General features: G+C 71.5%; 53 protein-coding genes, 1 pseudogene and 1 riboswitch (1 of these 55 only partly in view). Of the genes and pseudogenes, 24 read left to right on the forward strand and 30 right to left on the reverse strand.

Annotated elements, in window-relative coordinates:
• Positions 1 to 232: 232 nt before the first annotated feature.
• The 3 genes and pseudogenes from ACWC0C_RS38000 to ACWC0C_RS38010 all read right to left on the reverse strand — a co-directional run bounded on the left by ACWC0C_RS38000 (position 233) and on the right by ACWC0C_RS38010 (position 1,642).
• Positions 233 to 874 carry an RNA polymerase sigma factor gene (locus ACWC0C_RS38000; protein WP_450868911.1) on the reverse strand — a complete coding sequence of 214 codons (642 nt, stop codon included), beginning with the start codon at positions 872 to 874 and terminating at the stop codon, positions 233 to 235.
• Positions 875 to 1,067: 193 nt separating this feature from the next.
• Positions 1,068 to 1,202 (reverse strand): annotated as a pseudogene (locus tag ACWC0C_RS38005) (L,D-transpeptidase family protein); the annotation flags it as partial.
• An 11-nt stretch (positions 1,203 to 1,213) separates the two neighbouring features.
• On the reverse strand, positions 1,214 to 1,642 hold the full coding sequence (locus ACWC0C_RS38010; protein ID WP_450868913.1) for a hypothetical protein: 429 nt from the start codon (positions 1,640 to 1,642) through the stop codon (positions 1,214 to 1,216).
• A 359-nt stretch (positions 1,643 to 2,001) separates the two neighbouring features.
• Here ACWC0C_RS38010 and ACWC0C_RS38015 point away from each other — a divergent pair, with 359 nt between their 5' ends.
• Both ACWC0C_RS38015 and ACWC0C_RS38020 read left to right on the forward strand, forming a co-directional pair.
• The gene (locus tag ACWC0C_RS38015) at positions 2,002 to 2,931 is read left to right on the forward strand and encodes a hypothetical protein (protein WP_450868914.1); all 930 of its coding nucleotides are present in this window, start codon (positions 2,002 to 2,004) and stop codon (positions 2,929 to 2,931) included.
• Positions 2,932 to 3,025: 94 nt separating this feature from the next.
• Positions 3,026 to 3,823 (forward strand): hypothetical protein, encoded by a 798-nt coding sequence (locus ACWC0C_RS38020; protein ID WP_450868916.1) that lies wholly within the window; start codon positions 3,026 to 3,028, stop codon positions 3,821 to 3,823.
• A gap of 17 nt (positions 3,824 to 3,840) precedes the next feature.
• Here ACWC0C_RS38020 and ACWC0C_RS38025 read toward each other — a convergent pair whose 3' ends face one another.
• The 3 genes from ACWC0C_RS38025 to ACWC0C_RS38035 form a co-directional block, all read right to left on the reverse strand.
• Entirely contained in the window at positions 3,841 to 4,227 is a 387-nt protein-coding gene (locus tag ACWC0C_RS38025) for a hypothetical protein (RefSeq protein WP_450868917.1), read from the reverse strand.
• Positions 4,228 to 4,419: 192 nt separating this feature from the next.
• Complete coding sequence (locus tag ACWC0C_RS38030) at positions 4,420 to 4,989, reverse strand: hypothetical protein (RefSeq protein ID WP_449198911.1); 570 nt, start codon at positions 4,987 to 4,989, stop codon at positions 4,420 to 4,422.
• Between the two features lie 128 nt (positions 4,990 to 5,117).
• Positions 5,118 to 6,779: a beta-N-acetylhexosaminidase gene (locus ACWC0C_RS38035; protein WP_450868919.1), complete on the reverse strand. Its 1,662-nt coding sequence runs from the start codon at positions 6,777 to 6,779 to the stop codon at positions 5,118 to 5,120.
• Between the two features lie 154 nt (positions 6,780 to 6,933).
• Here ACWC0C_RS38035 and ACWC0C_RS38040 point away from each other — a divergent pair, with 154 nt between their 5' ends.
• The 7 genes from ACWC0C_RS38040 to ACWC0C_RS38070 all read left to right on the forward strand — a co-directional run bounded on the left by ACWC0C_RS38040 (position 6,934) and on the right by ACWC0C_RS38070 (position 12,426).
• On the forward strand, positions 6,934 to 7,482 hold the full coding sequence (locus ACWC0C_RS38040; protein WP_449198910.1) for a 2-oxo-4-hydroxy-4-carboxy-5-ureidoimidazoline decarboxylase: 549 nt from the start codon (positions 6,934 to 6,936) through the stop codon (positions 7,480 to 7,482).
• A gap of 191 nt (positions 7,483 to 7,673) precedes the next feature.
• A complete protein-coding gene (gene sdhC / locus ACWC0C_RS38045) occupies positions 7,674 to 8,054 on the forward strand; it encodes a succinate dehydrogenase, cytochrome b556 subunit (protein WP_076087831.1) in 381 nt (126 codons plus the stop codon).
• A gap of 5 nt (positions 8,055 to 8,059) precedes the next feature.
• Complete coding sequence (locus ACWC0C_RS38050; RefSeq protein WP_449198909.1) at positions 8,060 to 8,542, forward strand: succinate dehydrogenase hydrophobic membrane anchor subunit; 483 nt, start codon at positions 8,060 to 8,062, stop codon at positions 8,540 to 8,542.
• Positions 8,543 to 8,561: 19 nt separating this feature from the next.
• Positions 8,562 to 10,316 (forward strand): succinate dehydrogenase flavoprotein subunit, encoded by a 1,755-nt coding sequence (gene sdhA / locus ACWC0C_RS38055; RefSeq protein WP_449198908.1) that lies wholly within the window; start codon positions 8,562 to 8,564, stop codon positions 10,314 to 10,316.
• Positions 10,316 to 11,077, forward strand: coding sequence for a succinate dehydrogenase iron-sulfur subunit (locus ACWC0C_RS38060; protein ID WP_449198907.1), 762 nt, complete (start codon positions 10,316 to 10,318; stop codon positions 11,075 to 11,077). Before sdhA ends, ACWC0C_RS38060 begins: the two co-directional genes overlap by 1 nt.
• 135 nt (positions 11,078 to 11,212) lie before the next feature.
• Complete coding sequence (locus tag ACWC0C_RS38065) at positions 11,213 to 11,623, forward strand: VOC family protein (protein WP_450868922.1); 411 nt, start codon at positions 11,213 to 11,215, stop codon at positions 11,621 to 11,623.
• Positions 11,624 to 11,670: 47 nt separating this feature from the next.
• Positions 11,671 to 12,426 carry a TetR family transcriptional regulator gene (locus ACWC0C_RS38070; protein WP_450868924.1) on the forward strand — a complete coding sequence of 252 codons (756 nt, stop codon included), beginning with the start codon at positions 11,671 to 11,673 and terminating at the stop codon, positions 12,424 to 12,426.
• Here the strand turns inward: ACWC0C_RS38070 and ACWC0C_RS38075 are convergent, their stop codons facing one another.
• Positions 12,427 to 13,986 (reverse strand): ABC transporter substrate-binding protein, encoded by a 1,560-nt coding sequence (locus tag ACWC0C_RS38075; RefSeq protein WP_450868926.1) that lies wholly within the window; start codon positions 13,984 to 13,986, stop codon positions 12,427 to 12,429.
• A 153-nt stretch (positions 13,987 to 14,139) separates the two neighbouring features.
• Positions 14,140 to 14,379: an SCO4848 family membrane protein gene (locus ACWC0C_RS38080; RefSeq protein ID WP_450868928.1), complete on the reverse strand. Its 240-nt coding sequence runs from the start codon at positions 14,377 to 14,379 to the stop codon at positions 14,140 to 14,142.
• Between the two features lie 79 nt (positions 14,380 to 14,458).
• On the opposite strand from ACWC0C_RS38080, the gene ACWC0C_RS38085 reads away from it, so the two are divergent.
• Positions 14,459 to 15,664, forward strand: a complete 1,206-nt coding sequence (locus ACWC0C_RS38085) for a D-alanyl-D-alanine carboxypeptidase family protein (RefSeq protein ID WP_449198902.1) — start codon at positions 14,459 to 14,461, stop codon at positions 15,662 to 15,664.
• Here ACWC0C_RS38085 and ACWC0C_RS38090 read toward each other — a convergent pair.
• Positions 15,612 to 16,532 carry a YihY/virulence factor BrkB family protein gene (locus ACWC0C_RS38090; protein ID WP_450868930.1) on the reverse strand — a complete coding sequence of 307 codons (921 nt, stop codon included), beginning with the start codon at positions 16,530 to 16,532 and terminating at the stop codon, positions 15,612 to 15,614. The two genes, ACWC0C_RS38085 and ACWC0C_RS38090, sit on opposite strands and share 53 nt — an antisense overlap.
• 116 nt (positions 16,533 to 16,648) lie before the next feature.
• Between ACWC0C_RS38090 and ACWC0C_RS38095 the strand changes: the two genes are divergently transcribed.
• Entirely contained in the window at positions 16,649 to 17,383 is a 735-nt protein-coding gene (locus ACWC0C_RS38095) for a decaprenylphospho-beta-D-erythro-pentofuranosid-2-ulose 2-reductase (RefSeq protein ID WP_449198900.1), read from the forward strand.
• A gap of 10 nt (positions 17,384 to 17,393) precedes the next feature.
• On the opposite strand, the gene ACWC0C_RS38100 is transcribed toward ACWC0C_RS38095, so the two are convergent.
• The 3 genes from ACWC0C_RS38100 to ACWC0C_RS38110 all read right to left on the reverse strand — a co-directional run bounded on the left by ACWC0C_RS38100 (position 17,394) and on the right by ACWC0C_RS38110 (position 20,761).
• On the reverse strand, positions 17,394 to 17,978 hold the full coding sequence (locus tag ACWC0C_RS38100) for a 2'-5' RNA ligase family protein (protein ID WP_450868977.1): 585 nt from the start codon (positions 17,976 to 17,978) through the stop codon (positions 17,394 to 17,396).
• Positions 17,979 to 18,205: 227 nt separating this feature from the next.
• On the reverse strand, positions 18,206 to 19,231 hold the full coding sequence (gene trpS, locus ACWC0C_RS38105) for a tryptophan--tRNA ligase (protein WP_449198899.1): 1,026 nt from the start codon (positions 19,229 to 19,231) through the stop codon (positions 18,206 to 18,208).
• A gap of 90 nt (positions 19,232 to 19,321) precedes the next feature.
• Positions 19,322 to 20,761, reverse strand: coding sequence for a glycine hydroxymethyltransferase (locus tag ACWC0C_RS38110; protein ID WP_449198898.1), 1,440 nt, complete (start codon positions 20,759 to 20,761; stop codon positions 19,322 to 19,324).
• Positions 20,762 to 20,793: 32 nt separating this feature from the next.
• A riboswitch (ZMP/ZTP riboswitch) is annotated at positions 20,794 to 20,886 on the reverse strand.
• 114 nt (positions 20,887 to 21,000) lie between these two features.
• On the opposite strand from ACWC0C_RS38110, the gene rocD reads away from it, so the two are divergent.
• Entirely contained in the window at positions 21,001 to 22,206 is a 1,206-nt protein-coding gene (rocD, locus tag ACWC0C_RS38115; protein WP_450868932.1) for an ornithine--oxo-acid transaminase, read from the forward strand.
• A gap of 25 nt (positions 22,207 to 22,231) precedes the next feature.
• Here rocD and ACWC0C_RS38120 read toward each other — a convergent pair whose 3' ends face one another.
• Both ACWC0C_RS38120 and ACWC0C_RS38125 read right to left on the reverse strand, forming a co-directional pair.
• The gene (locus tag ACWC0C_RS38120; RefSeq protein ID WP_450868934.1) at positions 22,232 to 23,416 is read right to left on the reverse strand and encodes a glutathionylspermidine synthase family protein; all 1,185 of its coding nucleotides are present in this window, start codon (positions 23,414 to 23,416) and stop codon (positions 22,232 to 22,234) included.
• Positions 23,417 to 23,423: 7 nt separating this feature from the next.
• Positions 23,424 to 23,765, reverse strand: coding sequence for a hypothetical protein (locus tag ACWC0C_RS38125; RefSeq protein WP_449198895.1), 342 nt, complete (start codon positions 23,763 to 23,765; stop codon positions 23,424 to 23,426).
• A 167-nt stretch (positions 23,766 to 23,932) separates the two neighbouring features.
• Here ACWC0C_RS38125 and ACWC0C_RS38130 point away from each other — a divergent pair, with 167 nt between their 5' ends.
• A complete protein-coding gene (locus ACWC0C_RS38130) occupies positions 23,933 to 24,763 on the forward strand; it encodes a DMT family transporter (RefSeq protein ID WP_450868978.1) in 831 nt (276 codons plus the stop codon).
• A gap of 27 nt (positions 24,764 to 24,790) precedes the next feature.
• On the opposite strand, the gene pdxR is transcribed toward ACWC0C_RS38130, so the two are convergent.
• Positions 24,791 to 26,191 carry a MocR-like pyridoxine biosynthesis transcription factor PdxR gene (gene pdxR, locus ACWC0C_RS38135; protein ID WP_450868935.1) on the reverse strand — a complete coding sequence of 467 codons (1,401 nt, stop codon included), beginning with the start codon at positions 26,189 to 26,191 and terminating at the stop codon, positions 24,791 to 24,793.
• 46 nt (positions 26,192 to 26,237) lie between these two features.
• Between pdxR and ACWC0C_RS38140 the strand changes: the two genes are divergently transcribed.
• From ACWC0C_RS38140 to ACWC0C_RS38150, 3 genes are read left to right on the forward strand one after another with little or no spacing between them, the layout of a single operon-like run.
• Entirely contained in the window at positions 26,238 to 26,738 is a 501-nt protein-coding gene (locus tag ACWC0C_RS38140; protein ID WP_450868937.1) for a carboxymuconolactone decarboxylase family protein, read from the forward strand.
• Entirely contained in the window at positions 26,735 to 27,178 is a 444-nt protein-coding gene (locus tag ACWC0C_RS38145) for a carboxymuconolactone decarboxylase family protein (protein ID WP_449198892.1), read from the forward strand. The genes ACWC0C_RS38140 and ACWC0C_RS38145 overlap by 4 nt, the downstream gene beginning before the upstream one ends.
• Positions 27,175 to 27,897 carry an isocitrate lyase/PEP mutase family protein gene (locus ACWC0C_RS38150; protein ID WP_450868938.1) on the forward strand — a complete coding sequence of 241 codons (723 nt, stop codon included), beginning with the start codon at positions 27,175 to 27,177 and terminating at the stop codon, positions 27,895 to 27,897. The genes ACWC0C_RS38145 and ACWC0C_RS38150 overlap by 4 nt, the downstream gene beginning before the upstream one ends.
• A 6-nt stretch (positions 27,898 to 27,903) precedes the next feature.
• Here the strand turns inward: ACWC0C_RS38150 and ACWC0C_RS38155 are convergent, their stop codons facing one another.
• The 5 genes from ACWC0C_RS38155 to ACWC0C_RS38175 are packed head-to-tail and all read right to left on the reverse strand — an operon-like array spanning position 27,904 to position 34,965.
• Positions 27,904 to 28,857 carry an ABC transporter substrate-binding protein gene (locus tag ACWC0C_RS38155; RefSeq protein WP_449198890.1) on the reverse strand — a complete coding sequence of 318 codons (954 nt, stop codon included), beginning with the start codon at positions 28,855 to 28,857 and terminating at the stop codon, positions 27,904 to 27,906.
• Position 28,858: 1 nt separating this feature from the next.
• Positions 28,859 to 30,784, reverse strand: coding sequence for an ABC transporter permease (locus tag ACWC0C_RS38160; RefSeq protein ID WP_450868940.1), 1,926 nt, complete (start codon positions 30,782 to 30,784; stop codon positions 28,859 to 28,861).
• Positions 30,784 to 31,875, reverse strand: coding sequence for a quaternary amine ABC transporter ATP-binding protein (locus ACWC0C_RS38165; RefSeq protein WP_449198888.1), 1,092 nt, complete (start codon positions 31,873 to 31,875; stop codon positions 30,784 to 30,786). The genes ACWC0C_RS38160 and ACWC0C_RS38165 overlap by 1 nt, the downstream gene beginning before the upstream one ends.
• The gene (locus tag ACWC0C_RS38170; protein WP_449198887.1) at positions 31,875 to 33,407 is read right to left on the reverse strand and encodes a GMC family oxidoreductase; all 1,533 of its coding nucleotides are present in this window, start codon (positions 33,405 to 33,407) and stop codon (positions 31,875 to 31,877) included. The genes ACWC0C_RS38165 and ACWC0C_RS38170 overlap by 1 nt, the downstream gene beginning before the upstream one ends.
• Positions 33,408 to 33,444: 37 nt before the next feature.
• Positions 33,445 to 34,965 carry an aldehyde dehydrogenase family protein gene (locus tag ACWC0C_RS38175; protein WP_450868942.1) on the reverse strand — a complete coding sequence of 507 codons (1,521 nt, stop codon included), beginning with the start codon at positions 34,963 to 34,965 and terminating at the stop codon, positions 33,445 to 33,447.
• Between the two features lie 210 nt (positions 34,966 to 35,175).
• On the opposite strand from ACWC0C_RS38175, the gene ACWC0C_RS38180 reads away from it, so the two are divergent.
• The gene (locus tag ACWC0C_RS38180; protein ID WP_450868944.1) at positions 35,176 to 36,090 is read left to right on the forward strand and encodes a GNAT family N-acetyltransferase; all 915 of its coding nucleotides are present in this window, start codon (positions 35,176 to 35,178) and stop codon (positions 36,088 to 36,090) included.
• Here ACWC0C_RS38180 and ACWC0C_RS38185 read toward each other — a convergent pair.
• Positions 36,076 to 37,008 (reverse strand): LysR family transcriptional regulator, encoded by a 933-nt coding sequence (locus tag ACWC0C_RS38185; RefSeq protein WP_449198884.1) that lies wholly within the window; start codon positions 37,006 to 37,008, stop codon positions 36,076 to 36,078. The two genes, ACWC0C_RS38180 and ACWC0C_RS38185, sit on opposite strands and share 15 nt — an antisense overlap.
• 102 nt (positions 37,009 to 37,110) lie before the next feature.
• Between ACWC0C_RS38185 and ACWC0C_RS38190 the strand changes: the two genes are divergently transcribed.
• Positions 37,111 to 38,568 (forward strand): MFS transporter, encoded by a 1,458-nt coding sequence (locus tag ACWC0C_RS38190; protein WP_450868945.1) that lies wholly within the window; start codon positions 37,111 to 37,113, stop codon positions 38,566 to 38,568.
• On the opposite strand, the gene ACWC0C_RS38195 is transcribed toward ACWC0C_RS38190, so the two are convergent.
• The 6 genes from ACWC0C_RS38195 to ACWC0C_RS38220 form a co-directional block, all read right to left on the reverse strand.
• Positions 38,561 to 39,550, reverse strand: coding sequence for a malate dehydrogenase (locus ACWC0C_RS38195; protein WP_450868947.1), 990 nt, complete (start codon positions 39,548 to 39,550; stop codon positions 38,561 to 38,563). The two genes, ACWC0C_RS38190 and ACWC0C_RS38195, sit on opposite strands and share 8 nt — an antisense overlap.
• A 412-nt stretch (positions 39,551 to 39,962) precedes the next feature.
• On the reverse strand, positions 39,963 to 41,327 hold the full coding sequence (locus ACWC0C_RS38200) for a DUF2690 domain-containing protein (RefSeq protein ID WP_450868948.1): 1,365 nt from the start codon (positions 41,325 to 41,327) through the stop codon (positions 39,963 to 39,965).
• Between the two features lie 234 nt (positions 41,328 to 41,561).
• Positions 41,562 to 42,224 (reverse strand): response regulator, encoded by a 663-nt coding sequence (locus tag ACWC0C_RS38205; protein ID WP_449198880.1) that lies wholly within the window; start codon positions 42,222 to 42,224, stop codon positions 41,562 to 41,564.
• 34 nt (positions 42,225 to 42,258) lie between these two features.
• Positions 42,259 to 43,428, reverse strand: a complete 1,170-nt coding sequence (locus tag ACWC0C_RS38210) for a sensor histidine kinase (RefSeq protein ID WP_449198879.1) — start codon at positions 43,426 to 43,428, stop codon at positions 42,259 to 42,261.
• 221 nt (positions 43,429 to 43,649) lie between these two features.
• A complete protein-coding gene (locus ACWC0C_RS38215; protein ID WP_450868950.1) occupies positions 43,650 to 44,135 on the reverse strand; it encodes a DUF3017 domain-containing protein in 486 nt (161 codons plus the stop codon).
• Complete coding sequence (locus tag ACWC0C_RS38220) at positions 44,125 to 44,979, reverse strand: bifunctional methylenetetrahydrofolate dehydrogenase/methenyltetrahydrofolate cyclohydrolase (RefSeq protein WP_450868952.1); 855 nt, start codon at positions 44,977 to 44,979, stop codon at positions 44,125 to 44,127. The genes ACWC0C_RS38215 and ACWC0C_RS38220 overlap by 11 nt, the downstream gene beginning before the upstream one ends.
• 261 nt (positions 44,980 to 45,240) lie before the next feature.
• Here ACWC0C_RS38220 and ACWC0C_RS38225 point away from each other — a divergent pair, with 261 nt between their 5' ends.
• The 4 genes from ACWC0C_RS38225 (at position 45,241) to ACWC0C_RS38240 (ending at position 48,883) form a co-directional block, all read left to right on the forward strand.
• Entirely contained in the window at positions 45,241 to 45,879 is a 639-nt protein-coding gene (locus tag ACWC0C_RS38225; protein ID WP_450868953.1) for a hypothetical protein, read from the forward strand.
• Positions 45,880 to 46,012: 133 nt separating this feature from the next.
• Complete coding sequence (locus ACWC0C_RS38230; protein ID WP_450868955.1) at positions 46,013 to 46,768, forward strand: FHA domain-containing protein; 756 nt, start codon at positions 46,013 to 46,015, stop codon at positions 46,766 to 46,768.
• A complete protein-coding gene (locus ACWC0C_RS38235) occupies positions 46,765 to 48,303 on the forward strand; it encodes a protein kinase domain-containing protein (protein WP_450868957.1) in 1,539 nt (512 codons plus the stop codon). Before ACWC0C_RS38230 ends, ACWC0C_RS38235 begins: the two co-directional genes overlap by 4 nt.
• Positions 48,304 to 48,412: 109 nt before the next feature.
• A complete protein-coding gene (locus ACWC0C_RS38240; RefSeq protein ID WP_450868958.1) occupies positions 48,413 to 48,883 on the forward strand; it encodes a hypothetical protein in 471 nt (156 codons plus the stop codon).
• A 141-nt stretch (positions 48,884 to 49,024) separates the two neighbouring features.
• On the opposite strand, the gene purH is transcribed toward ACWC0C_RS38240, so the two are convergent.
• Both purH and purN read right to left on the reverse strand, forming a co-directional pair.
• Complete coding sequence (gene purH / locus ACWC0C_RS38245; RefSeq protein ID WP_449198872.1) at positions 49,025 to 50,596, reverse strand: bifunctional phosphoribosylaminoimidazolecarboxamide formyltransferase/IMP cyclohydrolase; 1,572 nt, start codon at positions 50,594 to 50,596, stop codon at positions 49,025 to 49,027.
• Positions 50,593 to 51,207 carry a phosphoribosylglycinamide formyltransferase gene (gene purN, locus ACWC0C_RS38250; protein ID WP_449198871.1) on the reverse strand — a complete coding sequence of 205 codons (615 nt, stop codon included), beginning with the start codon at positions 51,205 to 51,207 and terminating at the stop codon, positions 50,593 to 50,595. Before purN ends, purH begins: the two co-directional genes overlap by 4 nt.
• Before the next feature lie 266 nt (positions 51,208 to 51,473).
• Between purN and ACWC0C_RS38255 the strand changes: the two genes are divergently transcribed.
• Complete coding sequence (locus tag ACWC0C_RS38255; RefSeq protein ID WP_450868960.1) at positions 51,474 to 52,340, forward strand: hypothetical protein; 867 nt, start codon at positions 51,474 to 51,476, stop codon at positions 52,338 to 52,340.
• A gap of 354 nt (positions 52,341 to 52,694) precedes the next feature.
• Here the strand turns inward: ACWC0C_RS38255 and ACWC0C_RS38260 are convergent, their stop codons facing one another.
• Positions 52,695 to 54,485, reverse strand: a complete 1,791-nt coding sequence (locus tag ACWC0C_RS38260) for a cell division protein PerM (protein ID WP_450868962.1) — start codon at positions 54,483 to 54,485, stop codon at positions 52,695 to 52,697.
• A gap of 45 nt (positions 54,486 to 54,530) precedes the next feature.
• On the opposite strand from ACWC0C_RS38260, the gene ACWC0C_RS38265 reads away from it, so the two are divergent.
• A protein-coding gene (locus ACWC0C_RS38265) for an RNA polymerase sigma factor (RefSeq protein ID WP_450868964.1) crosses the window boundary here: on the forward strand, positions 54,531 to 55,371 show its 5' portion. It continues 29 nt past the right edge of the window; 841 of the gene's 870 nt are visible here — the first part of the coding sequence; it begins with the start codon at positions 54,531 to 54,533; its stop codon lies beyond the right edge, outside the window.

Genomic DNA, 55,371 nt, shown 5'->3' on the forward strand with positions numbered 1-55,371 from the left:
ACCCGACGTCCGGAGGCCGCCGTCCCCCACACCCGTCCCGCCCTCGTCCGGCGCACAGGAGACGCCCGGCCCGGCGCTCCCATATCCATACGGCTCACGACCGCCGCCGTTCATATCGCCCCACCCGACGTCCGGAGGCCGCCGTCCCCCACACCCGTCCCGCCCTCGTCCGGCGCACAGGAGACGCCCGGCCCGGCGCTCCCATATCCATACGGCTCATGGCCGGCGCCGTTCATGTCGACCCGCCCGGCGTCCAGGGGCCCTCGTCCGTCACATCCGTGCCGCCTTCGGTCGCCGTGTCCCGGGTGCCCAGCTGTCGGGCGAGGCTCTTCAGGCCGCGGTGCGCGGCCGTGCGGACGGCGCCGGGGCGCTTGCCGAGGACGCGTGCGGCGGCGGGGCCGTCGAGGCCGACGACCACCCGGAGGAGTACGGCCTCGGCCTGGTCGCGCGGCAGGGTGCGCACCAGCTCCAGCGCCCGCCGGGTGGACAGCGACTCCAGGGCCTGGTCGTGGGTGCTGAGCCGGCCGGGGAGCTCCAGCGCGTCCTGTTCCAGCGGCGCGACCCGGGGCCGTACCTTCCGGCGGCGCAGATGGTCCAGGGCGCGGTGCCGGGCGATGGTCGCGGTCCAGCCGCGGAAGCCGGCGCCGTCGCCCTTGAACCGGCCGAGGTCGCGGGCGATCTCCAGCCAGGCGTCGGAGGCCACGTCCTCGGCGTCGTCGCCGACCAGGCCGCGCAGATAGCCGAGCAGTCCGGGCTGGACGATGCGGTAGGCGACCGCGAAGGCGGCCTCGTCGCCGTCCTGGGCCCGCGCGACGGCCGCCCCCAGCTCACCGTCGTACGCCTGCAGGCGCCGGCGTTCCCCTCCGTGACCCAAGAACAGTCCTCGTCCGTACCGAGCACGCGCCCCTCTTGGGACCTGTGCTCGTGCTCGTAGCGAATCAGCACGGCGACACGGCGTTTTCGCGTCGCGCGTCCCCAGGGAGATCAGCGCCGGAGCTCACAGAAGTGTCACAGTCTTCGGTGACCGCTCGACTCCCTTCGGGCCCCCGTACCTGCGCATGTCGTCGGCCGATGGCGATGCGGGGGTGGGCACCCGGCTGGATCCAGCCCGTGATCCGGTCCATCGTCGCGCGCGGCACGGACACACAACCGGCCGTCGCGCCCTTCCCGTTCACATGCAGGAAGATGCCGACGCCGCGCCCGGCCGTGGACGCTAGCCGACATTGCGCCGCGCCCGGCCGTGGAGTGTCAGCCAGAAGATCTGCAACGAGTCCTCGGTACCGCCCGCCTCGAAGCGGTTGAGCACCTTGCCGAGGGGGTTCCACACCCGCCCGTCCGGCATCCGCACCCCGACCGGCTGCCCGAAGTAGGCGCGCTGCTCCGCGTCGAAGTCCACCCACACGGCCCCCGCGTGACGCACCAGCACCTCACCGACGTACGCCCCGAGCCCGAAGAACACGTGCTGCGCCCGCTCCCGGTCGGTGCCGCCCTTGCGCATCCCGTCGATCAGGAAGTCCACGACCCGCAGGCTGCGTTCGGAGTAGTCCAGCGGCAGCCGGTTGCGGGCGGCGGCACGCGCGACGAAGGCCGCGGCGCACGCCCGCATCCCGTCCGCATACGGCCGCGCGTCCACTTCACCCATGACAACGATCCCCCTCGGCTCAGGACAGGGGGAGCAGGACCCCGTTCCCCCCTGATCACCAAGCGGAATCCATGTCTCCAACATCACGGCTCGCCGAAGTGTCAATCACCACAAGGGAATTCTCACCGCATGTACAACCTTCTTACCTTGCCGTGCGTCGCGCAGGTCACTTCACACCGGAAGGCAAGGCGCGGCCGCGCCCCAAAGGACCCCTCGCACCCGAAATTCCCTGAATGGCAAGTGAGTTGATCCAGCCGTGACCAGTTGGCACACTCCCGCCCGCCACGCACTCGATCACACCCGGCCCATCGGTCCCACCGGTTCCACCGGTCCGGGCAACCTCTTCGAGGGAGAACTCCATGCAGCGCACCGCGCCATCCGTCCGCACGCTCCGACGCGGGCTGGCCCGCACCACGGCGGTCCTCACGGCGGCCCTGGCCCTGGTGGCGACGGCCGGGCCGCTCACGGGCACCGCCTCCGCCTACGCGGCCGACTCGGGCTCGCTCTCCTTCGGCGGCGACCCGGGCGAGCGGATATCCGGCGGGCAGTCACAGCAGTTCACGACCGGCGCGGGCGATGCCTTCGACGTCTCCGGCTCCCGGGACGAGAACAGTGTCTTCGTCCAGGTCCTCACCCCCGACGGCACCCGCTGGTCGCTCGACATGGCGGCCCCCGACGGCCAGAAGCTCACCAGCGGCACCAGCTACACCGGCGCGCTGCGCTGGCCCAACGCCACCCCCACCGACCCGGAGCTGAACTTCAGCGGAACCGACCGCGACTGCGCGAGCTCCAGCACCGGTTCCTTCACCATCTCGAACATCAGCTTCGGCCCGTACGGCGCGGTCCGCTCGCTGGACGCCACTTTCGAGCAGTACTGCGACGGCTCTTCGTCGGCCCTGCGGGGCGAGGTCCACGCCGTGATGCCCGAGCCGCCGGCCGCGCTGACCCTCGGCCTCGCGCTCGACCCCCGGGGCACCGTTCCCGCGTCGGGCGGACAGCCCACCGTCGGCGGCACGGTGACCTGCAACAAGTCGGCCGATGTCACCCTCGACGGCCGTGTCACCCAGGCCCAGGAGCACGTGACGGCGACCAACTGGTTCAGGACGACGGTCGCCTGCACCCCCGGCGCCCCGGTCCACTGGACCGCGACCCCCACGAACTCGGTGGACGCGCTTCCCTTCCGACGTGGCTCGGCGGACCTGTCCGCGACGGCCACGGCGGACGACAGGGACTACGCGGTCACGGTGAAGGACAGCCAGTCCACGGTGGTCAACCTCGACAAGGCCTGACCGCAGGGGCCGGTGGGGGGCACGCGGTACGGCAGTCCCGGCACAGGCACTCGTCCGCGACCGGCAGGAAGACCGGCAGGAAAAGGAACCCGCCATGGAGCTCACGCAAGCGACCGTCAACGACCTGCTGGACCAACTCGGACCGGGCGATGCATACATGTACCTGCCCAGCGACCTGGACCCGCAGGACCTGACCGACCTACTCGGCGACAGGTACGGCGCCCCGCGCACCCTCGTTCTCGACGGCTTCACCGATCCGACGGTCGACGAGTCAAGGGGCGCGGCTCTCCTCGTCCCGTTCGAAGACCAGGCCGTGACGATACGGGCGTGGGCGTACGGGGATCGGTGGATCGGCACGGGTACGGCGCGGGACGCCGAGGGGGCCGAGCGGCCGGTGCTGGTGGTTGCTCGCAGGGAGGTGCCCGAGCCCTTGGCGGTCGCGCCGGACGAGGACGTCGACTGGATGGAGCGGCTCAGACGGATCACCGGCTGGACACAGCCTGCCCAGCGGCCGGACATGGACTGGGCGGAGGTGGAGTCGCGCCTGGGCACGGAGCTGCCGAGCGACTACAAGCGCATGGTCGAGACGTTCGGCAAGGGCGCCTTCGACGGATATCTGGATCTGAACCAGGAGCCGTGGACGGGCCTCAGGGAGGACGGTCTGCTCATCTGGGCGGGCACTGAGCACGAGGATCTGTACTGCTGGAGGGCTGACGGCGACAACCCCGACCGTTGGCCTGTCGTGGTCCGGTCCTTCGACGGCGAGGATGCCGCCTTCGACTACCAGGCCGCGGAGTTCGTCTGCCGCATCCTCATCGACCCGCACCACCCGTTCACAATGGCCCGCTATTTCGACACCCACTGGTTCATGAACCACCGGGAACGCGGCTGACCAGGTCCCGCCGCCGTTCAGGCAGTGGACGTCGCGTCCCGGCACAGCAGCCGCAGCGAGCCGTGGCCGCCATAGGCGCGCTTGGCCTCTTCGATGGGATCCCAGAGCCGGCCGTCGGGGGTGCGCACCCAGTGGTCGCCGCCGGCGGTCCACCACTCGGCGCCGGTCTGGCGGACCATCACCTCACCGGCGTAGGCACCGAAGTCGCGCAGCACGCTCTCGACGGCGGCATACGGCGGCCCCTCCCGGCGTATCTCCTCGATCATCCGGTCGACCCGCCACAGACTCTGCGCCGAGTAGTCGAGCCGCACCCGGGCGCCCTCGCGCATGGTCGCCACGGCGTCCGCGGCCCACCGCACGGGCTTCGCCGCGGCGTGCGGCCTGGTCTCCTGCTGTGCTGTCACGTACTGGGCTGTCACATAGGGAAAAGCGAGCGGGGAGGGGCAACCGTCACGGCATTCCGAAACGATTCGGCAACCGTCGCGGAACTAGCCCAGGTCCACCGCAGGACGGTCACAGGACTCGCCCACGCAAGGGCGTTTGAACGCGGGTGCGCAGGTACGCGGGTGCTCGGGTGCGCCCTCACGGGGCGCTCGTCACTGCCCGGCCTCCGCCTCGCTCCGCGCCCGCCGGGACACCACCGCGCGCAGCACCCGGCGGCCCTCGACCGACAGGTCCAGGGCGCGGCGCAGCCCGTGGGGGCCGTGCTCGGCCAGCAGGTCCAGGACCGCCTTCTGGCGGCGCAGTTCCGCGACGACCAGCGGCGGCAGCTCCGACGAGTCGCCCGCGCGCCCGGCGTCGAGCGCGTCCGTGTCCTGCGTGCCGTCCGCCGCGGGGTCGAGCAGCCGGTGGATGCGCAGCGACGCCACCGAGCAGGCGTCGGCCCATGGCCGTACCGCGTCGGCGGTCCGCTCGGCCGGGGCCGCCTGAAGCATCCGGCGGGCCAGCCCCGCGGCCTCGTCCTCCCCGGGCTCCTCGGCGCCGAGCGCCCCACGGGCCTTCTCCAGGCTCGTGCCCCAGTCGGAGCCGTCGGCGAGGCTCGCCCACAGGGGCCGCAGCAACTCGTCGTCGGCGCCGAGCAGGGGCAGGCACCGGTCCAAACAAGCCAGCCCACTAGCGGCCAGTCCGCGTTCGTCGGCCTGTGCGATCCGTTCCACCAGGCTCATGAAATGTCTCCCTCGCCGGGGCACCGACCGGAACGGAGCCCGCACTTCCCCTTACTGCGTGCGGAGCCCTCCGGGTGTCACAGGGGGCGGCTATTGGTCGCGCCGTTCCCCGCGCCCCTTGGGTTGGTTCAGCCGAGCTTGGCCGAAAGTCGCTGGAAGTCCTGCCAGGACAAAGACGGCTTGCCCGGGTCCCACAGCTTCTGCACGGTGGCCCGCAGCGGCATCCGGATGCCGGCCGCGACCTGGCTCTCGGTCTGCGCGTTCGGGAAGTCGCACCACACCGCGAACGAGCCGCCCAGGATCTGCCCGTCGTAGCTCGCCGGTACGGCGGTCGTGCCGCGCAGCACCCGCGGGTTCCACTGCTCGTAGATCCGCTGCCCGGTCGGATAGACGAAGGTCTGCGGCTGGCCGAGGACGTAGTAGAGGAACTCGTCGTTGTAGTTGAGCACCTTGCGGCCCGCGCTCAGATAGTCCGCCGGCGGCCGCGCGCCGATCTCCTTGCCGGTCCAGTAGGCGACCTGGAGGTCCTTGGCCGCCTGCACGGACGTACCGCTGTAGAAGCCGTCGTTCCAGGCCCGCATGGTCTTGTCGTGGGCGCGGACGGTGTCGGCCCGCGCGTTCAGCCAGCCGGTGGCGAGGTCGGCGACGGTGCCGCCGGAGCCGTAGGCCTGCCGGGCGGCGGCCGCGAGCTGGGGATAGGAGGCCTGCGGGTTGTTCACGGTCAGCGCCTGGTACTCGTCGCCGCCGAGATGCCACTGGTTGCCGGTGAACAGCCCCGCGTACTCGTTCAGCAGGTCGTCCACGATCTTCGCCGAGGCGGGCTTGGATATGTCGATCGCGCCCTTCGTCGCCACCCCGCTCGCATTGCGCAGCTGCAGATCCGGGTGGGCGGCGAGGACGGCGCCCAGATGCCCCGGCGAGTCGATCTCGGGTACGACGGTGATGTGCCGGCCGGCGGCCAGGTCCACGATCTTCTTGACCTGTGCCTTGGTCAGATGGTCCGTCGAGACGATCTCGGGATGGGTGCTGGACTCGATCCGGAAGGCCTGGTCGTCGGAGAAGTGCAGCCCCAGCTCGTTGAACTTCAGGTCCCCCAGCTCCCGTATCCGGTCCTCTATCCAGGACTCGGTGTACGGCTTGCGCGCTATGTCCAGCATGAACCCGCGCACCGGCTTGGCCGGCTCGTCCCGCACGACGCCCTCCGGGGCCGTACCGCCGCCGTGGACCTCCTGCTTCAGGGTGCGGGTGCCGTAGAACACCCCCGCCTCGCCGGGCCCGCTGATGTCGACCCGCCCGTCGCGGACGGTCATGGTGTACGACTCCTGGTTCCCGCCCCCGCCGCCCAGCGCGAGCCGGACGTCCCCCGCCCGCACGTCGTCCTTCTCCCCCGCGTAGCCGATCCCCAGCTCCCCGGCTATCAGCCGCCCCTCGTCGGCCAGCTCCCCGTCGCTGATCACCACCCGGTCCGCCGTCCGCGGTTTCCAGCCGGGCCCGCGCGCCGGAGTGTGGGAGCGCACCGCGGGTATCGTGCGCGGCGCCTGGGACAGCGGATAGGACCGGCTTGGCGCCGGACTCGCCGGGGGCGTGGCCACCCCGCCGGAGTCACTGCCGGCCACCCGGCCGGAGGACGACCTCGACGCGCCCTCCTCCCCCCTCCCGCCGCCCGAGCCCGAAGAGGCCCACACGCCGACCCCCGTGCCGAGCGCGACGGTCCCGACGACCGCGGCGGCCACGACCGCCCGTTTCCGTATCACCTGCTGCGCCGAAGCGCTTCGCCTGTGCTGGGTCACGCTGCCAACGTACGACCGATCCACGCTTCATTCGTCACCCAGGCGTTCCGAAACTCTCCCGTTCGAGTGAATTTCAGGCATCACGGCGACACACAGTGACCACTCTCGATAACCTGACGACACATCTTTCACAGCATCCCCTGCCACGCCACATGTGACGCGAGGACCCACGCTGCCCGCCCACCGTCTCCCGCATCTCCCGAGGCCCCTCGACGCCTTCAACACCGCCCCCGCCGACGAGGCCCGCGCCCTGCTCCAGCACTGCCTGCACTGCCTGCGCTGGGCCCGCCGGGTGGCCGACCACCGCCCCTACCCCGACCTGGACTCCCTCCTGGCAGCGGCGGACGAGGCGGCGTACGACCTGTCACCGACCGACCTCTCCGAGGCCCTGGCGAGCGAGTCGCTCCCGGAGCTGCCGGAGGGCACCTACTCCGTCGCCCACACGGCACTGAGCGCGGCCCACGCGGCCTACGAGGCCCGCTTCGGACATGTTTTCGTCATCTATCTGGGTGATTGTCCTCGCGAAGAAGCCCTCGACCGCATTCTCGAAGGCATCCGATCACGATTGGCGAACGATCCGGAGGAGGAGCGGGTCATAGCGGCCGAGGAACTCCGGCGACTGGCCGGCCAGCGGCTGGCGCACCTCCTCAGAGCCGCGCAGAACTGCGCGACCAGCCGCAACACACCCGCACCGGGCAAATAACAGGACACCCCACCCCAGTAGCCGCAAGGCAATAGCCCATCCGATGCCAGTTTGATCACACAGGTGGGCCCCCCGTAAGCGGCGGCGCACCGCATGGATACGATGCTGAGGGCCGGTGGACCGTACCCGGCCGGGCCCGACCGACAGTGAAGCCGGCGCGGCCCTAGTCCCCGCTCCCGGAGGGTTCTTCCGTGCCGGCTGGAACGCTGTACCGCGGCCGGGAAGGAATGTGGTCCTGGGTGGCTCACCGAGTCACCGGCGTCCTCATCTTCTTCTTCCTGTTCGTTCACGTGCTGGACACCGCTCTCGTGCGTGTCTCCCCCGAGGACTACGACAAGGTCGTAGCCACGTACAAGACGCCGATCGTCGCGCTGCTGGAGTACGGCCTCGTCGCCGCCATCCTCTTCCACGCGCTCAACGGCCTGCGCGTCATCGCCGTCGACTTCTGGTCGAAGGGCCCGCGCTACCAGAAGCAGATGTTCTGGACCGTGATGGGTGTCTGGGTCGTCCTGATGGCCGGCGCGATCTACCCGGTCCTCGGCCACGCCGCCCGTGTCCTCTTTGGGAGCTGACGCCGATGTCCACCACTGAAACCACCGCGTCCGGTGTCGGCCCCGTCGAGGGCGCCCCGTCCTACGACGTCGACAACCCGGCCCCGCTGATCGAGGCGCCGCGCAAGCGCACCAAGAAGACCCCGAAATCGACCCGGGGCAACTTCGAGCTGGCGGCCTGGCTGTTCATGCGCCTGTCCGGCATCGTGCTGGTCGTCCTGGTCCTCGGCCACCTGCTGATCCAGCTGGTGCTGGACGGCGGCGTGTCCAAGATCGGCTTCGCCTTCGTGGCCGGCCGCTGGGCGTCCCCGTTCTGGCAGGTCTGGGACCTGCTGATGCTGTGGCTCGCGATGCTGCACGGCGCCAACGGCCTGCGCACGGTCATCAACGACTACGCCGAGCGCCCGAACACCCGTCTGTGGCTGAAGGCTCTGCTCTACACGGCCACGGTGTTCACCATCCTGCTCGGCACGCTGGTGATCTTCACCTTCGACCCGAACATCCGCTAGGCACGGGGCTGCGAGAAACATGAAGATCCACAAGTACGACACCGTCATCGTCGGCGCCGGCGGCGCCGGCATGCGCGCGGCCATCGAGTCGACGAAGCGCAGCCGCACCGCGGTCCTGACCAAGCTCTACCCCACCCGCTCCCACACGGGCGCCGCGCAGGGCGGTATGGCCGCCGCGCTCGCCAACGTGGAGGAGGACAACTGGGAGTGGCACACCTTCGACACGGTCAAGGGCGGTGACTACCTGGTCGACCAGGACGCCGCCGAGATCCTGGCGAAGGAGGCCATCGACGCCGTCCTCGACCTGGAGAAGATGGGCCTGCCGTTCAACCGGACCCCGAACGGCACGATCGACCAGCGCCGCTTCGGCGGTCACAGCCGTAACCACGGCGAGGCGCCCGTCCGCCGCTCCTGCTACGCGGCCGACCGCACCGGCCACATGATCCTCCAGACGCTGTACCAGAACTGCGTCAAGGAGGGCGTGGAGTTCTTCAACGAGTTCTACGTCCTGGACCAGCTGATCACCGAGGTCGACGGCGTCAAGAAGTCGGCCGGTGTCGTCGCGTACGAGCTGGCGACCGGCGAGATCCACATCTTCCAGGCGAAGGCCGTCATCTACGCCTCCGGCGGCACCGGCAAGTTCTTCAAGGTGACCTCCAACGCGCACACCCTGACCGGTGACGGCCAGGCCGCCGTCTACCGCCGCGGTCTGCCGCTGGAGGACATGGAGTTCTTCCAGTTCCACCCGACCGGCATCTGGCGCATGGGCATCCTGCTGACGGAGGGCGCCCGTGGTGAGGGCGGCATCCTGCGCAACAAGGACGGCGAGCGCTTCATGGAGAAGTACGCGCCGGTCATGAAGGACCTCGCGTCCCGTGACGTCGTCTCCCGCTCCATCTACACGGAGATCCGTGAGGGCCGCGGCTGCGGTCCCGAGGGCGACCACGTCTACCTGGACCTCACGCACCTCCCGCCGGAGCAGCTGGACGCCAAGCTCCCGGACATCACCGAGTTCGCGCGCACCTACCTCGGCATCGAGCCCTACACGGACCCGATCCCGATCCAGCCGACCGCGCACTACGCGATGGGCGGCATCCCGACGAACGTCGAGGGTGAGGTCCTGGCGGACAACACCACGGTCGTCCCGGGTCTGTACGCGGCCGGCGAGGTCGCCTGTGTGTCGGTGCACGGCGCCAACCGCCTCGGCACCAACTCGCTGCTGGACATCAACGTGTTCGGCCGCCGTGCGGGCATCGCCGCCGCCGAGTACTCCCACACGGCCGACTTCGTCGAGCTGCCGGAGAACCCGGAGGCCTTCGTCGTCGAGCAGATCGAGCGGCTGCGCAACTCCACCGGCAACGAGCGGGTGGCGACGATCCGTCGCGAGCTGCAGGAGACCATGGACGCCAACGTCATGGTGTTCCGCACCGAGCAGACGATCAAGACGGCCGTCGAGAAGATCGCCGAGCTGCGCGAGCGCTACAAGAACGTGGCGATCCAGGACAAGGGCAAGCGGTTCAACACCGACCTGCTGGAGGCCATCGAGCTGGGCAACCTGCTCGAGCTGGCCGAGGTCATGGCCGTCTCGGCGCTGGCCCGCAAGGAGTCCCGCGGCGGTCACTACCGCGAGGACTACCCGAACCGCGACGACGTCAACTTCATGCGCCACACCATGGCGTACCGCGAGGTCGGCGCCGACGGCTCGGAAACCGTCCGTCTCGACTACAAGCCGGTCGTCCAGACCCGCTACCAGCCGATGGAGCGTAAGTACTGATGGCTACCCCTGTTCTGGACAAGGTCGAGGCGGAGTCCGCGGCCTCCCCCTACATCACGGTCACCTTCCGGATCCGCCGGTTCAACCCGGAGGTCTCGGCGGAGGCGACCTGGGAAGACTTCCAGCTGGAGATCGACCCGAAGGAGCGCGTCCTCGACGGCCTCCACAAGATCAAGTGGGACGTCGACGGCACCCTGACCTTCCGCCGCTCGTGCGCGCACGGCATCTGCGGCTCGGACGCGATGCGGATCAACGGCAAGAACCGCCTTGCCTGCAAGACGCTGATCAAGGACATCAACCCCGAGAAGCCGATCACGGTCGAGCCCATCAAGGGCCTGACGGTCCTGAAGGACCTGGTCGTGGACATGGAGCCGTTCTTCCAGGCGTACCGGGACGTCATGCCGTTCCTGGTCACCAAGGACACGAACGAGCCGACGCGCGAGCGGCTGCAGTCCGCCGAGGACCGCGAGCGCTTCGACGACACCACCAAGTGCATCCTGTGCGCCGCGTGCACGTCGTCCTGCCCGGTGTTCTGGAACGACGGCCAGTACTTCGGTCCGGCGGCGATCGTGAACGCCCACCGCTTCATCTTCGACAGCCGTGACGAGGCGGGCGAGCAGCGCCTGGAGATCCTCAACGACCGTGACGGCGTGTGGCGTTGCCGTACGACCTTCAACTGCACGGACGCCTGCCCGCGCGGTATCGAGGTCACCAAGGCGATCCAGGAAGTGAAGCGCGCGCTGATCACGCGTCGCTACTGATCGGCTCGCCGGTCTTCCCGAATCCGGGCCGAGGGCCCTGCTTCCGATCCTCCGGAAGCAGGGCCCTCGGCTGTTTTGGCGGTTTTCGGCACGCTTTTGCCGGGTTTTGCCGCCCCTCGGTTCTAATCTGACGTCATGTCAGACGATGAGTCGTACGAGCTGCTCGGGTTCGACAACGTCCTGCTCCCCGTCGGCGACCTCGCGCAGGCCGTCGGCTTCTACGAACGGGCGGGGTTCGCCGTGGGGTTCCGGTTCGACGAGGCCGGGATCGCGTTGCTGAAGGTCGGCGGGGAGACGCCGGGGATCCTGCTGCGGGTCGAGGAGGCGCTGACGCACCGGACACCGCCGTGGCCCTCGCCGCGCGTCTGGCTGGAGGTGCCGGACGCACGGGTCGCGGCACGGCGGCTCGCCGACGCCGGGATCGCACCGCTGGACGAGATGGTCCAGACGGCCACCGGGTGGACCGTGGAGATCGCCGACCCGTGGGGGAACGTGCTCGGGTTCACGGACTACACCAAGCGCCGGGAGCTGGGCCGCAGGGGCTGAACCGGCCTGTTCGAGCGGAGCCGGAGCCACTCGTTAGGCTCATCACCGTGCCCGCGAAGAACGACGGCCCCGAGTCGGCCGGCCCCCAGAGCAAGTCCGAGCAGACCCGCGCGCTGATCCTGGAGACCGCGATGCGGTTGTTCCAGGAGCGCGGGTACGACAAGACCACCATGCGGGCCATCGCCACGGAGGCCGGGGTCTCCGTCGGCAACGCGTACTACTACTTCGAGGGCAAGGAACACCTGATCCAGGGGTTCTACGACCGGATCGCCGCCGAGCACCGGGCGGCGGTCCGCGAGGTCCTGGACCGGGAGACCGACCTGGAGGCACGGCTCGCGGGCGTGCTGACGGTGTGGCTCGACATCGCCCGGCCCTACCACGAGTTCGCCGTGCAGTTCTTCAAGAACGCGGCCGACCCGGACAGCCCGCTCAGCCCCTTCTCCCCGGAGAGCGAGCACGCCCGCGAGCAGGCCATCGCCGTCCACCGGGAGGTACTGGCCGGCTCCAAGTCCAAGGTGGCCCCCGAACTGCGGGACGTACTGCCGGAGTTGATGTGGCTCGCCCAGATGGGGCTGGTGCTGTACTGGGTCTTCGACCGCACGGAGGGGCGCGAGCGCAGCTACCGGCTGGCGCGCCGGGGCGCCCGGCTGACCGCCCGTGGCGTGGCGCTCGCCCGCTTCCGGGTGCTGCGCCCCCTGGTCCTGGAGATCCATGAGCTGTTCACGGACTTCCTGCCCGGCATGACGAGGATGCTGCCGGACCCGGGCACCGGACGGGCCGAGGGGCGCAAGGAGAACGGCTGATCAGATCCACTGCAGACGCCACAGGCGGAAGACGCCCGTGCCGTCCGAGAGGTACTGGCCGCCGCCCACGTCCTCGGTGCTGACCACGTACTCCTTGCGCTGCCACAACGGGATCAGCGGGACGTCCTGGGCGACGTCCGCCTGGATGTCCTTGAAGTCGCCTGCGGCCCGGGTGCGGTCGGCGTACTGCCGGCTGTCCAGGATGAGATGGTCGACGAGCTTGTTGCTGTATCCGGTGCTCATCGTGGAGCCGGTGCCGACGAGCGCGGCGCCGAAGGTGTCCGGGTCGGGGTAGTCGGCCACCCAGCCGACCGCCCACGCGTCCATCTTCCCGGCCGCCCAGCGCTTCTGGAAGTCGGTCCACTCGTACCCCTGGACGTCGACCTTGAACAGGCCGCCCGTCTCCAGCTGCTGCTTGAGCGCCCCGGCCTCCTCCTTACCCGCGCCCCGGCCGATGCCGTAGCCGAAGGTGAAGCGCACCGGCAGGCTCACCCCGGCCTGGGTGAGCAGCTCGCGCGCCTTCTTCACACTCTGCGCCGGGTAGGAGTCGAAGAACGAGGTGGTGTGTCCGGTGATGCCGGTCGGGATCAGCGAGTACAGCGGGTCGACCGTGCCCTGGTAGACCGTGCTGGCCAGCTCCTCGCGGTTGACCAGCCAGGCCATCGCGCGGCGCACCCGGACGTCGTGCAGCGGGGAGTTCGCGCGGGTGTTGAGGTACAGATTGCGGGTCTCGGCGCTGTCGGACTCGGTGACGCGGTTGTCGGGGTCGCTCGGGTTCAACTGGGAGAGCACGTCCGGCGCCAGCGTCCGGGTGGCGACGTCGACCTGCCCGTCCTTCCAGGCGCTGTCGAGCTTCGCGGAGTCGGTGTAGTAGCGCAGCTCGATCGGGCGGCCGGTGCCGCTCAGGTAGCCCCGGTAGCGGTCGTTCGGCTGGAGTTCGGCCTGCTGGTCCTTGGTGTACGAGGCCAGCGCGTACGGGCCGGTGCCGTCGACCGCGGTGCCGGTGCGCAGGGCGTTCGCCGGGTACTTGTCCTTGTCCACGATCGACCCGGCGCCGGTGGCCACCTTCGACGGGAAGGTGGCGTCCGCGGACGACAGATGGAAGGTGACGGTCCTCGCGTCGTCGGCGGTCACCGAGGCGAGGGTGGAGAACAGCGACGCCGGGCCGACATCGGAGTTGATCTTCTTGACCCGGTCGAAGGAGAACTTCACGTCCTCGGCCGTCATCGCGCGCCCGCTCGGGAAGGTGATCCCGGACCGCAGCGTGCACTGGTACGTCTTCAGCCCGCTGCCCTGGAAGGCACAGCTCTTCGCCGCGTCCGGGACCGGCACGACGCCGCCCGGCTCGAACGTCAGCAGCGACTGGAAGACATTGCTGAACAAGGCCCAGGAGCCGGCGTCGTAGGCGCCGGCCGGATCGAGGTCCGTGACGGCGTCCGTCGTACCGACCGTGATGGCCTTGTCCCCGTTCCCCTGTGACGGCAGCAGTTGCCAGCCGCCGATTCCCACGACCGCGATGACGAGCAGTGTCACGAGAATCCGCATGCGAACAGATCGCATGGTGGTGCCCTCCCCAGGCCCCTGAAGGCCCTACCCCTGGCCCAGCACGAATTTCGCCACTTCCCCTAAGTGGCGCGGCTCACCTAATCACACGGGTTTCACCGGGGGGAAGGGCTTTCTGCCCAGCAGGGGGAAGAACTTACCGTTGCGCCGCTATGAAGTCCGGCGCAGTGCGCGCAGGCCGCGCAACCCGATGCCCCCGATGACCGTCCCCAATACGAAGGAGACGACCGCCAGCAGCAGGTGCACCCAGAAGTACGCGGTCGGGTGACCGTTGTCGAAGGCGAGTCCGCTGCTGTCCTTGATCAAGTTCTTGACGAAAGTGACCCAGATGACCCAGGACCACACCCCGAAAGCGAGCAGGAACCAGGAGACCGGGCGGCTGAGCTTCATGGCACCAGTATCGCGGTTCCGTGTCGGGAGTGAGGTGGGTCATGGGACTTCACGGCCGACAAAAGGTACTTTCTCGACCGTGCCCGCACGAAAGAACACCGGCCGGCGATCCCTGCTGGTCACCTCCGCCACGCTGCTGTCCCTGTCCGCCACCGCGCCCGCCGCCCTCGCCGCCCCGACCCCCTCGACGAGCCCTACGGCCACGCCCCCGGCCCGTATGTCGAGCCTGGGCGGCGAGCGGCTGGGTCAGCCCGGCACCCAGGTCAATCTCGCCCCGGGTGTCCCGGTGCTGCCGAAGGACGTCACCGCGCGCTCCTGGATCGTCACCGACGCCGAGTCCGGCGAGGTGCTCGCCGCGCACAACGCGCACTGGCGGCTGCCGCCGGCGAGCACGCTGAAGATGCTGTTCGCGGACACCCTGCTGCCCCGGTTCCCGAAGACCATGGAGCACAAGGTGGTGCCGTCCGACCTCGCCGGCATGGGTGAGGGCTCCAGCGTGGTCGGGATAAAGGAGGGACACAGCTACAACGTCCACGACCTGTGGCTCGGCGTCTTCCTGCGCTCCGGCAACGACGCCGTGCACGTGCTGTCCGCGATGAACGACGGGGTCGCGCAGACCGTCAGGGACATGCAGGACCACGCCGACGAGCTGCAGGCCCTGGACACGCACGTGGTCTCGCCCGACGGCTACGACGAGCCGGGGCAGCTCTCGTCGGCGTACGACCTGACCCTGATCGCCCGCTCCGGGCTGCAGAAGAAGGACTTCCGCGACTACTGCTCGACCGTGCACGCCACATTCGGCGACCACGTGATCCAGAACACCAACCGGCTGCTGGCCGGCGACGCCGACGTGCCCGTCTACCAGGGCATCGCCGGCGTGAAGAACGGCAACACCACGAACGCGGGCGCTACCTTCACCGGGGTCGCCGAGCGGAACGGCAAGGTGCTGCTCGTCACGGTGATGAACCCGGAGAAGCACGAGCACAACGAGGTCTACAAGGAGACCGCCAAGCTGTTCGACTGGGGCTTCCAGGCGGTCGGCAAGGTCAATCCGGTGGGCGAGCTGGTGCCGCCGAAGAGCGCCCTGCCGAGCGGGGGCCCCAGCGCCTCCGCCAGGTCCGGCGCCAAGCCGGTGGCGAGCGCCACCGCCGAGTCCGGCTCGGGCGGCATCGGCACGGCCGCGGCCATCACGGGCGGCGCACTGGTGCTGCTCGCGGGCGCCGCGTTCCTGGTCAACCGTCGCTGGCCGCTCCCGGACCTGATGCGCCGCCGCCCGCGTCCGTGACGTCGGCGCGTTCGGACTCCGTACCCTGCGTGGCCGTCCAGGAGGCGCAGAACAGGATGAGCTTCGCGGTGAAGTTGATCCACAGCAGCAGGGCCACGGGGACGCCGAACGCACCGTACATGCTCTTTGCGGCGACGCCCTGGATATAGCCGCTGAGCAGCAGTTTCAGCAGTTCGAAGCCGACCGCGCCGAGCAGTGCGGCCACCAGCAGGCGGCGGCGTGGCGGCTCTGCCCCGGGCAGCAGGGTCAGGACGTAGAGCAGGACCAGGAAGTCGGCGAGCACGGCGACGGCGAACGCGGCGATCCGCAGCAGCACACTGCCCCAGCCGTACTCGGCCAGGCCCAGATGGCGCGAGACCACGCCGACGGCGGCCGAGGCGATCGTGGACGCGGCGAGCGTGATCAGCAGGGCTCCGCCCAGGCCGAGGAGGATGCCGGCGTCCTTGGCCTTGGCCACCACCGGATTCTGCTGCTGGTCCGGCAGCTCCCACACCGCGCGCAGGCAGTCCCGCATCTGGCCGACCCAGCCGATGCCGGTGAGCAGCAGCACGGCGCCCGCGATGACACCCACGGTGCCGGCGTTGTGGACCAGCGAGGTGAGGTCGAGCTGGGTGGAGAGGACGCCCGGGAACTGCTCGGCGATCTTGTGCTGGACGGTCTTCTGCTGGTCGGGGCTGAGCGCGGCGGCGCTGATCGCGGCGGCCACGGTCAGCAGCGGGAAGAGCGCCACGAAACTGACGAAGGTCATGGCGGCGGCCAGCCGCGTCCACTTCACCCGGTCCAGCCGTTCGTAGCAGTGCCACGCGTGCGTCTCCATCAGCCGGGCGACGACCGGCCCGATGCCGGGGAGTCTCTTCAGCCAGTCCATGATCCGTTCCTGCCCCTCCCGGCGCGCTCGTAAGACATCCCACTAATCACCCATTGTGTGGAGCGGGCGAATGTTCCGTAACTAACCCCCCATATAGGGACGATACGGTCATCGACATGCCTGACGCCTTCGGTCTCCCCCAGTCCCTGCTCGTCCTCGGCGGCACGTCCGAGATCGCGCTGGCCACCGCGCGCCGGATGATCGCCCGCCGCACCCGCACGGTGTGGCTGGCGGGCCGCCCCTCGCCGGCCCTGGAGCAGGCCGCCGAGAGCCTGCGCGTGCTCGGCGCGGACGTCCGCACCGTCGCCTTCGACGCCCTCGACCCCGAGTCCCACGAGACCGTCCTCGGCAAGGTCTTCGCCGAGGGCGACATCGACCTGGTGCTGCTCGCGTTCGGCATCCTCGGCGACCAGGCCGAGGACGAGCGGGACCCGCTGCGTGCCGTCCAGGTCGCCCAGACCAACTACACCGGAGCCGTCTCCGCCGGCCTGGTCGCCGCCCGCACCCTCCAGGACCAGGCGCACGGCTCCCTCGTGGTCCTGTCCGCCGCCGCCGGCGAGCGAGCCCGCCGCACCGACTTCATCTACGGCTCCAGCAAGGCCGGCCTCGACACCTTCACCCAGGGCCTCGGCGACGCCCTCCACGGCACGGGGGTGCACGTCATGCTCGTACGGCCCGGGTACGTCCGGGCCGAGGGCCCCCTGACGACGACCCCGGAGGCGGTGGCCACGGCGATCGAACTGGGTTTGCGCCGCCGTTCGGAGGTGGTGTGGGTACCGGGGGTGCTGCGGGTGGTGATGTCGGCACTACGGCACACACCGCGGGTGCTCTTCCGCATGCTGCCGATCTGACGCCCGGCGCCTACCGGCTGGCGATCGTCCCGCGCTCGATGTCGGCACGGGCCGGCTGCGCGGGGACCACGGCTCCCCCGAACATGTACTCCCGCAGCTTGCGCCACACCCCGTCGGCGCCCTGCTCGTAGAGCGCGAAGCCGGTGCACGGCCACTGCGCGTCGAAGCCGGCCAGCTCCTCGAAGGCGCGGTCCATCGCCGCCTCGTCGATGCCGTGCGCGACGGTGACATGGGGGTGGTACGGGAACTGCAGCTCACGCGCCACCGGCCCGGACGCGTCCCGCACCCGCTGCTGCAGCCGCGTGCAGTCCTCGGCGCCCTGCACGACACGGACGTAGACCACCGGGGACAGGGGACGGAACGTGCCGGTGCCGGACAGTCGCATCGGGAAGGGCCGGCCGGCCCCGGCGACCTCGGTGAGGTACGCCTCGACGGCCGGCAGCTCGCTCTCGTCGACCTCGGTCGGCGGCAGCAGCGTGATGTGCGTGGGGATACCGTGAGCCGCGGCGTCGCCGAAGCCCGCGCGCCGCTCCTGGAGCAGGCTGCCGTGAGGCTCCGGGACCGCGATCGACACGCCGATCGTTACGGTCCCCACGTCGTCTCCCGTCGTCGCTTCCGTTGTCTTCTCAGCCGTCTCGCCCGTCTTCCCGGCCGTCTCGTCCGGGCCGTCGGCTATCGACTGTACGGCCATGGATGTCCCCTGGGCAGGCGCAACGGAAGTGATGTGCAGCGCTCTGCCCACTCGGACGCGTGTACGGCCGTGCGGCGCAGCGCCGGTCCGTGCTTCCCGGTGCCGTGCTTCCCCGCGCCGAACCGTGCTCCTCAGTGCTTCGCCGGCAGGAAGCCCACGCGGTCGTACGCCTGTGCAAGCGTCTCCGCGGCGACCGCGCGCGCCTTCTCCGCGCCCTTGGCCAGGATCGAGTCGAGCGTCTCGGAGTCGTCCAGGTACTGCTGGGTGCGCTCCCGGAACGGCGTCACGAAGTCGACCATGACATCGGCGAGGTCGGTCTTGAGGGCGCCGTACATCTTGCCCTCGTACTCCCGCTCCAGCTCGGCGATCGACTTGCCGGTGAGCGTGGAGTAGATGGTGAGGAGGTTCGACACGCCCGGCTTGTTCTCCGCGTCGTAGCGGATCACGGTGTCGGTGTCGGTGACGGCGCTCTTGACCTTCTTCGCGGTGGTCTTCGGCTCGTCGAGCAGGTTGACCAGGCCCTTCGGCGTGGACGCCGACTTGCTCATCTTGATCGACGGGTCCTGCAGGTCGTAGATCTTCGCCGTCTCCTTGAGGATGTACGGCGCCGGGATCGTGAACGTGTCGCCGAACCGGCCGTTGAAGCGCTCGGCCAGGTCGCGGGTCAGCTCGATGTGCTGGCGCTGGTCCTCGCCGACCGGCACCTCGTTCGCCTGGTACAGGAGGATGTCCGCGACCTGGAGGACCGGGTACGTGAACAGGCCGACGGAGGCACGGTCGGCGCCCTGCTTGGCGGACTTGTCCTTGAACTGGGTCATGCGGCTGGCCTCGCCGAAGCCGGTGAGGCAGTTCATGATCCAGGCGAGCTGGGCGTGCTCGGGGACGTGGCTCTGGACGAAGAGCGTGCAGCGGTCCGGGTCCAGACCGGCGGCCAGCAGCTGCGCGGCGGCGAGCCGGGTGTTGGCCCGCAGCTCCTTCGGGTCCTGCGGGACCGTGATCGCGTGCAGGTCGACGACCATGTAGAACGCGTCGTGGGACTCCTGCAGGGCCACCCACTGGCGGACGGCGCCGAGGTAGTTGCCGAGGTGGAACGAGCCGGCGGTGGGCTGGATGCCGGAGAGCACGCGGGGTCGGTCAGCGGAAGCCATGTCTTTCATTGTCGCAGAGAGCTCGGGGGGTTCTGTGCGCGGGGAACTGCGCGTAGTCCGTGGTCGCTCGCGCAGTTCCCCGCGCCCCTTACGGGGCGCTCAGCCCAGGTCGACCTGCGGATACAGCGGGAAACCCGCCACCAGGTCCGTCGCCCTCTGGGCGATCTCCTGGGCCACCTTCTCGTCCAGGACGTGGGCCGCCTTGCTCGGGGCGCCCGACTTGGTGGTGCCCGGCTCGGTGGCGGTCAGGACGCGGTCGATCAGGCCGGCCACCTCGTCCATCTCCGCCACGCCCAGGCCGCGGGTCGTCAGGGCGGGCGTGCCGATGCGGATGCCGGACGTGTACCACGCGCCGTTCGGGTCGGCCGGGATCGCGTTGCGGTTCGTCACGATGCCGGAGTCGAGCAGGGCCGCTTCCGCCTGGCGGCCGGTGAGGCCGTAGGAGGAGGCGACGTCGATCAGGTTGAGGTGGTTGTCCGTGCCGCCGGTCACCAGGGTGGCGCCCCGGCGCATCAGCCCCTCGGCCAGCGCGCGGGAGTTGTCGACGATGCGCTGGGCGTAGTCCTGGAAGGCGGGCTGCCGCGCCTCGGCCAGGGCGACGGCCTTGGCGGCCATGACGTGCGGGAGCGGGCCGCCGAGGACCATCGGGCAGCCGCGGTCGACCTGGTCCTTGAGGGAGTCGTCGCACAGGACCATGCCGCCGCGCGGGCCGCGCAGGGACTTGTGGGTGGTCGTGGTGACGATCTGGGCGTGCGGGACCGGGTCGAAGTCGCCGGTGAGGACCTTGCCGGCGACGAGGCCCGCGAAGTGCGCCATGTCGACCATGAGGGTCGCGCCGACCTCGTCGGCGATCTCGCGCATGATCCGGAAGTTCACCAGACGGGGGTACGCCGAGTAGCCGGCCACGATGATCAGCGGCTTGAACTCACGGGCCTGGGCGCGCAGGGCCTCGTAGTCGATCAGGCCGGTGGCCGGGTCGGTGCCGTAGGAGCGCTGGTCGAACATCTTGCCGGAGATGTTCGGGCGGAAGCCGTGGGTGAGGTGGCCGCCGGCGTCCAGGGACATGCCGAGCATGCGCTGGTTGCCGAAGGCCTGGCGCAGCTCGGCCCAGTCGGCCTCGGAGAGGTCGTTGACCTGGCGGGCGCCGGTCTTCTCCAGGAACGGGACCTCGACCCGGTCGGCGAGTACGGCCCAGAACGCGACGAGGTTGGCGTCGATACCGGAGTGCGGCTGGACGTAGGCGTGCCGGGCGCCGAAGAGTTCCTTCGCGTGCTCGGCGGCCAGGGACTCCACGGTGTCGACGTTGCGGCAGCCGGCGTAGAAGCGGCGGCCGATGGTGCCCTCGGCGTACTTGTCGCTGAACCAGTTGCCCATGGCCAGCAGGGTGGCCGGGGAGGCGTAGTTCTCGGAGGCGATCAGCTTGAGCATGTCGCGCTGGTCGGCGACCTCCTGACCGATGGCGTCCGCGACACGTGGTTCGACGGCACGGATGACGTCGAGGGCGGCGCGGAAGGCGGTGGACTCGGTGGAGAGTGACATGGGGACCTCCGGACGGTGTGCGTTCAGCGTTCACGTTCGGCCCAGGCGCACGGCACTGTTTTTTCCCGCTCGGGCCGCTCCCCGATGGTCCGTCCCATCCCAGCGCGCCAGTCACGGCCCGTTGATCAGCGTACCGGGCGCGCCGTACGCGGGAGATGCCGCGTCCACCATGCGAGCGACGATAGGAAGGGGGTCACCGTCGTGTCCCCGTCGTGTTGTCGTCGTCTCCGGGAGAGGCCATGACCGCTGCAGAAGACCTCATCGCCGCCGCCGACGCCCACAGCGCGCACACCTACCATCCGCTGCCCGTCGTCGTGGCCGCGGCGGAGGGAGCGTGGATGACGGACGTGGAGGGGCGCCGGTATCTGGATCTGCTCGCCGGTTACTCGGCGCTCAATTTCGGGCACGGCAACCGGCGGCTGATCGATGCGGCCAAAGCGCAGATGGAACGGGTGACGCTCACCTCCCGCGCCTTCCACCACGACCGGTTCGCCGCGTTCTGCACGGAGCTGGCCGAGCTGTGCGGGATGGAGATGGTGCTGCCGATGAACACCGGCGCCGAGGCGGTGGAGAGCGCGGTGAAGACGGCCCGGAAGTGGGGGTACCGGGTGAAGGGGGTGCCCGCCGAGATGGCGAAGATCGTGGTCGCGGGCGGCAACTTCCACGGCCGTACGACGACGATCATCAGCTTCTCCACCGACCCCGAGGCCCGGGCGGACTACGGGCCGTACACCCCCGGCTTCGAGATCGTGCCGTACGGCGACCTGACGGCGATGCGGGATGCGCTGACGGAGAACACCGTCGCGGTGCTGCTGGAGCCGATCCAGGGCGAGTCCGGGGTGATCGTGCCGCCGGCCGGATATCTGCCGGCGGTGCGCGAGCTGGCACGGGAGCGGAACGTGCTGTTCGTCGCCGACGAGATCCAGTCGGGTCTCGGCCGGACCGGGCGGACCTTCGCGTGTGAGCACGAGGGCGTGGTGCCGGACGTGTATGTGCTGGGCAAGGCGCTGGGCGGCGGGATCGTGCCGGTGTCGGCGGTGGTGTCGAGCGCGGAGGTGCTCGGGGTGTTCCGGCCGGGCGAGCACGGGTCGACGTTCGGCGGGAATCCGCTGGCCTGCGCGGTGGCGCTGGAGGTGATCGCGATGCTGCGCACGGGCGAGTTCCAGGCCCGGGCGGCCGAGCTGGGCGAGCGGATGCACCGGGCGCTGACGGCGCTGACGGCCACGGGCGCGGTGACGGCGGTGCGCGGGCGGGGGCTGTGGGCGGGCGTGGACATCGCACCGAGGATCGGTACGGGCAGGAAGGTCTCGGAACGGCTGATGGACCGCCGGGTGCTGGTGAAGGACACCCACGGGCCCACCGTACGGATCGCCCCTCCCCTGGTGATCAGCGAGGAGGACCTGGACTGGGGGCTGGAGCAGCTCCGCGCGGTCCTGGAAGCCTAGGGCCTGTCCGGGGGATCCTGGAGGTTCAGAGGATCACGTGCGGCAGGAAGCGGGCGTACTCGTCGGTGATCAGGCCCAAGGACTCGCGGATGCCGAGGCCGGCCGGCTCGTCCCGGACGACCCAGGCGCCGAGGACGACGTGGTTGCCGTCGAAGGCGGGGAGCGGGGCGAGCTGCTGGTAGCAGCAGGGCTCGTCTCGTACGACGGGTTCGGCGCCGGGCTCGTGCACGGTGACGCCCTCCCCCTCGCGGCCGAGCAGGGGCTTGGCGACGTAGCCGGGTGAGCGGGCCAGGTCCCGGGGGCCGTCGAGGTGGGCGGGGAGCAGGTTGGGGTGGCCGGGGTACAGCTCCCAGAGGACGGCCAGCAGGGCCTTGTTGCTGAGCAGCATCTTCCAGGCGGGTTCGATCCACAGGGTGCTGCCGGTGCCGCCGCCGTTGTCGAGGGTGTCCAGGACGTGCCCGGCGAAGGCGTCGGTGGTGAGCCACTCCCAGGGGTAGAGCTTGAAGATGCCGCGGATGAACCGGAGTTGGTTGTCGACGAAGCGGCCGGAGAGGGTGTCCCAGCCGATCTCCTCCATGGCGAGCCAGTCGGTGTCGAGGCCGGCCTGTTCGGCGGTCTCCTTCAGATAGGCGACCGTCATCAGGTCCTCGCCGAGTTCGTCGGCCGAGGAGTGCGCGAAGTGCAGCGGGCTGCCGGGCGGGAGGAGCCCGGCCTGTGCCCGCCAGCCCTCGACCAGGCGTTCGTGCAGGGAGTTCCACTGGTCGGCGCCGGGGAAGCGGTCCTCCATCCAGAACCACTGGGCCGAGGCGGCCTCCACCAGCGAGGTCGGGGTGTCGGCGTTGTACTCCAGCAGCTTGGCCGGGCCCGTGCCGTCGTAGCGGAGGTCGAACCGGCCGTAGAGGGAGGGGAGTTCGGCACGGCGGTGCCAGGCCTCGGTGACCGCGGCGGCCAGGCGCGGGTCGGTGATGCCGAGGTCGGCGAGGCGGTCCTTCGCCACGATGTGCCCGGCGGCCGCGAGGCACATGTGGTGCAGTTCCTCGACGGTCTCCTCCAGCGCCTCGATCTCGTCCAGGGTGAAGACGTAGTAGGCGCTCTCGTCCCAGTACGGGCGCAGCGAGCCGTCGGGGTGGCGGGTGAGGGGGTAGATGAGCCCCTGTTCCTCGACGGTCCGCTGCCAGCCGGGGCGCGGGGTGGTGGTACGGCGTTCCACGCCCGCCTCACCCTCCGGACGAGCCGTGGCCGCCGCCGAAGCCGCCGCGGTGGACTCCGTGGCCTCCGGAGGAGCCGCCGGAGCTCCGGTGGGGCTTGGTGAAGGAGCCGCCGTCCACCCACGCCCCCTTCTTATTGCCGCCGTAGTACCAGGAGCCGTTCACGGCGGCCTTGGTCGACTTGCAGTTCTTGTCGGAGACGACCTTGTAGCCCTTGGCCAGGGTGTAGCTGTCGCGGTCGACGCAGCGCTTGTCCGGGTCGGACGAGCAGGCGGTGAGGGCGGCGGCCAGCAGGCCCATGCCGCCGAGAACGACCGTGCCGGAGCGCAGCCGCCGTCGAGTGTCGGCCATGTTCGTGTCTCCCCCGTGTCCGTGTCCGTGTCCGTGTGACCCGATGCCGGCGGTCAGCCTAGAGAACGGTAAGAGCGCAAGCGACAGGGGGTGGCCGGATCAGCCGCCCCCTGGCGCCACTTTGCGCTGTTTTCCCCTTCGCCTAAAGTCACTTCGTGCTCTTTGGAATGGTGTGCGCCCTCGGCGCGGCGGTCTGCTTCGGTACCGCGACGGTGTTGCAGGCGGTGGCCGCGCGGGAGGCCGGTACGGGTGGCGGGGGCGAGGCGGCTCTGCTGCTGCGGGCGCTCAGGAAGTGGCGGTACATGGCCGGACTCGCGCTGGACGGACTTGGCTTCCTGTTCCAGATCGCGGCGCTGCGCTCGATCCCGATCTACGCGGTGGGCGCGGCGCTGGCGTCGAGCCTGGCGGTGACGGCGGTGGTCGCGGCGCGGCTGCTGCGGGTGCGGCTGAGCGGTACGGAGTGGGGCGCGGTGGGCGTCGTGTGCGCCGGGCTCGCGATGCTGGGGCTGGCGTCCGGGGCGGAGGGCAAGGAGGCCGGTTCGGACACGTTGCGGTACGTGATGCTCGGCGTGGCGGTCGGGATACTGCTGCTCGCCCTCGCGGGCGGGCGGCTGTCCGGGCCGGGGCGGGCGCTGGTGCTCGGGCTCGGGGCCGGGTTCGGCTTCGGGGTGGTGGAGGTGTCGGTCCGGCTCATCGACAGCCTGGCGCCCACGGATGTGCTCACCAACCCGGCGGCTTACGCGCTGCTCATCGGGGGCGGCGCCGCGTTCATACTGCTGACGTCGGCTCTTCAGCGGGGGTCCGTGACGACCGCCACCGCCGGTCTGGTGATCGGCGAGACGATCGGTCCGGCGGCGGTGGGGGTGATCTGGCTGGGCGACCGGACCCGTGCGGGGCTGACCTGGCTGGCGGTGCTGGGCTTCCTGGTGGCTGTGGCGGGGGCGTTGGCACTCGCGCGGTTCGGGGAGGCGCCGGCGGAGGAGTCGCCGAGCGCGTGAGGGGAGGGCCGTCCGGGCGCCATCCCCCTACGGCAGCACCCTGCACAACGCGTCCAGGGCTCCCGCCCATGCGCTGTCCGGGGGTGTGCCGTATCCCACGACCAACGCGTCCAACGGCTCGGCGACGGCCTCCGGATGGCGGTGGAACGACAGGCCGTGCAAGGCCAGGCCCTGCCAGGCGGCGGCCTGGATCACCGACTGTTCCATGCCCGGGGGCAGCCGCAGCACCGCGTGGAGACCGGCCGCGATGCCGGTGACCGTGACCTCGGGGGCGCGGGCGGAGACGGATGCGGCGAGGGCGTCCCGGCGGCGCCGGTAGCGCAGGCGGGAGGAGCGGACGTGGCGGTCGTACGCGCCGGAGGTGATGAACTCGGCGAGGGTGAGCTGTTCCAGCACCCCGACGGTCTCCGTGCCGCCCTTGGCCGAGGCGGCCTCCTCGGTGAGGGCCGGCGGGAGCACCATCCAGCCCAGCCGCAGGCCGGGGGCGAGGGACTTGCTGGCGGTGCCGAAGTAGATCACGCGGTCGGGGTCGAGGTTCTGGAGGGCGCCGACGGGCTGGCGGTCGTAGCGGAACTCACCGTCGTAGTCGTCCTCCAGGACCAGGCCGCCGGAGCGCCGGGCCCAGTCGATCACGGCGGCCCGCCGGTCGGGGTGCAGGGCCGTGCCCATGGGGAACTGGTGGGCGGGGGTGAGGAGCACCGCGCCCGCACCCATGTCGCCCAACGCCCTTGTGTCCGTGCCCAGTTCGTCGTACGGGAGGGCAGGTGTGGCCAGTTGGGACTGCTGGAGCAGACCCCGGTACACGTCGAGCCCGTACGACTCGACCGCCACCGTGCGCACCCCGCGCGCCCGCAGCAGCGTGCCGGCGACGCGCAGCGCGTGCGCGAAGCCCGAGGTGATGAGGACCTGCTCGGGGCCGGCGCGTACGCCGCGCACACGGGCGAGGTAGCCGGCGAGGGCGGTGCGCAGTTCGGGGCGGCCGCGCGGGTCGCCGTAGCCGAGGGCGTGGTACGGGGCGGTGGTGAGGGCGCGGCGGGCTGCCCTGAGCCACTCGGTGCGCGGGAAGGCGGCGAGGTCGGGGGTGCCGGGGACGAGGTCGTAGGCGGGTCGTTCGGGTGCCCGGTGCCGGAGTGTCGTGCCCCCGCCGGAGGACGGGGTGGTCGCCAGCTCCGCCACCCGCGTGCCCGAGCCCTGCCGGGCGGTGAGCCAGCCCTCCGCCACCAGGTCCGCGTAGGCCTCGGCGACCGTGTTGCGGGCGATCCCGAGGTCGGCGGCGAGGGAGCGGGAGGAGGGCAGCCGGGTGCCGGGGGCGAGCCTGCCGGTGCGGACGGCGTCGCGCAGGGCGTCGGTCAGGCCCCGGCGCAGCCCGCCCGCGCCGGCCGGTTCGAGATGCAGGTCGACGCCCAAAGTGGCCCAGGATTCCGCCATGGAAATGGACCATACTCCTGGGCTGCCTCGATCCTAGGGTCGAAGCATGAGCAGCACACAGGAAAACGTCGAGTACGCCGGCGAGCAGGCCCCCCGGCTGGCCTGGGCCAAGCACGCCCCCGAGGTCTACAAGGCGATGATCCGCCTGGACACCGCCGCCAAGCAGGGCCTGGACCCCAAGCTGTACGAGCTGGTGAAGATCCGCGCCTCGCAGCTCAACCACTGCGCCTTCTGCCTCGACATGCACACCAAGGACGCGCTCGCGGCCGGTGAGAGCGTGGAGCGGATCGTGCAGCTCAGCGCGTGGGAGGAGTCGCGGCACTTCTACACGGAGAAGGAGCTGGCGGCGATCGAGCTGACCGAGGCGATCACCGTGCTGACGGACGGCTTCGTGCCGGACGAGGTGTACGACAAGGTGGCCAAGCAGTTCGAGGAGGCCGAGCTGGCCCAGCTGATCGCCGCGATCACGGTGATCAACGCCTGGAACCGGTTCGGAGTGACCACCCGGATGACCCCCGGGCACTACCAGCCGGGGCAGCACAAGTGAGCCGTACGCAGCTGCTGGACCGGGAGGTCGGGAAGGCGATGTCCGCGCTCAGCGCGGCGGCGAAGAAGGGGCTCGGTGATCCGGTCCTGGCCGAGCTGGTGATGATCCGCGCCTCCCAGCTCAACCACTGCGCCTTCTGCCTCGACATGCACCTGCGGGCGGCCCGCAGGAACGGGGAGTCGGAGGACCGCATCCAGCTCCTCAATGCCTGGGAGGAGACCGAGGACCTCTACAGCGAGCGGGAGCGGGCCGCGCTCGCGCTGACCGAGGCGGTCACGGTGCTCACCGACGGCTTTGTGCCGGACGAGGTGTACGAGCGTGCGGCGGAGCACTTCGACGAGGCCGCACTCGCCCATCTCATCGGCCTGATCAGCGTCATCAACGGCTGGAACCGGATCATGGTCAGCCGTCGCGTTCCACCCGGGGGTTACCAGCCGTGAACAAGATCGATGTCTTCCGCACGCTGCACCGCAAGCGCCCCCAGGGCGACCCGCTGGTCCTGCCCGGGCCCTGGGACGCTGCCAGTGCGCGTGTGTTCGCGGAGGCCGGGTTCCCGGCGCTGGCCACGCCGAGCGCGGGGGTGGCCGCCTCGCTCGGGTACGAGGACGGGGCCACCCCGGCCGACGAGATGTTCGCGGCTCTCGCCCGGATCGCGCGGGCGGTGGACGTGCCGGTGTCGGCGGATGTCGAGGGCGGGTACGGGCTCGCGCCGAAGGAGCTGGTGGAGCGGCTGCTGGAGGCGGGGGCCGTCGGGTGCAACCTTGAGGACTCCGACGGGGGTGTCCTCAAGGACGCGCACCAGCAGGCCGAGTTCCTCGCCGAGGTACGCTCGGCCGCCGCGGACCGGCTGTTCGTCAACGCCCGCATCGATGTCTTCGTCCACGGCGACGGCGACCCCGAACGGGCCATCGAGCGGGCCGCGTTGTACGTGGCGGCGGGCGCGGACTGCGTCTACCCGATCCTCGCCCCCACTGGCGTACTGCCCCTGCTGCGCTCCGGCATCCAGGGCCCGCTGAACGCGCTGGCCCGCCTGGACGCGGACGGCCCCTCGCCCGCCGAACTCGGCGAACTGGGGGCCACCCGCGTCACGTTCGGGCCGGGACTCCAGCGGCGGGCCATGGCCGCCACCCGGGAGATCGCCGACTCGCTCAAGGGATGAGGGTGTTCAGGACAGCCATCGCTTCCACACGTCGGGGTGGCTGTCCACCCACTTCTTCGCCGCGTCCTGGGGCGACAGCTTCTGGTCGGCGATCATCAGGGAGACCTCGTTCTGGTCCTCGGTCGTCCACTTGAACTTCTTCAGGAAGGCCGCCGCCTTGCCGCCCGACCTGGCGAAGTCGGCGTTGAGGTACTTCTGCAGCGGGGTGTGCGGGTAGGCGCAGGCGACCTTCGCCGGGTCCGCGTCGCAGCCCTCCTTGTACGGCGGCAGCTTCACCTCCGTCATGGGGACCTTCTTGAAAAGCCACTGGGGGGCGTACCAGTACGTCAGGAAGGGCTTCTTCTGCTTGGCGGACTGTTTCATCTGGGTGATCTGGGCGGCCTCGGAACCGGCGAAGACGACCTGGTAGTCCAGCTTCAGGTTGTTCACCAGGGCCTTGTCGTTGGTGACGTACGACGGTGAGCCGTCCATCAGCTGGCCCTTGCCGCCGCTCTCCGCGGTGCGGAAGAGGGAGGCGTACTTGTCGAGGTTCCTCCAGTCGGTGATGTCCGGGTGCTGCCGGGCCAGGTACGTCGGCACGAACCAGCCGATGTGACCGGTCACCCCGAGGTCGCCGCCCCGCGCGATCGTCTTCTTGTCCTCGACGTACCGCTTCTCCTGGTCCGGGTGGCCCCAGTCCTCCAGGATGGCGTCGACCCGGCCCTGGCTGAGCGCGTCCCAGGCGGGTACCTCGTCGACCTGGACGGTGTCGACGTGATAGCCGAGCTTGTGCTCCAGCAGGTACTGGGCGACGGCCACGTTGGACTGGGCGCCCACCCAGGACTGCACGGACAGGGTCACGGACTTCGCGCCCTGGGCGTTCGCGAACGGCGAGGCCTGCTTGGTCATGTCGGCGGCGCCGCAGCCGGTCACGCTCAGCAGCACCAGCGAGCCCACCGCGAGTGTCGTACGTACGCGCATGTCAGGCTCCCTTCTTCGCGCGTCGCTCGGTCGGCTGCGTCACCCGGTCCAGCATCAGGCCCAGGCAGACGATCGCGGCACCGGCCACCAGACCGGTCGCCAGGTCGCCCTGGGCGAGGCCGAAGACGACGCTGTAGCCGAGGGCACCGCCGCCGACCAGGCCGCCGATGATGACGACGGCGAGGACCAGGACCACGCCCTGGTTGACGGCGAGCAGCAACGAGCGTTTCGCGAGCGGGAGCTGGACCTGCCACAGCTGCTGGCGGCCGGTCGCGCCGAGCGAGCGCGCCGACTCCAGCGCGGCCGGGTCGACCTGGCGCAGGCCCTGCGCGGTGATCCGGACGACGGCCGGGAGCGCGTAGACGACGGCCGCGGCGACGGCGGGGGCGCGGCCGACGCCGAACAGGGCGACGACCGGGATCAGGTACACGAACTGCGGCATGGTCTGGAACACGTCCAGGACCGGGCGCAGGGCGCGTTCGACGCGGTCGCTGCGGGCGGCGGCGATACCGGTCGCGAAGCCGAGGACGAGCGTCACGGCTACGGCGGCCAGCACCTGGGAGAGCGTGTCGAGGGCCGGGTCCCACACCCCGAGCACACCGATCGCGGCCATGGCGAGGACGGCGGTCAGGGCGGTGCGCCAGGTGCCGATCGACCAGGCCAGGGCGGCGACGATCAGCAGCACCGACCACCAGGGCAGCCACTGCAGGCCGCCGCGGACGGGGTCCAGGACCCAGGTGGTGAAGTGGCCCGCCCAGTCGGCCGTGCCGCCGACGACCGGGACGCCGGAGTAGAGGTGGTTGGTCATCCAGTCGACGGCGCGGTTGACCGGTTCGGCGATGTTCAGGGTGACGCCGGACGGCCAGTCGAGGCGGCCGAGGAGACGGGCGGCGAGGGCGACGGCCACGGTGACGGCGAGGGCGTAGGCCCAGCCGATGGTCCTCGGGCGCGTGGTGCCGTCGCCCGCCGCCGCGGTCACGCGGTCCAGGACGATCGCCAGCAGCACGATCGGGATGCCGGCGGCGAGGGCCTGGCCCACGTCGACCGAGGCGAGCGCCTGGTAGACGCGGTCGCCGAGGCCGCCGGCGCCGATGACCGAGGCGATGACGGCCATGGACAGCGCCATCATGATCGTCTGGTTGAGGCCGAGGAGGAGTTCCCCCCGGGCCAGCGGGATACGGGCGGTCAGCAGCCGCTGGCGGCGGGTCGCGCCGAGCGACTCCACGGCCTCCAGGACTTCGGGGTCGGCGCCGCGCAGGCCGAGCGCGGTGAGGCGGGCCATCGGCGGGGCGGCGTACACGACGGTGGCGAGGACGGCCGCGGGGACGCCGATGCCGAAGACCAGGACGACGGGGAGGAGGTAGGCGAAGGCCGGGAGCACCTGCATGGTGTCCAGGACCGGGCGCAGGGCGCGGTCCAGGCGGTCGGAGAGGCCGGCGGCGAGGCCGAGCAGCGCGCCGACGATCACGGAGGCGAGGACCGCGACCACCATGAGCGCGAGGGTCTGCATGGTGGGGACCCACATACCGAGGGCGCCGCAGGTGAGGAAGGCCGCCGCGGTGCCGGCGGCCAGGCGGACACCGGCCACGCGCCAGGCCACCAGGGCGCCGAAGACCGTGACACCGGTCCAGCCCGCGGCGAGCAGGGTGAGGTAGACGGCTCGTACGGAGAGGACGACCGCGTTGCTGATGTGGCCGAAGAAGTAGAGGAACAGGGGGTGGCTGTCCCGGTTGTCTATGACCCAGTTGCTGGCGCTGGTGAGGGGTTTGTCCAGGCTGACGGTCAGGTGGTGGGGCCATGATCCGCCGTGGAGCAGGGGCAGCAGCACCGCGGTGACGAGCGCGAGCAGGAGGAGTTTGCCCGCCGTACGGTTCTTCAGGAGGCGGGGTTTGGCGGTACTGGAGGTCGCGAGACTGAGCGTTGCCATCAGACGGCCTCCGGGCTGGTGCGGGGGCCGGGCACGCACGCGTCGATGCCCGCGACGACGTCCAGCAGCAGCTCATGGCCCACGGTTCCGATGCAGTCGCCGTCCTCCACCACGCACGCCGCGGTGCCGGTCTCGGCCACCGTCCTGATCGCGTCCGCGACCACCGCGTCCGGGGCGAGGGCGCCCGGGTGCTCCGGGCCGCCGCAGGCGCCCGGCTTCATCGCCGTACGGACCGTCATCACCTGCTCGCGCGGGACGTCCCGGACGAACTCGCGGACGTAGTCGTCGGCCGGGGAGCCGACGATCTCCTCCGGTGTTCCCAGTTGGACGACCTTGCCGTCGCGCATCAGGGCGATGCGGTCACCCAGCTTGAGGGCCTCGGACAGGTCGTGGGTGATGAAGACCATCGTGCGGCCCTCCTCGCGGTGCAGGCGGGCCACCTCGTCCTGCATGTCGCGGCGGATGAGGGGGTCCAGGGCGCTGAAGGGCTCATCGAAGAGCAGGACCTCGGGGTCGACCGCCAGCGCCCGGGCGAGCCCCACTCGCTGGCGCTGGCCGCCGGAGAGCTGGGCGGGGCGGCGGTGTTCCATGCCTTCCAGGCCGACCTTGGCGACGACCTCGGCGGCGCGTTCGCGACGCTCGGACTTGCCGACGCCCTGGATCTCCAGGCCGTAGGCCACGTTGTCGAGGACCGTGCGGTGCGGGAGCAGGCCGAAGTGCTGGAAGACCATGGCGGCCCGGTGCCGGCGCAGTTCGCGCAGGCGGGCCTTGTCCATCGCGCGGACGTCCTCACCGTCGATGGAGATGGTGCCGGCCGTCGGTTCGATGAGGCGGGTGAGGCAGCGGACCAGGGTGGACTTGCCGGAGCCGGAGAGGCCCATCACCACGAAGACCTCGCCCTTGCGGACGTCGAAGGACACGTCCCGGACGGCCGCCGTACAGCCTGTCCGGGCGCGCAGGTCGGCGGGTTCGAGGGCGGCCAGTTCGGGGTCGGCGGCGATCCGCTCCGGCTTCGGGCCGAAGACCTTCCACAGGCCGGAGACGGAGAAGACGGGAGTGGGGGGTTTGCGGGTGGGGACTGTCGGCGCCATCAGGCGTCACCTCCGATCAGGTCGACGGCCTTCTCCCCGACCATGAGTACCCCGATCATCGGGTTCACGGCGGTCATGGTCGGGAAGACGGACGCGTCGGCGATGCGAATGCCGTCGAGACCACGGATCCTCAACTCCGGGTCGACCACGGCGAGTTCGTCGTCGGCGGCGCCCATCTTGCAGGTGCCGGCCGGGTGGTAGACGGTGTGCGCGACCTTGCGGGCGTATTCACCGAGTTCGGCGTCGCCCTGGATCTGTGGGCCGGGGCAGACCTCGCGCTTGAGCCAGCCCGCGAGCGGCTCGGTCTTGGCGATCTCGCGGGCGATGCGGATGCCGTCGACGAGGGTTTGGCCGTCGTAGTCGTCCTCGTCGGTGAAGTAGCGGAAGTCCAGGGCGGGTTTCACGGACGGGTCGGCGCTGGTCAGGTAGAGACGGCCGCGGGACTTCGGCTTGGGGATGTTCGGGGTCATCGAGACGCCGTACTGCGGGCGCTCGTAGCCCAGGCGCTCGGGGTTGTCCGTGAACGGGATCTGGTAGAAGTGGAACATCAGGTCCGGGCCCGCCTGTCCGGGGTCGCGGCGCACGAACAGGCCCGCGTCGGAGTCCATCGCGGAGTTCTCCGGGATCGGGCCGTGGGTCTCCCAGACGATGACCGACTCGGGGTGGTCGAGCAGGTTCTCGCCGACGCCCGGCAGGTCGTGGACGACGGGGATGCCCAGCTCTTGGAGGTCCTCGCGGGGGCCGATGCCCGAGTGCAGCAGCAGGCGGGGCGAGTCCACGGCGCCCGCGCACAGCACGACCTCGCCCCGGGCGCGGATCAGCAGCTCCTCGCCGTCCTTGGTGCGCACGTGGACGCCCTCGGCGCGGGTGCCGTTCAGCTCCAGCTTGTACGCCCAGGTCTCGAGCAGGATCGTCAGGTTGGGGCGCTCGTCCATCACCGGGTGGAGGTAGGCGACGGAGGCGCTCGACCGCTTGTTGTTCTCCGGGTGGTAGGCGAGGTCGAAGAAGCCGACGCCCTCGCTGAACGGCTTCTTGTTGAAGCCCTCGACGCGGGGGACCCCGAGCGCCGCCTGGGCGGCGTCGACGAAGTCGCGGGCGATGGCGTTCCGGTCCTTCTCGTCGACGGAGACGATGTTGTTCTTCAGGCGGGCGAAGTAGGCCTCCATGGGTACGGCGCCCCAGCCCTTGGCGCCGGCCTCCTCCCACTCGTCCCAGTCGGACGGCAGCGGCTTGAAGGAGATGAGGGTGTTGTGCGAGGAGCAGCCGCCGAGGACGCGGGCCCGGCTGTGCCGGATGTGGGAGTTGCCGCGCGGCTGTTCCACCGTCGGGTAGTCGTAGTCGAGGTCGCCGCCGAGCAGGCCCATCCAGCGGCGCAGGGTGAGGACGTCGTCGCGGTCGACGTCGCTCGGGCCGCCCTCGATGACGGCGACCGTGACGTCGGGGTTCTCGGTGAGGCGGGAGGCGATGACGGAGCCCGCGGTGCCGCCGCCGATGACGACGTAGTCGTAGACGTGGGGGGTGGTCTCGGACATGGGGGTACTACTCCAGGGGGTGTTGATAAGAGGGGGCTCAGCCGGCGAACCAGCGCACCGGCTTCGGCGCGAGGTTCTGGTAGACGTGCTTGGCCTCCCGGTACTCGGCGAGCCCGGCGGGACCCAGCTCGCGGCCGGTGCCGCTCTTGCCGAAGCCGCCCCACTCCGCCTGCGGCAGGTAGGGGTGGAAGTCGTTGATCCAGACGGTGCCGTGGCGCAGGCGCCCGGCGACCCGGCGCGCCTTGGCGCCATCCGCGCTCCAGACGGCGCCGGCGAGGCCGTACTCGGTGTCGTTGGCGAGGAACACCGCCTCGTCCTCGGTGCGGAAGGTCTCGACGGTGAGGACCGGGCCGAAGACCTCCTCGCGTACGACGGTCATCTCGCGGTGGCAGGCGTCGAGGACGGTCGGCTCGTAGAAGTAGCCGGCCTCGGGGCGCTGCGGTGACGGCTCGGGGCGCTTGCCGCCGCAGCGCAGCACCGCGCCCTGCGCCAGCGCGCCGGCGACGTACGCCTCGACCTTGGCGCGCTGCTGCTCGGAGACGAGCGGGCCGCACTCGGCGCCGTCCGCCGTGCCGCGCCCGAGCCTGATCTTCTGGGCCCGGCGGGCGAGTTCGGCGACGAAGCGTTCGCGGACCGACTCCTCGACGATCAGCCGGCCGCCGGCCGAGCAGACCTGGCCGCTGTGGATGAAGGCGGCGTTGAGGGCCTGGTCGACTGCGGTGTCGAAGCCCTCCTCGGTGGCGCAGGCGTCGGCGAAGACGACGTTGGGGTTCTTGCCGCCGAGTTCGAGGGCGACCTTCTTCACGGTCGGGGCGGCGGCCTGGGCGACCTTGGTGCCGCTGGCCAGGCCGCCGGTGAAGGAGACCAGGTCGACGTCGGGGTGCTCGGCGAGCCGGGCGCCGACGGAGTGGCCGGGGCCGGTGACGATGTTGGCCACTCCGGCGGGCAGGCCCGCCTCCGCCAGCAGCTCGATCAGCGCGATGGTGGTCATCGGCGTGATCTCGCTGGGCTTGACGACGAAGGTGTTGCCGGCGGCGAGGGCCGGGGCGATCTTCCAGCTGGCCTGGAGGAGCGGGTAGTTCCAGGGGGTGATGAGCACGCACACGCCCACGGGCTCGTGTACGACGACGCTGTGGATGTCGGTCGAGCCCGCGTCCACGACCCGGCCGGGCGCCTCGGCGGCGACCAGGTCGGCGAAGTAGCGGAAGGCGTCGGCGACACAGTCGATGTCGATCCGGCCCTCCTCGGCGGTCTTGCCCGCGTCCCGGCTCTCCAGCAGCCCGAGTTCCTCGCGGTCGCGTATGAGGAGGTCGGCGACGCGGCGCAGCAGGGCGGCGCGTTCGGTGACCGGGGTGCGGGGCCAGGGGCCGTGGTCGAAGGCCTGCCGGGCCGCGGCCACCGCGCGCTCGGCGTCCTTCTCGTCACCCTCCGCGACCACGGCGAACGGCCGGGCGTCCGCGGGGTCGAGGATCTCGCGGGTCGCGCCGGAGATCGCTGCCAGCCACTCGCCTCCCGCGTGGATGGTCGCCTGGGCCTGTCGTGCCGTTCTGTCCGCCATGTTCGGTGTTGCCTTCCGTTCCTGATCCGTGCCCCTGTGTCACGCACGTGCCACGCTCGGGGACCGCGTCCGCCTGCCCCGGCCCCGCGGAGGGCATGCGTATCCGACGCCCAAAGTGCGCGGCGTCACTGAAGACACGATCGGAAATGCCATCAGAAATGGACAAACGGGACTGTGGACGCGGCGCAGATCTCTGACTACAGTCAAAGAATGGAAACCTTTGACCATGGTCAAAGAAACGAGGTCCCGGCGGCGGACGTCGCCGCCTTCCGCCGCTTCAACAGGTACTTCACCCGCCGCATCGGCGTCCTGGACGACCACTACCTCGGCCAGGACCGGCCGCTCGGCGAGGCCCGGCTGCTGTTCGAGATCGGCGAGGGGGTGTCCTTGCGGGAGCTGCGGGGGCGGCTCGGTCTGGACGCCGGTTATCTCAGCCGCATGGCGAAGGCGCTGCAGACGCAGGGCATGGTCCGGCTGGAGACGCCCGAGCACGACAGCCGGCTGCGGATGATCGAGCTGACCCCGGCCGGGCGTGCGGAGGTCGCCGAGCAGCACCGCCGGTCCGACGCCCTCGTCACCGGCCTCCTCCAGGGCCTCACCCCCGCCCAGCGGACCGAGCTGACGGGGGCCATGACCACCGCGCAGCGGCTGCTGCGGCTGGCCGGGATCACCGTCGAGGTGGTCGACGGCGCCGCACAGGACGCCCGGTCCTGCCTGGACGCCTACGCCGCCGACATCGACGCACGCTTCCCCGAGGGCTTCGACAAGGCGGCCCTGGTCCGGCCCGAGGAGGTCACCGGGGACGCCGGCGCCTTCCTGGTGGCGTACGAGGAGCGGCGGCCGGTGGGCTGCGGGGCCCTCAGGCGCCTGGAGCCGGGCGTGGGCGAGATCCGGCACGTGTGGGTGGCCCCCGAGGCCCGGCGGCTGGGGCTCGCGCGGCGGCTGCTCGACGGACTGGAGCAGCAGGCCCGGGCGCGCGGCCTGGACGTCGTACGACTGGACACGCACGCCGCGCTCACCGAGGCGCAGGCGATGTACCGGACGTGCGGATACACCGAGATCCCGCGCTACGACGACAACGTCTACGCCGCCCACTGGTTCGAGAAGCGGCTAACCGGCCGCTGACCCCTGGAGCATCAGGTCCCGCACGCACCCGCGCAGCCAGGCGTGGGCGGGGTCGGCGTCGTGCCGGGGGTGCCAGGCGAAGCCCACGTCGAACGACGGGAGCCGGAGCGGGATCTCGAAGGTGACCAGACCGAGAGCCTCGGTCATCGGGCGGCCGTAGGAGGTGGTCAGCCCGATCAGGTCGGTCTCGCGCAGCACGAACAGCGAGGCCGGGAAGGTGCCGACGCTGCCCACCACCCGGCGGCCGAGGCCGAGCCCGGCCAGGGCGTCGTCGATCGGCCCGTGCTGCTTGCCGCGCCGGGAGACGATCAGGTGCCCGGCCTCCCCGGCGAACCGCTCGGGCGTCAACTCCCCGGTGAGCAGCGGGTGTCCGGCCCGTACGACGCCCAGCATGCGTTCCTCGTAGACCGTCTCCACGTGCACCTCGGGCGCGGTCGTGTCGATCACGCCGACCTCCAGGTCGGCGGTGCCCTGGCGCAGGAACGGTGCGTCCAGGTGGCTCTCGGACAGAAAGCGCAGGCGGATGCCGGGCGCCTCGCGGGCGGCTCGGGCGAAGAGGGCGGCGCCGTGGGTGGCGGCGATCGCGTCGTGGCCGAGGATCGTGAAGGTGCGCGAGACGGTCCGCAGGTCGGTGTCCCGGCCGGGCGCGAACAGGGCCCGGGCCCGCTCCACGACCGCGCTCACCTCGGCCCGCACGGCCAGCGCGTGCGGGGTGGGCACCATCCGGCGGCCGGCCCGCACCAGGATCGGATCGCCGAGCGCCTTGCGGATCCGGCCGAGCGTGCGACTCATGGCCGGCTCGGACAGGTGCAGCCGGTGGGCGGCGCCCTGCACGCTCTGCTCCTCCAGCAGCACGTCCAGGGCGACCAGCAGATTCAGGTCCAGTCTCATCAGGTCCGGCCCGGTGGATTGCGTCATACGCAGGAATCCCTTGCAAAGGTTGCACTGGAAAGCAGGTCACCGGCGAGCCTACGGTGAGTGCGCAGCCCACACCACCCACCGAAGCTCCCGGGAGGAGCCGTGCCCACGCACGCCCTGAAACGCCCCACCCTGCTCGCGCTGTGCGCCTGCGTCCTGGTCGCGCAGAGCATGGTCGCCGCCATCAACCTCCTCATCCCACAGCTGAGTTCGTCCTCCCTGCACCCCTCGCACACCCAGATCCTGTGGACGGTCGACGCCTACGTCATCGTCTTCGCGGGCCTGCTCATCCCGGCCGGGGCCCTCGGCGACCGCCACGGCCGCAAGGGCGCCCTGCTCACCGGGCTCGCCCTGTTCGCGGCGGGCGCCGCCACCAGCGCGCTCGCGTCCGTCCCGGCCGTCCTCATAGCGGGCCGGGGCCTGTCCGGCGCCGGAGCAGCCCTGATCACCCCGGCCACCCTCTCGATCCTCATGCAGCTGTCCGCGTCCGAGCACCGGGCCCGCTCGATGGGCGCCTGGACGCTGTCGATCGGCCTCGGCGGCGCGGCGGGCAACCTGGGCGGCGGCCTGGCCGGCCAGTTCCTCACCTGGCGCGCCCTGTTCGCGGTGATGGTCCCGCTGGCGGCCGTACTCGCCGTGGCGGTGTGGGTGTCGGTCCCGCGCACCGAACGCTCCCCCCACAGCAACGCCGACCCGCTCGGCACCCTGCTCCTCACCGCCGGCCTGGTCGCCGTCCTCTTCGGCATCATCGAGGGCCCGGCCTACGGCTGGACCTCGGCCCGCATCCTCGGCGCCTTCGCGGCGGGCGCGCTGCTGATCACCGCCTTCACCCTGCACGCCCTGCGCTCGCCGGCCCCGTTGTTCGACCCGCGGGTCTTCGCCTCCGCGCGTCTGCGGGCGGCCTCCCTCGGCACGGCCACCTGCTTCTTCGGCCTGTTCTCGCTGTTCTTCGTCAACTCGCAGTACCTACAGGGCGTGAAGGGCTTCGGGGCCGCCGTCACCGGGGTGGCGATCATGCCCCTGATCTTCGGGATGGCCGCCGCCCAGAAACTGGCCACGCGCTGGTCGGGCCGTCCCCGCGCGGTTATCGGAACGGGTCTCGTGTTGATCGGCCTCGGCCTGCTGGGCGCGTCCACGGCCGACGCGGCGACACCGTACGCGGTGTTCGTGATCTGGCTGCTGGTCATCTCGGCCGGCGCCGGACTGTCCATGCCCGCCCTGACCGTCGGCGTGGTCACCTCCCTGCCGACCCACCAGGCGGGCCTCGGCTCCGGCCTCGGCACCACGGCCCGCGAGACGGGCGCCGCCCTCGGCGTGGCCGTCACCGGCACGGTGCTGTCGGCCCACGCGGACCTGCTCCACGGTTTGGGGCCGGCGCTGCGGGTGGTGTCCCTGGTCGTACTGGCCGCTACGGCGCTGGTGGTGGCGGGATATGGAAAGCGCCCCGAAGGGGCGCGGGGAACCGCGCGAGCGACCACGACGGACCCGCACACGGCAAACGCCCGGCATTCCCGCAGCGGGATGCCGAGCGTTACCGCGTCTGACGGGACCCTTAGATGAGGCCCAGCGAGCGAACCGCCTCGCGCTCCTCCTCCAGCTCCTTCACCGACGCGTCGATGCGCGCACGCGAGAACTCGTTGATGTCCAGGCCCTGGACGATCTCGTACTTGCCGTCCTTGGTGGTGACCGGGAAGGAGGAGATCAGGCCCTCCGGGACGCCGTAGGAGCCGTCCGACGGGATGCCCATGGAGGCCCAGTCGCCCTCGGCGGTGCCGTTGACCCAGGTGTACACGTGGTCGATCGCGGCGTTGGCGGCGGAGGCCGCCGACGAGGCACCGCGGGCCTCGATGATGGCCGCGCCGCGCTTGGCGACGGTCGGGATGAAGTCCTCGGCCAGCCACTTCTCGTCGTTCACGACCTCGGCGGCGTTCTTGCCGGCGACCGTGGCGTGGAAGATGTCCGGGTACTGGGTGGCGGAGTGGTTGCCCCAGATGGTCAGCCGCTTGATGTCGGCGACCGTCGAACCCGTCCTCTTCGCGAGCTGGGTCAGCGCGCGGTTGTGGTCCAGACGGGTCATCGCGGTGAAGCGCTCGGCCGGGACGTCCGGCGCGGCGGCCTGCGCGATGAGCGCGTTGGTGTTGGCCGGGTTGCCGACGACCAGGACCTTGATGTCGTCCGCGGCGTGGTCGTTGATGGCCTTGCCCTGCGGCTTGAAGATGCCGCCGTTGGCCTCCAGCAGGTCGCCGCGCTCCATGCCCTTGGTGCGCGGACGGGCGCCTACCAGCAGGGCTACGTTGGTGCCGTCGAAGGCCACGTTCGGGTCGTCGGTGATGTCGATGCCCTGAAGCAGCGGGAAGGCACAGTCGTCCAGCTCCATGGCCGTGCCCTCGGCGGCCTTGAGGGCCGGGGTGATCTCCAGCAGGCGCAGCTTGACCGGCACGTCCGCGCCGAGCAGCTGGCCGGAGGCGATGCGGAAGAGCAGGGCGTAACCGATCTGGCCGGCCGCGCCGGTGACGGTGACGTTCACGGGAGTGCGGGTCATGGCGTTCTCCGTATGACAGCTGGCGGTGGGGCTTCCCTGCCCCGGGCGGATGATCGATCTCTCGGCGTCAAGAGATCGATCCAGCGGTCAGGCTATCGCGCATCCGGCATGCGAGACGTACAGGGCCCTGTGGATCACCCCACAAGTCGGACGCGTGTCGAAAAGAGGGGGCGGCCGCTCGTCCGGGAGAGGGAGAGGACAGGAGCGGCCGCCGGGTGGGGGGTACCGGATTGCCGGACTCCCGTGGGGGTATCCCTCGCGTGCCCGGGATCCGCGCCGCCATGCCTCCGATCGCGGAATTTCACCTTCCCTGTTTTCACGGACCCGCGCGCCACGCCCGTTTCGCTAATCCCCGCCCGTTTCGCGCACTCGCCCGCCACGCGTCAGGGCACCACCCACGCCTCAGCGGCGCCTACTTCGTGCACCCCGTCCGCCCGGACGCCAGCGTCGCGCAGGCCTTGGCCTCCGTCGCGTTCTTCACGGCGACCATCGGGGTGTAGGCGATGGTGTCGCCGGCGCCGCTGGTCTCGCCGGTCTGCCGGACCGTCCCGGCCGAGACCTGGACCTTGTCGCCCTGGGCGGCGCCGGTGATCCGGCCCCAGGCGGTGCCGCAGGCCTTGCTGTAACGGACCTCCAGGGTGGTGGTTCCGACGGTGGCGGTCTCGGCGGTGGTCACCAGTTCACCGCTGCACCCCATGGCCTCGGCGTCCTTGCCGTTGCAGGCGGAGCCGGTGCACTTGACCCCGGGCGGCGGGCTCGCGTGCGTGCTCGCGGTCGGGGACGGCCGCTTGGCGGCGCTCCCGTGCCTGGCATCCCGGTCGGTGAAGTAGAAGACGGCGACGATGACGACGAGCACCCCGACCAGCCCCGCGAGGAACATGATCACCCGCTGCCGGCCGGCACTCCCCGGGGCCGTGGTGCCTCCCCCGGAGGGGGTACCCCCAGCGGGGCGGCCTGCCTGGGGATGACCGTCGTACGGGTTCGGGGTCCCCGGTGTCCGGCCGGAGCCGTCGGAGGAGACGGCGGACCCGGCGGCGGCACCGGCACCGGCACCGGGTCGTGCCCCGGTACCGGGACCAGGCCGGACGCTCGCCCGGGACGGGCCCTGATACCCCGCAAGCCGCCAGGAGTTGCCGCCCGAACTCCCCTCGCCTCCGGCACCGTCACGGTCGTCCCCCGGACCACGGCCCGAACCGTCGACCGGCCCGCTCCCCCCGCCATCGGCCGGCCCACGACCGGAACCATCGGCTCGATCGGCCCGGTCGGCCCGGTCGCGCCCTGTGCCCTCCCGTCCCGCACCCTCCCGGGCGTCCGCGTCCGGGGCCGTCGGCTGGGTGGGGATCGTCGGGGAGACGCCGGCCGGGCCGGCGACCCCCGTGGTCGCGCCGGTGCCGTTGGCCTTGCGGACGGACGGGCCCCCGGTGGCCTCCGCCGCGCCGAACTCCCCGAGCGCGGCGCGCGCCTGGGAGATGCGGATCGCCTCCATGGTGCGGTCGTGCCGCATCTCCGCCCGGCTCCAGGCGCGTTCGGCCAGCTCCCACATCGTGGTCAGGTGCACGGGGTTGGTGCCGGTGACCTCGGCGAGCGCGACGATCGCACCCTTGGGCGCGAGCAATCGGCCGCCCAGGTAACGCTCCCAGGACGTCTTGCTGTAGCCCGTGCGGTCGGCGAGTGCCGCGACGCTCAGGCCGCTGCGGTCCACCAGCCGCCGCACCTGCTGGGTGAACTCCTTGATCTGCGGATCCAGTTCGTCCGGCAGATCTTTCCAACGAGGCATCGCTTCCCCCCTGCTTTCCCCCCGTCCTGACTACCCACAAGGATGCACTGCCTAAGGATCCCAGTTCCCGGAGTGGGGGCGCGCGGGTGCACGGACGGCGCGCTCGGACTCCGTAGCGGAACGGTCACTTCCGTGCCACAGCGCAAGGACAGGCGTTGAACAGGCAGTTCGCAGGCGGAAGGGTGGTTGACGACGGTGGTTCGCCCCTCTACGGGGGTGGGGGCGAGCCACCGTTCAGCCGCCCGGCGTCACCAGTCCCGTCTCGTACGCCAGCACCACCGCCTGGGCCCGGCTGCCCAGGTCCAGCTTGCTCATCGTGCGGTTGAGATGGGTCTTGACGGTGGCCTCGCTGATGTAGAGGCGGTCGGCGATCTCCACGTTGGACAGCCCGCGGGCGGTGAGCTTGAGGACCTCCACCTCGCGGGAGGTGAGGACACCGAGGTCGGGCGGGGCCGGGTCGGCCGGGGCCTGCCGGCTGGCGAAGGCCTCCACCAGGCGCCGGGTGACGCTGGGCGCGAACAGCGCGTCGCCGCCGTCGACCGCGGTGACCGCGGCGAGCAGCCGCTCCGGCCCTGAGTCCTTCAGCAGAAACCCGGAGGCCCCGGCGCGCAGCGCCCCGTACACATACTCGTCGAGGTCGAAGGTGGTCAGCACCAGCACCCGGGGCGGGTGGCCGTCGGCCTCGGCGAGGATCCGCTCGGTGGCCTCGATGCCGTTGACGCCGGGCATCCGGATGTCCATGAGGATCACATCGGGGCGGGTCTCGGCGGCGAGCCGTACGGCCTGCTCGCCGTCCCCGGCCTCGCCCACCACCTCGAAGCCGGGCGCGGCCTCCAGCAGGCCGACGAGCCCGGCGCGGATGAGGAACTGGTCGTCGACGACGAGCACTCTGGTCATGCCGTACGGTCGTCCCCCCGACGTGCGCCGTCCCTTACCGCTCCGCTTCCGGCGAGCCGGCACGGCCGCGCTCGGCGGCCGAGGTGGGCAGGGTCAGCAGGACCTCGAATCCGCCCTCGGAGCGTGGGCCGACCGTGATCGTCCCGCCGTAGAGCTTGGCCCGTTCGCGCATGCCTATCAAGCCGTGGCCACCGCCTGCGGGCACTCTGGCCGGAATCGTCCCCTGTCCGTCGTCGGTGACCCGGACGGTCAGCTCGTGGGCGCCGTACCGGAGTTCCACGCGCGCGTGCGCGGGACCTGCGTGCTTGATGGCGTTGGTGAGGGCCTCCTGGACGACGCGGTAGGCGCACAGTTCGACGCCGGGCGGCAGCGGGCGCTCGGTACCGGTCACGGCGAGGTCCACGGGCAGTCCGCCGGAGCGGACCCGGTCGAGGAGTTCACCGAGCCGGGCCAGCGTGGGCATCGGGGCCCGCTCGGGCGCCTCGGGGTCCTCCTCGCGCAGCACCTGCAGCATGCGGCGCAGCTCCTCCAGGGCCTCGCCGCTGGTGTCCGCGATGGTGCCGAGCGCGCCGCGGGCCCGGCCCGGGTTGGAGTCGAAGACGAACCGGGCGAGCCCCGCCTGCACCGAGATGACGGACATGTGGTGGGCGACCACGTCGTGCAGCTCCCGCGCGATCCGCCCCCGCTCCTCGGCGACCGCGCGCCGGGCCCGCTCGGCCTGCTCGGCACGCAGCCGGCGGGTGAGTTCGGCGGAGCGGCGGGCCAGGTGCCCGAACCAGACCAGCACCGAGCAGTACAGCAGCGCCTGGCCGAGCACGGACGCCATGGACGGGGTGTGGCTGACGACACCGGCGTACGCCCAGACCCCGGTCATGCAGGCCGCGCAGACCAGCGCGGTGCGCACGGGGCGTACGGAGGCCACGGTGTACAGCGCGAGCATGGAGCCGAAGGTGCACACCACCGGCCAGTAGCCGAGGGTGGTGTAGACGATCGCGGCGGCCTGGACGACGGCGAAGACGGTGAGGGGCCGACGGCCGCGCAGGGCGACCGGCAGATGGGCGAGGGCGACCAGGGCGTAGGCGCGGGCGTCGAGTTCCGGCCAGCCCTGCGAGCGCGACTCCTGCCCGAGCAGGACGGCGACCACGGTCATGGCGACCGCGATCAGCGTGTCCACGACGAGCGGGCGGGGGGTCGGCGGTCGCATCGCCGCAGGGTAACGCCCGGGGCCGGGCAGGGGAGTCAACCCGTGGTGGTACCGCGGAAGTTGCAGTCATCCGCCGGCTACCGCCCGGGGTGGTACGGGAGTTCCGTCCTCCGGTGGAGGCGGGGCCGGGGCGGGCGGCCGTAGCGTCGGGGACGGGGACACGCCGGTGGCCCGCACCCCCGGGGGAGGCGCGGGCCACCGGCGCGCTGTTTCTCGTGACGCTACTTGTTGCTGAGCGTGACGTGCAGGAGGTCCTTCAGGAACGGTATCTGCAGCCACGGATCCGGCTGGGCCATCATCGCCAGCAGGACGATCGCGAGGCCGAGGATGCCGTAGGTGGCGATGTCGGTGAAGCGGGAGCGGACGGCGAGCATGCCGACGCCGGGCAGGATCCAGCGCATGACCGCGCCGGCCAGCAGGGCCGCGCCGATCAACAGGGTGCCGCCGCGGAACAGGTCGAGGGCGGTCAGCAGCAGGCCGAGCGCGACCCCGCACACCACGACGAGCAGGGGCCACTGCCGTGCCGGGGCCGGGGCGTCACGGCGGGCGGCCCGGCCGCCGCCCTCGGGCCGGGCGGTGTCCCTGGTGATCCGCGGGAAGCGGCGGGTGGTCCGCTCGGGACGGTCCTCGCCGCCGTCGGCACCGCGGGTGCCCGCGTTCTGCGCTGCGCGGGTGACCGCCCCCGCGCGGGCTTCCTCAGCCGGCACTGCGCTCCGCCGCCTCGACCACGTTGACCAGCAGCTGCGCCCGGGTCATCGGGCCCACGCCACCGGGGTTCGGGGAGATCCAGCCCGCCACCTCGACGACGTCCGGGTGGACGTCGCCGAGGATCTTGCCCTCGGCGTTGCGGGAGACACCGACGTCGAGGACGGCGGCACCCGGCTTGATGTCCTCGGCGCGGATCAGGTGCGGGGAGCCGGCGGCCGCGATGATGATGTCGGCCCGCTTCAGGTGGGCGGACAGATCGCGGGTGCCGGTGTGGCACTGGGTCACGGTGGCGTTCTCGCTGCGGCGGGTGAGCAGCAGCGGCATCGGACGCCCGATGGTCACGCCCCGTCCGACGACCACGACCTCGGCGCCCTTGATCTCCACGCCGTGGGCCCGCAGCAGGCTGAGGATGCCGTTGGGGGTGCAGGGCAGCGGAGCCGGCTCGTTCAGGACCAGCCGCCCGAGGTTCATCGGGTGGAGCCCGTCGGCGTCCTTGGCCGGGTCCATCAGCTCCAGGATGCGGTTCTCGTCGATGCCCTTGGGCAACGGCAGCTGGACGATGTAACCGGTGCAGGCCGGGTCCTCGTTCAGCTCCCGTACGACCGCCTCGATCTCCTCCTGGGTGGCGGTGGCGGGCAGCTCGCGCTGGATGGAGGCGATGCCGACCTGCGCGCAGTCGCGGTGCTTGCCGGCGACGTACTTCTGGCTGCCGGGGTCGTCCCCGACCAGGATCGTGCCGAGGCCGGGCGTGACGCCCCTCTCCTTCAGCGCCGCCACGCGGGCGGTCAGATCGGACTTGATCGCGGCTGCGGTGGCCTTGCCATCGAGAATCTGGGCGGTCATACCCCCATCCTCGCGGATGACCCGGCCCCGGTTCCAATCCGGGTACCCCGCCGCCCTTCCGATCTGTCACAGCATGATCAGCGATGTTGCACTTGCACAACACCTCACGATTCCGGCTGGACAAGTCGGACCGACCTAAAGAACGATGAGCAGACAGTGCAGCGGGCAGCTCAACGGGGGGACGGACCGCATCTGTAGAAGCCTCCTCCGTGCAGTGCCGCGCCTCGTCCCCAGCACTCGATCAACGGAGGAATCACCGCCATGAGCTTCGGCGACCCGAACAACCCCTACGGCCCGCCGCCCCAGCAGCCTCCGGCCGCACCCGGCTATGGCTACCCGCAGGCCCCCGGCGTCCCACCGCAGCCCGGCGGCTACCCGCAGGCCGGCGGCTACCCGCAGCAGCCCATGTACCCCGGCTACGCGGCCGCCAACACGATGCCGCAGACGATGCCGGGCCTGATGGTCACCGCGCGGGTCATGCTGTACATCGTGGCGGCCGTCCAGATCATCATCGGTCTCTTCGTCCTGTACCTCGCCGCAACGATCAACGACGTGTCCAACGCGGGCGAAGACACCTTCGGCGACAACGCCTTCTCCGACATCGGTCACGACGGCGCCGGCATCGCCCTCGTCACCGCGCTGATCTTCCTGGGGCTCTCCGCGCTGTCGATCACGCTGGGCGTGAAGTTCACCCGCGGCGGCCAGGGCATCCGCATCACCACGATGATCTATGGCATCCTCGGCGCCCTCGTCGGTGTCCTGATCCTGATCGGCGCGGCCAACCAGGGCACCAGCGCCGGCCTGATCTCGGCGCTGCTGTGGATGAGCTTCGGCGGCATCATGGCGGCGGCGATGATCGCCCCGTCCGGCGCGGCCTGGTTCAACCGCCCGCGCTACTGAACCCGCCCGCGCGACAGAACAGTTCGCGCCATTCAACGTCGAGGGCCGTGTCTCACCCGTCCAGGGGGAGGCACGGCCCCGGTGTCTCCCCCTAGGCTGACTGGGGTGGCCGTCAGGGACGGGGAGAGGCACCTTGTACAGCATCATCGTCGTACCTCCGCCGACCCCGGAGGACCGGCAGCAAAGCAGCCAGATCCGGCTCGCCCCCGGCGAGCGCCTCGCCTTCGGGCGGGCGGCCGGCAACGGTCTGACGATCCCGCACGAGGGCGTCTCGCGCCGGGCCGGTGAGCTGAGCGCGCAGGGCGCGTTCTGGATACTGAGCAACCTGTCCGCGCGGCAGACGTACGTCGTGGAGAACCCGGAGGGCGCGGGCGAGCACATCAAGGTCGGCCCGGGCAGACTCGAGGCGCCGATCCCGTTCGAGTTCTCGCGGATCGTGCTGCCCGCCGCCGGCGAGCTGCTGACGATCGAGGTGTGGGCGCCACGCCATGACTATCTGCGCGACGGCGTCGGAGCGGACGGCGACACCACCGCCCCCGCCTTCTCCGTCGACCGCACCAAACGCTACTTCGCCGTGCTGGCCGCCCTGTGCGAACCGCGCCTGCGCGGCGACCCGCACGCCCCGCTGCCCACCGTCGACCAGGTCGTCGACCGGCTGAGCCCCGCCTGGCCGGCCGCCTCGCGCACCTCGGTGCAGTGGAACATCGACTACCTCGCCGTGAAACTGCGGCTCAAGCCCGGCCCGGAGACCGCGGACACCGGTCCCCGCCTCAACGGCAAGAAGGAGTCCCTGGTCTCCCTGGCGCTCCGCTTCGACCTCGTACGGGAGGACGACCTGCTCGTCCTGTCCGGCACCGGGTCCGCCTCCGCGAGCCGGTCGGCCCGGTGACCGAGCCGTACGCCGTTCCCGTGCCCAGGGGCTACCGGGTCGGCGCCTGGGAGGTGCGTGAGCCGATCGCGACAGGGGCCTTCGGCAGCGTCTACACGGGCCGGCGCACCGGCGGCTGCGAGGAGTCGCCCGACACCGCCGCGCTGAAGTTCCTGCCCACCGGCACCGGAACCCCGCGCCAGCTGGCCCACCTGCGCGAACTCATCGAGCGCGAGGTCGGCTTGCACCGGCGGCTGAGGCAGCCGCGGCTGATCCGGATGTACGAGTCCCTCGTCGTCGACGACCCGGACCACCCCGAACTCGACGGCGCCACCGTCCTCGTCCTGGAGCGGGCCGAAGGCTCTGTGTCCGCCCTGCTCGCCGCCTCGCCCCGCCCGGCCGCCGGGCCCGCCCTGCTGGCCCAGGTCTGCGAGGGGCTGGCCCAGCTGCACCGGGCGGGCTGGGTGCACGGCGATCTGAAACCGGCCAACGTGCTGCTGATGGCGGACGGTTCGGCGCGGCTCGCCGACTTCAACATGGCCGCCGAACTGGAGGGCACCCACGCCTACACCCCGGCCTTCTCCACCCCCGACTACACCCCGCCCGAGCTGCTGTGGGGCGAGATCGGCGAACGCGGCCGGCGGATCCGTCCGTCCGCCGACGTATGGGCCTTCGGCGTGCTCGCCCATCTCGTCCTCACCGACTCCTTCCCGCTGTCCGGCGCCACCCCGACGGCCCGCCGCGACGCGGCCGCCGCCTACGCCCACGGCACCGATGAACTGCGCCTGTCGCCCGAACTCCCGGACGCCTGGCGGGAGATCATCCGCGACTGCCTGGCCCGCACGCACGCCGCCCGCATCACCACCGAGCCGCTGCTGCGCCGCGTCGAGTCCGCCGCCGGCACGGCCCGCTCGCCGCGCCCGCCCCGCCTCTTCCCGCGCCGCAGACGCCGGTCGGCACTGATCGCCGGCGCCGCGGCCGCCACCGCCGCCGTCGCGGTCCTCGGCTACGGCATCAGCACGTGGGCCTCCGGCGGCAACCGCGGTTCGAGCGACGCGTCCTCCGCGGCCTACGGCGCCTCGGAACTGCGCACCGGCCAGGGCGTTCCCGTCGCCTACCGCCGGCTCATCGTGAACTCCGCGCACGCCTGCGCCCAGCCCGACGTCAGCCCCGCGCTCATCGCGGCGATGCTGAAGTCCGAGAGCGACTTCGACCCGAACCTCTCCGACCCCGGCAAGCAGGAGTTCGGCATCGCCCGCTGGACCCCCGGCGTACTGCGCTGGTGGATGCGCGAGGACGGCGTCCCCGCAGCGGCCACGCCCACGCCACCGCTGAGCCCCTCCGTGTCCATCCCGGCCATGGGCCGCTACCTGTGCTTCATCGACTCCCATCTGAAGGACGGCCTGCCCGGCGACAAGCGGGTGCTGGTCGCGGCCGGCTACCGGACGTCGTACAAGAAGGTGAACGACACGGGCGGAGTTCCCCCGAAGTACCGCGACTACGCCGCCCGTGTCGCCCACTACCTCAAGGAGTACACGCCGCCGGGAAAGAAGTGACCCTGAGACTTCCGAGGTACCGGCGTACGGATTACGGCGGCACGGTGGAACCACTCCGCCAGAGCGTCACGGCGGAGCGACCGACACCATTCGTTCACATGGGGGAATCGTGAACATCGCCAAGCCGGCCGCGCTGCTCGTCGCGGCCACCGCCCTGCTCGCCGGCTCCACGGTGGCGGCGACCGCCGCCACTTTGGACGGCACCCGGGTCACCGGCGTCCAGGCCACGGCCGACCAGGTCCTCACCGGCCACCCGAAGCCGCTTTCGGCTTCCGCCGACAAGGTCCGCTACGACGGCCTGACCCTCACCAAGGCCCCGAAGGGCAAGGTCACCGCCAAGGACCTGGACTGTGCCTACGGTCACCTGTGCATGGTCGTCAAGGGCACCAAGTTCGACTTCTACAAGTGCCAGACCTGGACCGTGAACAACTGGACCGGGGACGGCCCGTTCACCAACAACCAGACCCCGGGCACGGTCGCCAAGTTCTTCAACCAGGACGGCAGCGTCCGCTGGACCTCGACGGCGTACGAAGCCGGCACGGCAACCTGGGACCCGATCTACTCCCTGCGCCCCTGCTGACCTGATCCAGCAGGGCGGACGGTCTCCGGCCCCCTCGGGGGAGGGCCGGAGACCGTCGACGAAGCAGGCCCCGGCACGGACGAGGAGTCCGTGCCGGGGCCTGCCGCTGGTGCGAACCGCCCGGCGAAACCGCCGGAGGCATCAGTGGAAGAAGTGGCGCGTGCCCGTGAAGTACATCGTCACGCCCGCCTTCTTCGCGGCCTCGACGACCTGCTCGTCACGGATCGAGCCGCCCGGCTGGACGATCGCGCGGACACCGGCGTCGATGAGGATCTGCGGGCCGTCGGGGAAGGGGAAGAAGGCGTCGGAGGCCGCGTAGGAACCCCGCGCGCGCTCCTCGCCGGCCCGCTCGACGGCCAGCTTGCAGGAGTCGACGCGGTTGACCTGGCCCATGCCGACGCCGACCGAGGCGCCGTCCTTGGCGAGGAGGATGGCGTTGGACTTGACGGCCCGGCAGGCCTTCCAGGCGAAGGCCAGCTCTGCGAGCTCCCGCTCGCTCAGGGCCTCGCCACTCGCCAGGGTCCAGCCCGCGGGGTCGTCCCCGTCGGCCTGGAGCCGGTCGGTGACCTGGAGCAGGAGACCGCCGTCGACCTGCTTGGCCTCGACCTGGTTGCAGGGCGCGCCCGGAGCCTTCAGGACACGGATGTTCTTCTTCCTGCCGAGGGCCTCCAGGGCCCCCTCCTCGTAGTCCGGGGCGACGATGACCTCGGTGAAGATCTCGGCGACCTGCTCGGCCATCTCCTTGCTGACCGGCCGGTTGACGGCGATGACACCGCCGTACGCGGAGACCGGGTCGCAGGCGTGCGCCTTGCGGTGCGCCTCGGCGACGTCCGAACCGACCGCGATGCCGCAGGGGTTGGCGTGCTTGATGATCGCGACACAGGGCTCGTCGTGGTCGTACGCGGCACGGCGCGCGGCGTCCGTGTCCGTGTAGTTGTTGTACGACATCTCCTTGCCGTGCAGCTGCTCGGCCTCGGCGAGACCGCCCGTGCCGTCGACGTAGAGGGCGGCACCCTGGTGCGGGTTCTCGCCGTAGCGGAGGGTGTTGGCGCGCTCGAAGGTGGCGCCGAGGAAGTCGGGGAACCGGGACTCGTCGACCGGGGCGTACGAGGACGCGAACCAGGAGGCGACCGCCACGTCGTAAGAGGCCGTGTGCTGGAACGCCTCGGCCGCGAGCCGCTTGCGGGCGGCGAGGTCGAAGCCGCCTCCCTTGACCGCGGCCAGCACGTCCGCATACCGCTCGGGGCTGGTGACCACGGCGACCGACGGGTGGTTCTTGGCGGCGGCGCGGACCATCGACGGGCCGCCGATGTCGATCTGCTCGACGCATTCGTCGTCGCTCGCGCCCGAGGCGACGGTCTCGCGGAAGGGGTAGAGGTTGACGACGACGAGGTCGAACGGCTCGACGCCGAGCTCGGCGAGCTGCTGCCGGTGGCTGTCCAGCCGCAGGTCGGCGAGGATGCCCGCGTGCACCTTCGGGTGCAGGGTCTTGACCCGGCCGTCCAGGCACTCGGGGAAGCCGGTCAGCTCCTCGACCTTGGTGACGGGGACGCCGGCGGCGGCGATCCGGGAGGCCGTGGAGCCGGTGGAGACGAGCTCGACACCGGCCTCGTGCAGCCCGCGCGCAAGCTCTTCCAGCCCGGTCTTGTCGTAGACGCTGACGAGCGCGCGACGGATGACCCGCTTGCCGCTCTCGATGCTCTCGGCGGTCACTGGATAACTACCTTTCGTCCCTCAATGCGATAGCCGTTGCGGGCGATCCGCCCCACGACCTCGACGAGCAGCCTTCGCTCGACTTCCTTGATGCGCTCGTGCAGCGCGCTCTCGTCGTCCTCGTCCCGGACCTCGACCACGCCCTGGGCGATGATCGGGCCGGTGTCGACGCCGTCGTCGACGAAGTGGACGGTGCAGCCGGTGACCTTGGCGCCGTACGCGAGCGCGTCGCGCACGCCGTGGGCCCCCGGAAAACTGGGGAGGAGGGCGGGGTGGGTGTTCACGAAGCGCCCGCCGAAACGGGCGAGGAACTCCTTCCCCACGATCTTCATGAACCCGGCGGAGACGACGAGGTCGGGCTCGTACGCCGCCACGGCCTCGGCGAGGGCGGCGTCCCACTCCTCGCGGGTTCCGTAGTCCTTGACCTTCCGCACGAAGGTCGGCAACCCGGCCCGCTCGGCGCGGGCGAGCCCTTCGATGCCCTCGCGGTCGGCGCCGACGGCCACGACCTCGGCCCCGTAGGCCTCGGCACCGGCGGCGGCGATCTCGTCGAGGAGCGCCTGCAGATTGGTGCCGGATCCGGAGACCAGCACGACGAGGCGCTTGGCCACGGTGGAGCCCTTTCTCGGGAGTGTCTTTGTACGGTCGTACGAATGCTTCGCACCCCCGGATACGGGGAAGTCTACGAAGCGGGCGATCGTCAGCAACGATACCGGCACTCCGGAAGGCCCCCACGGGACGGGGGCGTGGCCGGAAGGTAGCGTTCGCAGGGAGCCACGTGGGGGCAGCCTCGGGAACGCGGTCGTCGTACGGTGCGTTCACGGGGTGGAAGCCCACGTCGGACTGCCGTATCCACCTAGGGGAAGACGCTCTTTTGATGCCCGCTCGCAGCCTGCGACTCCTCACGTTCCCTCCGCACCCGCTCCAGGGAGGCGAGCGTGTCCCCGTGCTGCTGCGAGACCGGCCGGCTTCGCCTCCGCAGGCGCCTTGGGGCGGGGAGGCCGGTCAGGGCGGGCATGCGGGTCACGGTGGGCAGCAGGACGACAACCCGTTCGCGCCGCCGCCCGAGGGCGCGCCGGACCGGCCCTGGCAGCCGCGTCATCCCGGGGGTTCCCAGGGCGGCCCCGGTCATGGCACCGGTCACGGCTCGGGCGGTGACTCCGGCTCAGGGAGTGGTCCTGGAGGTGGTTCGGGCGGCGGTCCCGGAGGCGGTCCTGGGCATGGCTCCCCGTGGGGCAGCCAGTGGAGCGACCGCCAGCCCGGACGCTCACCGGGCGGCTTCGGCGAGCGGCCCGGCGGCGGACCGCAGGGCCCCGGCGGACCGGCCGGCTCCGGCATGCGCTGGGACCCGACCGACCCCGCCCAGCGCCGCGCGCGCTACGCCCTCCTGTCCGGCATGTGGGCCGTCTTCTTCGCCCTGTTCAGCTGGCCGTACGTGGCCCTGCTGCTGGGCGTGCTGGCGCTGTACTGGGGCGTCAGCGCGCTGCGCGCCAAGCCGCGCCGCCCGGACCCGGACACCCCGCCGCAGCCGGGAGCGGGCCGCCCCCAGACGACGGCGGCCGTCGGCGGCCTGGTCACGGCCTCCCTGGCGCTGGTCCTGGTGGCCTCGACCTTCACGGTCCAGTTCGTCTACCGCGACTACTACACCTGCGTCAACGACGCCCTCACCCACGAGGCCAAACAGTCCTGCGACAGACTGCTGCCGCAGGAGCTGCGGGGGGTCCTGGGGGTCGGCAACAGCTGAGCGGGTTCGCTGCGCGGCCCGGCGGGGGCGTGGGGCTGCGGGCAGCAGGCAATGCCGCCGGCCGTGCGGCGCCTCCGCTGCCGGCGGTCGCGCCGCTGGGCAACGCCCACCGCCCGGACACACAAGACCATGCGCGGGCGCAGCTCCGTCGTGGCCGCTCGCGCAGTTCCCCGCTCCCCTGGGGAACTGCAGCACCGCCGGCCGTGTGGTGCCGCCGCTGGGCAACGCCCACCGCCCGGCCGCGTAAAACCGTGCGCGGGTGCGGCTCCGTCGTGGCCGCTCGCGCAGTTCCCCGCGCCCCTGGGGAACTGCAGCGCCGTCGGCTTCGTGGCGGCGCCGTGGCGCCGCCAGGGGTCAGTGGGTCGCGTCGGGGGGTTCCGAGGAGTCGGGCAATGGGTCGGTGAGGTCCGGGCAGGGGTCGACGGGGGCGGTGGGGCTCGGCCAGGGGTCGGGGCGGTCGCCCGGGGCGGCGGCTTCCTGTTGCACCGCCCAGCGGGAAGCGCGTGCCAGGTCCTCCTGCCACTCCGGGGTGAACGGGCCCTCGGCCGGCAGGACCTCGTACGGCTCCTCCTCGGCCGCGCCGCCCGCGCCGGGCACCAGCTTCCGCTGAGCCGGGGGCTTGCTCTCCTCCTTCCCCTTCCCCTCCCCTTCCTCCTTCGCCTTCGCCTTCGCCTTGGCTTTCGCCTTGGCCTTGGTCATCTCCTTGCCCTCACCCGTCTCCTCGCCCTTGGGCGTCTCCTTCCCCCTCGTCTCCCCCTGCTCCTTTCCGTTCCCGGAGCTTTCGCCGGCCCCCGCCCCCTGCGCCGGGATCTCACCACCCCCCACGCACCAGCCCCACAGCCGCCACGCCCGTACGGTCAGCGCCGTCGGTACCCCGAACGCCGCCGTCCACGCCCCCGCCGCTCCCCCGGCCTGCCACCACACCGGGCCGAAGCGGGCCAGCGCGGACACGCCCAGGGGGCCACCCGAAACCACCGCGAGCAGGGCGAAGGCCGCCGCGCAGAGCGTCGCCGTCAGCAGCATGACCCCGCCGGTACGGACGGCCGACCAGCGCGCGGACACCGGCACGCCCGGCTCCCGCCGCCGCACCGCACGCCGCGCCACGAACCACCCCGCCGTCACCCCGGCCGCCACCGGCACCACCCCCGCCGCCCAGTTCAGCGGCGTCCCGGCACCCGCGTCCGGCACCGCCGCCAGCAGCGGGAACGGCGGCAGCAGCGGGGCCGGATCGGAGGCGAACGGGTGCACCACATGCCCGGCGCCGAGGAAGAAGCCGGGACCGAGGGCGTAGGACCCGGCCCACACCGCCGCGTTGGGGATCAGCGAGATGCCCAGCAGCAGCACCGCGAACCGGCCCGCCCACCCCTCCGTCAGCTGAAGGAAGGACACCCGCGCCGCCCCGCCGTGCCACACCAGCGACACCCCGAGCAGCAGTGCCCCGCCCCCGAAGAGGACCGCCATCGCGGCACCGGTGGCCCGTACGGCCGTACCCAGCCGGACGCGTGCGTCCTCGCCGAACACCAGCCGCCGCACCGGCGCCGGCAGCACCACCAGCACACGCAGCACCACCTCGCGCGGGCGGCCGTACGCCGACCACACCCCGGCCGCCGCCGAGGCCGCCGCGACCAGTGGCAGACAGACCGTCACCCAGAGCCACTCGGGTCGTAGTTCACCGCCCGAGCAGTACAGCGCGACCGCGCCGCCGACCCCGAGATAGCCGAGGACGACCCCGGTCAGCACCGTGCGCGCGGGAACGGGCGGCGGCCCGTCGGCGTCGGCGGGCGCGTCCACCGCGTCCCTGGCCGCCCGGTACACCCGCCACACGGGCAGCACCACCAGCAACAGCGGGGTCACCCCCATCGGCATGGGCGCGCCGGAGAGCGTGTCGGTGCGGACCAGTTCGACGCCGTGCGCCAGCAGCCACAGCGCGGCGGCGACATGCAGCGCGCCGCCCGGACCGTTGTCGGGGTACGGCGAGCTGACCCACAGCACCATCAGCAGCGCGGCGAACGAGGCGCAGCCGAGTCCGGCCGCGACGGCGCCGCCCAGGAGGCTCGCGCCCAGTCCGGGCTCCCGGTCCCGCATCCGGCTCATGAGGGGTGCCAGCGACGTTCGGTGAGCGGTCATCAGGTTCACGCGCGCCATGCTCCCAACGGCACACGCATTCCTCCCGCAACAGGCGAACCTCCGATGTGTCGCTCAATATATGTTTATGTTCTTTTTCGCACGGACGGGTGTACGGAAGGGCGTATGGTGACGAGGCAGATGACGCCGGCTCAGGCCTTCGACGCGCTGTACGCGTTCTGCGCCCCGGCCCTCGTACGGCAGACCTATCTGCTCACCGGGCGCCGCGAGCTGGCCCGCGAGGCCGTGGAACGGGCCTTCCAGGCGGCCTGGCAGCGCTGGCCCGAGGTGGCCCGGGACCGGGATCCGGCCGGCTGGGTGCGGTCGGTGGCGTACGACTGCGCGCTCTCGCCCTGGCACCGCTTCCGGCCCCGGTACCGGCACCCGGAGCCGCCACCGGCCCACCCGGCCGACCGTGCGCTGCTGCACGCCCTGCTGAAGCTGCCGCCGTCGTACCGGCGCACGCTCGTCCTCTACGACGGTGTGGGCCTCGGCCTGCCGGAGACGGCGGCGGAGACGGAGGCCAGCACACCGGCGGCCGCGCACCGGCTGACCCACGCCCGCGAGGAAGTGGCCGCCCGGCTGCCGGAACTGGCCGACCCCGCCGAGCTGCATCGCCGGCTGCTGGTGCTGGCCTCGACGGAGCGTTTGCGCGCGGCCGGGCCGGAGCCGGTGCGGCGCGAGGGCGAACGGCGGAACGTCTTCTGGACCCGGGCCGCGATCGCCTTCACGATGACGATCATCGGCGCGACGACACTCACGCTACGGACGGCGCCCACCCACTACGAGGCACCGATCGCTCCGGCCCAGGCCGTGGAGGGGGTTCCGCCGGTGGGGGTGACGGGGCCGCTGTCCAAGAAGGAACAGGCGCTGCGGGCGAAGCTGCGGGGCGCCGCCGCGAGGGGGC

Source organism: Streptomyces sp. NPDC001709 (assembly GCF_053596375.1).

Bases quoted from the DNA above. Each gene is read 5' to 3' on its own strand.
- ACWC0C_RS38095 (WP_449198900.1), top strand. From the start codon at position 16,649: ATGCCTGACGCCTTCGGTCTCCCCCAGTCCCTGCTCGTCCTCGGCGGC.
- ACWC0C_RS38080 (WP_450868928.1), bottom strand. From the start codon at position 14,379: ATGAAGCTCAGCCGCCCGGTCTCCTGGTTCCTGCTCGCTTTCGGGGTG.
- rocD (WP_450868932.1), top strand. From the start codon at position 21,001: ATGACCGCTGCAGAAGACCTCATCGCCGCCGCCGACGCCCACAGCGCG.
- ACWC0C_RS38195 (WP_450868947.1), bottom strand. From the start codon at position 39,550: ATGACCCGCACTCCCGTGAACGTCACCGTCACCGGCGCGGCCGGCCAG.
- ACWC0C_RS38090 (WP_450868930.1), bottom strand. From the start codon at position 16,532: ATGGACTGGCTGAAGAGACTCCCCGGCATCGGGCCGGTCGTCGCCCGG.
- ACWC0C_RS38130 (WP_450868978.1), top strand. From the start codon at position 23,933: ATGGTGTGCGCCCTCGGCGCGGCGGTCTGCTTCGGTACCGCGACGGTG.
- ACWC0C_RS38165 (WP_449198888.1), bottom strand. From the start codon at position 31,875: ATGGCGCCGACAGTCCCCACCCGCAAACCCCCCACTCCCGTCTTCTCC.
- ACWC0C_RS38210 (WP_449198879.1), bottom strand. From the start codon at position 43,428: ATGCGACCGCCGACCCCCCGCCCGCTCGTCGTGGACACGCTGATCGCG.
- ACWC0C_RS38015 (WP_450868914.1), top strand. From the start codon at position 2,002: ATGCAGCGCACCGCGCCATCCGTCCGCACGCTCCGACGCGGGCTGGCC.
- ACWC0C_RS38110 (WP_449198898.1), bottom strand. From the start codon at position 20,761: ATGTCACTCTCCACCGAGTCCACCGCCTTCCGCGCCGCCCTCGACGTC.
- ACWC0C_RS38060 (WP_449198907.1), top strand. From the start codon at position 10,316: ATGGCTACCCCTGTTCTGGACAAGGTCGAGGCGGAGTCCGCGGCCTCC.
- ACWC0C_RS38050 (WP_449198909.1), top strand. From the start codon at position 8,060: ATGTCCACCACTGAAACCACCGCGTCCGGTGTCGGCCCCGTCGAGGGC.
- ACWC0C_RS38125 (WP_449198895.1), bottom strand. From the start codon at position 23,765: ATGGCCGACACTCGACGGCGGCTGCGCTCCGGCACGGTCGTTCTCGGC.
- ACWC0C_RS38260 (WP_450868962.1), bottom strand. From the start codon at position 54,485: ATGGCGCGCGTGAACCTGATGACCGCTCACCGAACGTCGCTGGCACCC.
- ACWC0C_RS38020 (WP_450868916.1), top strand. From the start codon at position 3,026: ATGGAGCTCACGCAAGCGACCGTCAACGACCTGCTGGACCAACTCGGA.
- ACWC0C_RS38255 (WP_450868960.1), top strand. From the start codon at position 51,474: ATGCCCGCTCGCAGCCTGCGACTCCTCACGTTCCCTCCGCACCCGCTC.
- ACWC0C_RS38205 (WP_449198880.1), bottom strand. From the start codon at position 42,224: ATGACCAGAGTGCTCGTCGTCGACGACCAGTTCCTCATCCGCGCCGGG.
- ACWC0C_RS38065 (WP_450868922.1), top strand. From the start codon at position 11,213: ATGTCAGACGATGAGTCGTACGAGCTGCTCGGGTTCGACAACGTCCTG.
- pdxR (WP_450868935.1), bottom strand. From the start codon at position 26,191: ATGGCGGAATCCTGGGCCACTTTGGGCGTCGACCTGCATCTCGAACCG.
- ACWC0C_RS38140 (WP_450868937.1), top strand. From the start codon at position 26,238: ATGAGCAGCACACAGGAAAACGTCGAGTACGCCGGCGAGCAGGCCCCC.
- ACWC0C_RS38175 (WP_450868942.1), bottom strand. From the start codon at position 34,965: ATGGCGGACAGAACGGCACGACAGGCCCAGGCGACCATCCACGCGGGA.
- ACWC0C_RS38180 (WP_450868944.1), top strand. From the start codon at position 35,176: ATGGAAACCTTTGACCATGGTCAAAGAAACGAGGTCCCGGCGGCGGAC.
- ACWC0C_RS38185 (WP_449198884.1), bottom strand. From the start codon at position 37,008: ATGACGCAATCCACCGGGCCGGACCTGATGAGACTGGACCTGAATCTG.
- ACWC0C_RS38160 (WP_450868940.1), bottom strand. From the start codon at position 30,784: ATGGCAACGCTCAGTCTCGCGACCTCCAGTACCGCCAAACCCCGCCTC.
- ACWC0C_RS38155 (WP_449198890.1), bottom strand. From the start codon at position 28,857: ATGCGCGTACGTACGACACTCGCGGTGGGCTCGCTGGTGCTGCTGAGC.
- ACWC0C_RS38225 (WP_450868953.1), top strand. From the start codon at position 45,241: ATGAGCTTCGGCGACCCGAACAACCCCTACGGCCCGCCGCCCCAGCAG.
- ACWC0C_RS38170 (WP_449198887.1), bottom strand. From the start codon at position 33,407: ATGTCCGAGACCACCCCCCACGTCTACGACTACGTCGTCATCGGCGGC.
- ACWC0C_RS38010 (WP_450868913.1), bottom strand. From the start codon at position 1,642: ATGGGTGAAGTGGACGCGCGGCCGTATGCGGACGGGATGCGGGCGTGC.
- trpS (WP_449198899.1), bottom strand. From the start codon at position 19,231: ATGAAAGACATGGCTTCCGCTGACCGACCCCGCGTGCTCTCCGGCATC.
- sdhA (WP_449198908.1), top strand. From the start codon at position 8,562: ATGAAGATCCACAAGTACGACACCGTCATCGTCGGCGCCGGCGGCGCC.
- ACWC0C_RS38220 (WP_450868952.1), bottom strand. From the start codon at position 44,979: ATGACCGCCCAGATTCTCGATGGCAAGGCCACCGCAGCCGCGATCAAG.
- ACWC0C_RS38200 (WP_450868948.1), bottom strand. From the start codon at position 41,327: ATGCCTCGTTGGAAAGATCTGCCGGACGAACTGGATCCGCAGATCAAG.
- ACWC0C_RS38075 (WP_450868926.1), bottom strand. From the start codon at position 13,986: ATGCGATCTGTTCGCATGCGGATTCTCGTGACACTGCTCGTCATCGCG.
- ACWC0C_RS38030 (WP_449198911.1), bottom strand. From the start codon at position 4,989: ATGAGCCTGGTGGAACGGATCGCACAGGCCGACGAACGCGGACTGGCC.